The sequence below is a fragment of the Thauera chlorobenzoica genome (genome assembly GCF_001922305.1).
Lineage (GTDB): Bacteria > Pseudomonadota > Gammaproteobacteria > Burkholderiales > Rhodocyclaceae > Thauera > Thauera chlorobenzoica.
On the sequence record NZ_CP018839.1, the window covers coordinates 3492043 to 3547614 of the forward strand.

Consider the following 55572-nt stretch of genomic DNA (forward strand, 5'->3'; position numbering starts at 1 on the left):
CGAGGTAGCCGGCAAGCACGATCGCGAACACCATCGAGATCTTGCCCACGAGCAGCTCGTTCTTGTCGGAAATGTTCGGCGCGAAGACGTTCTTCACCAGGTCGTGCGAGACCGCCGACGAGATCGCCAGCAGCAGACCGGCCGCCGTCGACAGCGCCGCGGCGATGCCGCCTGCAGCCACCAGCGCGATCACCCAGTTGGGCAGCAGGGCGATTTCCGGGTTGGCCATCACCATGATGTCGGCGTTCACCGTCAGCTCGCTGCCTTTCCAGCCCGCCTGCTCGGCCTTCGACGCGACCTCGGCATTCTTGGTCTTGTCGTTGTAGTACTGGATGCGGCCGTCACCGTTCTTGTCCTCCCACTTCAGCAGGCCGGTCTTTTCCCAGCGCGCCATCCAGGCCGGACGCTCGTCGTACTTCAGGCTCGCTTCCTCAGCGTAGAGATCGCCATTGGTCGCGATCGCACTGTTCACCGTCTGGTGCAGGTTGAACTTGGCCATCGCCGCCACGGCCGGCGCGGTAGTGTACAGGATGGCGATGAAGACCAGCGCCCAGCCCGCGGAGTAGCGCGCATCGGACACTTTCGGCACGGTGAAGAAGCGGATGATGACGTGCGGCAGGCCCGCGGTACCGATCATCAGCGACACGGTGTAGACGAACATGTTGAGCGTGCTGCCCGGCACCGAGGTGGTGTATTCGGCGAAGCCGAGGTCGAGCACGACCTGGTTCAGGCGGTCGAGCAGGGTGGTGTCGGTGCCGACCAGGGTCCCCCCGAGGCCGAGCTGCGGCAGGAAGTTGCCGGTCAGGTTCAGCGAGATGAAGATCGCCGGGATGGTGTAGGCCAGGATCAGCACCACGTACTGGGCCACCTGAGTGTAGGTGATGCCCTTCATGCCGCCGAACACCGCGTAGGCGAACACGATGCCCATGCCGATGTAGATGCCGACCTCGTTGCTGACGCCGAGGAAGCGCGAGAACGCCACGCCGACACCGGTCATCTGGCCGATCACGTAGGTGATCGAGGCCGTCAGCAGGCAGACAACGGCCACCGTGCTCGCGGTCTTCGAGTAGTAACGGTCGCCGATGAACTGGGGCACGGTGAACTTGCCGAACTTGCGCAGGTAGGGCGCCAGCCACATCGCGAGGATGACGTAGCCGCCGGTCCACCCCATCAGGAACAGCGAGCCGCCGTAGCCCATGTTGGCGATGAGGCCGGCCATCGAGATGAACGATGCCGCCGACATCCAGTCCGCCGCCGTCGCCATGCCGTTGGTGACCGGATGGACGCCGCCGCCGGCGACGTAGAATTCACTGGTGCTGCCGGCGCGCGCCCAGATCGCGATCCCGATATAGAGCGCGAAGGAGGCGCCCACTACCAGGTAGGTCAGAGTCTGAAGATCCATGTGTGCCCCCGGTCAGTCTTCGTGAACGTCGAATTTGCGGTCGATCTCGCCCATCTTCTTCGCATAGAAGAAGATCAGCGCGATGAACACATAGATCGAACCCTGCTGCGCGAACCAGAAGCCGAGCGGATAGCCGCCGAGCTTGATGGTGTCGAGCATGGGTGCGAAGAGGATGCCGGCGCCGTACGAGACCAGGAACCATACGATCATGATCTTGGTCAGGAGGCCCAGCGTGGCTTTCCAGTAGCCCGTACTGTTGTTTTCCATAATGTCTCCTCGTCAGAAGTGTCACTCCCTACCGCATGGATCTGCCGGCAACGCGGCTTCATGCATACGACAGCGAGGGCATTATAGGAACATCAGTCTTACTTATTGCTTACAAAGCCTTACCGCTCCCTGAACTACCGGAACTGCCGGTAGGGCGCACATAAAAAACCCGCCGTCTCAGTGCGATGGCGGGTTTTCCGGATCGATCGCGGCGCAATCGGGAGCGCCGCCGGCATCGCGCGAAGCCTCACATGCGGGCGATCATCGCATCGCCGAATGCAGAGCAGCTCACCTCCTGCGCACCGTCCATCAGGCGGGCGAAGTCGTAGGTCACGACCTTGTCGCCGATTGCAGCTTCCATCGACCCGACCACCCGGTCGGCGGCCTCCTTCCAGCCGAGATGGCGCAGCATCATCTCGGCCGACAGGATCAGCGACCCCGGGTTCACCTTGTCGAGGCCGGCGTACTTCGGCGCCGTGCCATGCGTGGCTTCGAAACAGGCATAGAGGTCGGAAATGTTCGCTCCCGGCGCGATGCCGATGCCACCGACCTGGGCGGCGAGCGCATCCGAGATGTAGTCGCCGTTGAGGTTGCAGCAGGCGATGACGTCGTATTCGGCCGGGCGGAGCAGGATCTGCTGCAGGAAGGCATCGGCGATGGCGTCCTTGACGATGATCTCGCGCCCGGTGTCCGGGTTCTTGAAGCTGCACCACGGGCCGCCGTCGATCGGCTGGGCACCGAACTCCTCGCGCGCGACTTGGTAGGCCCAGTCACGGAAGGCGCCCTCGGTAAACTTCATGATGTTGCCCTTGTGCACGATGGTGACGCTGTTGCGGTCGTTGTCGATCGCATAGCGCATCGCTGCGCGCACCAGGCGCGAAGTCCCCTCGCGGGAAATCGGCTTGATCCCGATCCCGGACGTTTCCGGGAAGCGGATCTTCCTCACCCCCATTTCTTCTTGCAGGAATTTGATGACTTTCCGTGCGCCTTCGGTTTCGGCCTGCCACTCGATGCCGGCATAGATGTCCTCGGTATTCTCGCGGAAGATGACCATATCGACCTTGCTCGGGTCCTTGAGCGGCGAAGGCACGCCGCGGAACCAGCGTACCGGGCGCACGCACTGGTAGAGATCGAGCTCCTGGCGCAAGGCGACGTTCAGCGAACGGATGCCGCCACCGACCGGCGTGGTCATCGGCCCCTTGATCGACACCGAGTACGCCTTCAACGCATCGAATGTCTCCTTCGGCAGCCACTGGTCCGGGCCGTAGAGCCGGGTCGATTTCTCGCCGGCATAGACTTCCATCCAGTGGATCTTTTTCCTGCCGCCGTAGGCCTTGTCGAGCGCGGCATCGATGACTTTGATCATCACCGGAGTGATATCCACGCCGATACCGTCGCCCTCGATGAAGGGAATGATCGGATTGTCGGGAACCGCCTGCCCCGGAACAATCCTCTGGCCACCTGCCGGAACCTTGATGTGAGATGTGCTCATGCCTGCTCCCTCCTGGTGAACGTGCGTCGGACAAAGAGTTCCACTGGGCTGCCGGCAGTCGGCGGCACCCGGCATCGGCGCGGCGCCAGCCCATGGCGGCACCGGCCCGGGCTGCGCCGAGACTGTCTTTCGATTATCCATCAAAAGCCAGCCATCGCCGAACCACGGCACGGTGCTGCACGCGGAACGCCCCGAGGCGCGCACCAAGCACAACGCCAGGGCGGGCCCTGGCGTTTCTCGCCGGAGGACACGCCGTCCTCCGGATCACAGTCGCCCCGCAGGCGCGGGGCGGCGCTGGGCTCAGGCGCTCGCAGCGGCCAGCACGGCGTTCAAGGTGGCGCTCGGACGCATCACCGCGGTGCACTTGTCGGGATCGACGCGGTAGTAACCGCCGATATCGGCCGGCTTGCCCTGAACCGCCTTCATTTCCGCAATGATCTTCTGCTCATTGTCGGTCAGGGTTCTGGCGAGCGGTGCGAAACGGGCCTGCAGCTCCTTGTCCTCGGTCTGCGCGGCCAGCTCCTGCGCCCAGTACATCGCCAGGTAGAACTGGCTGCCGCGGTTGTCGAGCTCGCCGGTGCGGCGCGAGGGCGACTTGTCGTTCTCGAGCAGCCTGCCGGTGGCCTGGTCCAGCGTGCGGGCAAGGATCTTGGCCTTCTCGTTGCCGGTCTTGATGCCGAGGTCCTCGAGCGAGACCGCCAGGGCGAGGAACTCGCCGAGCGAATCCCAGCGCAGGTGGTTTTCCTGGGTCAGCTGCTGGACGTGCTTCGGCGCAGAACCGCCGGCACCGGTCTCGTACATGCCGCCGCCGTTCATCAGCGGCACGATCGACAGCATCTTCGCCGAAGTCCCCAGCTCCATGATCGGGAACAGGTCGGTGAGGTAGTCGCGCAGGATGTTGCCGGTCACCGAGATGGTGTCGAGACCGCGGGCGACGCGTTCGAGGGTGTACCGCATCGCGCGCACCTGGGACATGATCTGGATGTCGAGGCCGCTGGTGTCGTGGTCCTTCAGGTACGTCTGCACCTTCTTGATCAGCTCGTTCTCATGCGGGCGATAGGGGTCGAGCCAGAAGATCGCCGGCATCCCGGAATTGCGCGCGCGGGTCACGGCAAGCTTGACCCAGTCGCGGATCGGCGCATCCTTGACCTGACACATGCGCCAGATGTCGCCTGCTTCCACGTCCTGCGCCAGCAGCACCTCGCCGGTGGCGAGGTCGGTGATGTTGGCCACGCCGTCCTCGGGGATCTCGAAGGTCTTGTCGTGCGAGCCGTATTCCTCGGCCTTCTGCGCCATCAGGCCGACGTTGGGCACGGTGCCCATCGTGCGCGGATCGAAGTTGCCGTGCCATTTGCAGAAGTTGATCATCTCCTGGTAGATGCGGGCGAAGGTCGATTCCGGCATCACCGCCTTGCAATCGTACTGCTTGCCGTCGGCGCCCCACATCTTGCCGCCGGCGCGGATCATCGCCGGCATCGAGGCGTCGACGATGATGTCGTTGGGCGAGTGGAAGTTGGTGATGCCCTTCGCCGAATCGACCATCGCCAAGGGCGGACGGTGTTCCTGGCAGGCATGCAGGTCGCGGATGATCTCGTCGTGCTTGGACTCGGGCAGGGTCTTGATCTTGTCGTACAGGTCGACCATGCCGTTATTGACGTTGATGCCGAGCTGGTCGAACAGCTTGCCGTGCTTCTCGAAGGCTTCCTTGTAGTAGATCTTGACGCAGTGGCCGAAGACGATCGGGTGCGAGACCTTCATCATCGTCGCCTTGACGTGCAGCGAGAACAGGATCCCGGCTTCGCGGCAGTCTGCCAGCTGATCCTCGTAGAACGCGCACAACGCCTTCTTGCTCATGAACATCGAATCGATGATCTCGCCGTCCTGCAGCGCGATCTTGGGCTTGAGCACGATCGCCTTGCCCGACTTGGTGATCAGCTCCATCTTGATGTCGCGTGCGCGATCGAGCGTGATCGACTTCTCGCCATGGTAAAAGTCGCCATGCTCCATGTGCGAGACGTGGGTCTGCGACCACTGCTTCCACTCGTTCATCGAGTGCGGGTGCTTCTTCGCGTAATTCTTCACCGCGGCCGGTGCGCGACGATCGGAGTTGCCTTCGCGCAGCACCGGGTTCACCGCCGAGCCCAGGCACTTGCCGTAGCGGGTCTTGAGCGCCTTTTCCTCGTCGGTCTTGGGATCGTCCGGGAAGTCGGGGATCTTGTATCCCTTCTCCTGCAGCTCCTTGATGCACGCCTTGAGCTGCGCGACCGAAGCGCTGATGTTGGGCAGCTTGATGATGTTGGTGTCCGGCAGCAGGGTCAGGCGGCCGAGTTCGCCGAGCGTGTCCGGCACTTTCTGCGCGTCGCTCAGGTATTCCGGGAATTCGGCCAGGACGCGGGCGGCGACCGAAATGTCGGCCTCATCGACCTGGATGCCGGCGGGACCGGTGAAGCTGCGGATGACCGGCAGGAAGGCGGCGGTCGCCAGCATGGGGGCTTCGTCGGTGATGGTGTAGATGATGGTCGGCTGCTGCGAAGACATGACTTCTTTCTCCCTCATTGTTGTCTTGATAAAGCTGATCGAACGATGCGCGAGCAGGCCACGGCGCAGTACCGCATGATCGCGCCGGGCGCGTTGAAAGACATTGGAAACGCAGTGCTACAGCGGGGGCGACGCATCCACCCGCGCCCCGTCCCCGCCTTCGACGTAGCCACTACCGGCGCCCCCGCGGCTTGGCTGCTCCGCGACGCCTGGCGGCTCCCAACCGACTTTTCAAGCACCGCATTATAGCGCTGCGACCGCCCTGCAATGCCAGAAGTAAAAACAGATTTCACTATATGAAAAAAGACAGCAGATAAAAGATAGAAGACACACAACCCCGATCACGGTCGCACAGCCCTCACACGGCACTGCCTGGCCTTGCACGGCAGCACGGCAGCACGGCAGTGCACGCTGGCCAGCCCGGCCCTGCAGTGCGAAACTTAAAGAAGTCTTCGGCCCACGGTCGCGAACAGTCGCCCGCCGTGGGCGGCAGAGCGAGCCCGGGAGGCAAGACCGATGAATGCGTTGTCCGCAGAAAACCCGGTTGCCCGGGCGATCGCCCAGGCCCTGGTCGAAGGCTTCGACAAGCATTACCGGATCTTTCGCGAGACCTCCCGACGCGCCAAGGAGCTGTTCGAGGCCGCGGCGTGGCAAAGTCAGCTCGACGCGGTGCGCGAACGCGTCCAGTTCTACGACAGCCGGGTCGACGAGACGGTCCTCCGCCTGCACCGCGAATTCGGCGCCGACTCCCTCGACGACGCCACCTGGCAGCAGGCCAAGCTCCGCTTCATCGGCATGCTGATCAACCACCGCCAGCCCGAGCTGGCGGAGACTTTCTTCAATTCGGTCACCACCAAGATCCTGCACCGCAGCTATTTCAACAACGACTACATCTTCGCCCGCCCGGCAATCTCGACCGAGTTCATCGAGTCCTACCCACCGGTGTATTCCAGCTACTACCCCCGGGACGGCGGGCTGCGCGCCACGGTCAGGCGTATCGTCGAGGATTTCGACTGGCAGCGCCCGTTCGAAGGCCTCGACCGCGATGTGGATTACGTGTTGCGCGCCACCCGCGCCCACCTCGGCGCCTGGCCGAAGATGGAGGTCAATTGCCAGATCCAGGTGCTGTACTCGGCCTTTTACCGCAACAAGACGGCGTACATCATCGGCAAGGCGATCAACAGCTACCAGGAATACCCCTTCGCCCTCGCCGTACGCCACAACGAGAAGGGCTTGCTCTATCTCGACACCCTCCTGCTCGATCCATGGCGGATCTCGGTGCTGTTCTCCCTGTCGCGGGCGTACTTCATGGTGGACATGGAGGTGCCCTCGGGCTACGTCCAGTTCCTGCGCTCGATCATCCCCAGCAAGCCGCGCTCGGAGCTATACACCATGCTAGGTCTGGGCAAGCAGGGCAAGACGATGTTCTTCCGCGACCTGCTCGCCCATCTGCGCCACTCGAACGACCCGTTCATCGTCGCTCCCGGCATCCGCGGCATGGTGATGCTGGTGTTCACGCTGCCGTCCTACCCCTATGTGTTCAAGGTCATCAAGGACGTGTTCGGCAGTGCGAAGAACACCGACCGCGCCACCGTCCAGCGCAAGTACCTGATGGTCAAGCACGTCGACCGCGTCGGACGGATGGCCGACACGCTCGAGTTTTCCTGCGCCGCGCTGCCGCTGTCGCGCTTCCACCCCGAGCTGCTGGAGGAACTGCGCCGTCTGGCACCGTCTGCGTTCGAGATCGACGGCGATATGCTCGTCATCAGGCACCTCTACATCGAGCGCCGCATGACCCCGCTCAACCTCTACCTGGAACAGGCCGACGAGGCCGAGACCGAACGGGCGGTGATCGAGTACGGCAACGCCATCCGCGAGCTGGCAAGCGCCAACATCTTCCCCGGCGACATGCTGTGGAAAAATTTCGGCATCACGCGCTATGGCCGCGTGGTGTTCTACGACTACGACGAGATCGAGTACATGACCGACGTGAACTTCCGCCGGATCCCGCCCGCCCCTCACGAAGAAATGGAACTGTCGGGCGAGCCCTGGTATTCGGTCGGGCCGATGGATGTGTTTCCGGAGGAGTTCGCCACCTTCCTGCTCGGCATGCCGCGGGTGCGCAAGGCTTTCCTCGCGCATCACCGGGAACTGCTCGAGCCCGCGTTCTGGCAGCGGACGCAGCAGCGGATCCGCGACGGCTACGTCGAGGACTTCTACCCTTACCCGACCGAGCTCCGCTTCTGCAGGTTGTTTGCAGAAGCGGCCCCGCGGGCCGGATCGAAACCCCGCGCCGGCTGAGGGCGGACGCGGACACGAAATTCCCCTGCAGCGCCGCCAGGGCAGGTCGGGGCCTGGCGCGCGACCGTGCCGAGCGCCCGACTTCCCGTTCCGCCCCCCGTCACCAGCCCAGCTCCAGCATCCACGGCCCCTCGCCGGCCGCAAGAGCCTTGCGTACGTAGTCGATGGTGGCCTCTGGCAATGCGCCCGGAGCGTGCCAGGCCAGGCGGTCGCACTTGTCGGGTTCGAGGATCGCGGGCTCGCCTTCGAAGCGGCGGGCACGCACGAAGAAATCGATACGGTTGGTATCCGAGCGCCGATGCACCACGCCCATCCAGGCGAGATCGCGCTCCTCCACCCGCAGGCCGAGTTCCTCGCGCACTTCACGCTGCGCCGCGGACAGCACCGACTCGTCCGCTTCGACGTGCCCACCCGGCAGGCTGTACATGCCGTCGAAGAACCCCGTCCCCGCCCGGCGCATCAGCAGCAGCAGCCCCTCGCGCTCGCACAGCACATGCACGCCGGTGGGGATGCCCGCGTGCCGCATCAATGCTTGCCGGTACTGCCGAAGCCGTCCGCGCCGCGCGCGCTGGCATCGAACGCCTCGACCAGGTTGAAGCCGACCTGCAGCACCGGCACCACGACCAGCTGCGCGATCCGCTCCATCGGCTGGATCGTGAAGCTCGCCCGCCCGCGGTTCCACACCGAGACGAAGATCTGCCCCTGGTAGTCGGAGTCGATCAGGCCGACGAGGTTACCCAGCACGATGCCGTGCTTGTGCCCCAGCCCCGAACGCGGCAGCACCATCGCCGCCAGCCCGGGGTCGGCGAGATGGATCGCCAGCCCGCTCGGCACCAGCGTGGTTTCGCCCGGGTGCAGCGTGATCGGCCCCGGCAGGCAGGCGCGCAGATCGAGCCCCGCCGCCCCCTCGGTGGCATAGGCCGGCGGATGGGTCTTCAGGCGCTCGTCGAGCAGCTTCACATCGATTCGGTGCATCTCGGTTCTCCCTCGCCTGCCGCGCAAGCTCTGCGGCGACAGGCGCATTGTGCCGTTCCCGCCGGTGCCCTGCGGCACCGGCGCCTCAACGCCCGGACTGCGCGAGCAACGCCGCGAGGTGGGTGACGATCGCGCGCGCCACCTCCGCCTTCGGCGCGCGCGCCAGCGGGTGCCGGCCGGCATCGTCGTAGAGGACGACGGTGTTGTCCTCGCCGCCCATGCCGTCACCGATCAGGTTGCCCACCACCATCGGCAGGCGCTTGCTCCGTCGCTTGCCTTCGGCATAGGTGTCGAGGTCACGGCTCTCCGCCGCGAACCCGACGCAGAACGGCGCATCGGCACGCGCCGCCACTTCGGCCAGAATGTCCGGGTTCGGCACCAGGGACAAGCTCAGCGCATCGCCGCTTTTCTTGATCTTATGCTCCGCCACGTCCTGCACCCGGTAATCGGCCACCGCCGCCACGCCAATGAACACGTCGGCGCCGGGCAAGGCCTCGGCCACCGCCGCGCGCATCTGCAGCGCACTGACGACCGCCACACAGCACACCTGCGCCGGCACCGACAGGCTCACCGGCCCACTGACCAGCACCACTTCGGCGCCGGCCTGGGCGCAGGCGCGCGCCAGCGCGTAGCCCATCTTCCCCGAACTGGTGTTGGTGATCCCGCGCACCGGGTCGATCGCCTCGAAGGTCGGCCCGGCGGTCAGCACGACCTTGCGTCCGGCCAGCAGCTTCGGCGCGAAGAACCCTTCGAGGTGCTCCAGAATGCCTTCGGCCTCGAGCATCCGCCCCATCCCGGTCTCGCCGCAGGCCTGTTCGCCGGCTGCGGGGTTGAAGACGGTGACCCCGTCGCTGCGGATCAGTGCCATGTTGCGCTGCGTCGGCGGCGACTCCCACATCTGCCGGTTCATCGCGGGCGCGACGATCAGCGGCGCATCGCGCGCCAGGCACAGCGTGCTCAGCAGGTCGTCGGCCAGACCGTGGGCGAGACGGGCGATGAAATCCGCCGTCGCCGGCGCCACCAGGATCGCATCGGCGTTCCGCCCGAGATCGATGTGCGCCATGTTGTTCGCCACGCGCGCGTCCCAGAGGTCGGACCACACCGGGTTGCCGGACAGCGCCTGGAACGTCACCGGGGTCACGAAACGCGCCCCGGCGGCGGTCAGCACCACGTGCACATCGGCACCGGCCTTGCCCAGCAGGCGGACGAGCTCGGCCGCCTTGTAGGCCGCGATCCCTCCCGAAACGCCAAGTATGATCTTCCTGCCATGCAGAATATTCATGCCATTCGCCTATACTTTATGCATCGCGAGAACACATACACGCCCTCCCGCTCCCTGTCCAACCCACTCCGTGGAGGCTCCGGCCCATGGCAATCACCGACTGGCCCGAAAACGAACGCCCGCGCGAAAAGCTGCTCGCACGCGGCGCCGCTGCCCTTTCCGACGCCGAACTGCTGGCGATCTTCCTGCGCGTGGGCGTGCGCGGAATGAGCGCGGTCGACCTCGCCCGTAGCCTGATCACCCGTTTCGGCAGTCTCACCCGGATGTGCAGCGCGCATGCGGGCGACTTCACCGCGGTGCCAGGCATGGGGCTGGCGAAGTATGCCCAACTGCAGGCAGCGATGGAACTGGCGCGGCGCGCGCTGACCGAGACCCTGGGCGAGCGCACCCTCTTCGACTCGCCTCAGGTCGTGCGCGACTGGTTGCGCCTGCGCCTGGGCCATCTGCCGCACGAAACCTTCTGCGTGATGCTGCTCGACGCCCGCCATTGCCTGATCGAAGCCATCGACCTTTTCCGTGGCACCCTCACCCAGACCAGCGTCTACCCTCGCGAAGTGGTCAAGATCGCGCTTTCCCACAACGCCGCCGCCGTGATCTTCGCCCACAACCATCCCTCGGGAGCCGCCGAACCCAGCAGCGCGGACGAACTGCTGACGAGAACGCTGAAGGACGCCCTCGGCCTCGTCGACATCCGGGTCCTTGATCATTTTGTCGTCCCCGCCCACGGCGCACCGGTTTCGTTCGCCGAGCGCGGCCTTCTGTAAGCCCCCCGCAGCGCACGCAGGGCTTGCCTTCCGATGGCAGATTGAATTATCCTCTTGCGTTTTCCGCAATCCGAATTCCCTGGAGCATTGTATGGCTCGCGTCTGCCAAGTGACCGGTAAAGCACCGATGGTGGGAAATAACGTTTCCCACGCAAACAACAAAACCAAGCGCCGCTTCCTGCCCAACCTGCAGAATCGCCGCTTCTGGAGCGAAAGCGAAAACCGCTGGATCCGGCTGCGCGTATCCAATGCTGCGCTGCGCACGATCGACAAGAAAGGCATCGACGTCGTCGTTGCCGAGCTTCGCGCCCGCGGCGAGAAGCTGTAAGCCACCGAACTGAACGGAGAAGGCCATGGCCAAGGGCATTCGCGAAAAGATCAAGCTGGAATCAACCGCCGGCACGGGTCATTTCTACACCACCACCAAGAACAAGCGCACCACCCCGGGAAAGCTCGAGTTCAACAAGTACGACCCCGTTGCCCGCAAGCACGTGCCGTACAAGGAAATCAAGCTCAAGTAACCCCGAATCACCGCCGCACCCCGCCGGCGTCGGCCTACGACGCTGGCGTAAGCCGCCGGCAGGACCGGGCAGCACTCCAGAAAGCATAAAGGCCATCCCATCGATGGCCTTTATGCTTTCTGCGTCCCGCCTGCCATTCCGTGACGGAACAGCGAAACCGGGACGCCTCCCTTCATTCAAGCGCGCTGAATATTGGAAGCCTGCTTGCCCTTGGGACCCTGGGTCACGTCGAAGGACACCTTGTCGCCTTCCTTCAGACTCTTGAAACCGCTCATGTTGATGGCGGAAAAATGTGCGAACAGGTCCTCGCTTCCATCATCGGGAGTGATGAAGCCGAAACCCTTGGAATCGTTGAACCACTTCACGGTACCAGTTGCCATATTGCTCAAATCCCTCAAGGTTACTTTTCGTGACCTTCCCGGCGCGCCGGAATCGGTCCCAGTAGCGGCGCCGGCAGTGGCTTGAACAGCCTCCGTAAACCCCAGGGATCAAGCTCGGGCCTGCGCACGCCTTAGCTTTTACGCATTCGCCCGGGCACCGTCAACGACCTTGCCGCGCATTCGCATATTGCATTGCGCCATAATTCATCATCAAGACCGCGTTGCGCACTTGCGTTTGCTCCTGTTTTTCAGACGATTTCGCCATTTGCTGCGCAGCACAACAAGCATCTCCGGTGTTGTATTTCCTCCCACTGAATACCCGCAAAAAAACGCTGCGCCGCGGATCGCCCGCTGCTTTCATGGCGCTGTTGCACTCTGCTTCGGCTCCATTAGAATGAGTTCCATGGGCACCCGGAAACAAGACCAACTCGTACTCGACGCAAGGCGGACGCGCGCCGTACCGCCACCGCTGTACAAAGTGCTGCTGCTCAACGACGACTACACTCCGATGGATTTCGTCATCGTTGTGCTGCAGAAATATTTCGGCATGGACCGCGAACGGGCCACACGCGTGATGCTCCAAGTCCATAGAGAGGGGATGGGGGTATGCGGAACCTTCCCGCGGGACATCGCCACGACCAAGGTCGAGCAGGTCGCCTCGTTTGCTCGTCAGCATCAACATCCGCTGGCATGCGTGATGGAGGAAAACTAAATGATCGCGCAAGAGCTTGAAGTCAGCCTGCACATGGCATTTGTCGAGGCGCGGCAGAAGCGCCACGAATTCATCACCGTGGAGCATTTGCTGCTGGCACTGCTGGATAACCCGTCGGCCGCCGAAGTGCTGCGCGCCTGCGCCGCCAATCTTGATGAACTTCGTCGCGAACTGAGCAGTTTCATCGATGAGCACACCCCGCGCATCGAAGGCACGGACGACATCGACACCCAGCCCACGCTGGGCTTCCAGCGCGTCATCCAGCGGGCGATCCTGCACGTCCAGTCTTCGGGCAAGAAGGAGGTCACCGGTGCAAACGTGCTGGTGGCGATCTTCGGCGAGAAAGACTCGCATGCGGTTTATTTCCTGCAACGGCAGAACATCTCCCGCCTCGATGTCGTCAACTTCATCTCCCACGGCATTGCCAAGGCACCGCCCCAGAATGCCGGCCAGCCGGGCCATGGCGAGGGCGAGCAGGCCGAACCCGAACAGGAGGACAAGCAGGCCGGCGGTGCGCTCGACAGCTACACGCAGAACCTCAACCAGCAGGCCCTGGTCGGCAAGATCGACCCCTTGATCGGGCGCGAGAAGGAAGTCGAGCGCGTGATCCAGACCCTGTGCCGGCGGCGCAAGAACAACCCCTTGCTGGTCGGCGAAGCCGGCGTGGGCAAGACCGCCATCGCCGAAGGGCTCGCACGCCGGATCGTCGAGGGCCATGTACCGGAAATTCTCGAAAACGCGCAGGTGTTCGCCCTCGACATGGGCGCCCTGCTCGCCGGCACCAAGTATCGCGGTGACTTCGAGCAGCGTCTGAAGGCCGTTCTGAAGCAGCTCATCGAGAACCCCAACGCGATCCTGTTCATCGATGAAATCCACACCTTGATCGGTGCCGGCGCCGCCTCGGGCGGCACGCTCGATGCATCCAACCTGCTCAAGCCGGCGTTGTCGTCCGGTCAGCTGAAGTGCATCGGCGCAACCACCTACAACGAGTTCCGCCAGATCTTCGAGAAGGATCACGCGCTGTCGCGCCGCTTCCAGAAGATCGACGTGGTCGAACCCTCGGTGGCCGAAACGGTGGAAATCCTCAAGGGACTCAAGAGCCGCTTCGAGGAGCACCATGGCATCAAGTATTCCAGTTCGGCGCTGTCGAGCGCGGCCGAGCTGTCGGCGAAGTACATCAACGATCGCCACCTCCCCGACAAGGCAATCGACGTCATCGACGAGGCCGGCGCAGCCCAGCGCATCCTGCCCAAGTCGCGGCAGAAGAAGACCATCGGCAAGAACGAGATCGAGGAGATCGTCGCCAAGATCGCGCGCATCCCGCCCCGGACGGTATCGAACGACGACAAGACCGCATTGAAGACGCTCGAGCGCGATCTGAAGAATGTGGTCTTCGGCCAGAACGCCGCTATCGACGCCCTCGCCAAGGCGATCAAGATGTCGCGCTCCGGCCTGGGCAATCCGCAAAAGCCGATCGGCTCCTTCCTGTTCTCCGGTCCGACCGGCGTCGGCAAAACCGAAGTCGCCCGCCAGCTCGCCTACACGCTGGGCATCGAACTGGTCCGCTTCGACATGTCGGAGTACATGGAGCGCCATGCCGTCAGCCGGCTCATCGGCGCACCTCCGGGCTATGTCGGCTTCGACCAGGGCGGCCTGCTGACCGAGCAGATCACCAAGAAGCCGCACTGCGTGCTGCTGCTCGACGAAATCGAGAAAGCGCACCCGGACATCTACAACATCCTGCTGCAGGTGATGGATCACGGCACGCTGACCGACAACAACGGCAGGCAGGCCGATTTCCGCAACGTGATCCTGATCATGACCACCAACGCCGGCGCGGAGACGATGCAGAAGTCGGTGATCGGTTTCTCGGCCAAGCGCGAGACCGGCGACGAAATGGCCGACATCAAGCGCCTGTTCACGCCCGAGTTCCGCAACCGCCTGGACGCGATGATCTCGTTCAAGGCACTCGACAACGACGTCATCCTGCGCGTGGTCGACAAGTTCCTGATGCAGCTCGAGGCCCAGTTGCACGAGAAGAAGGTGGACGCCCACTTCACCGACGAGCTCAAGGCCTGGCTGGCCGAAAAAGGCTTCGATCCGCTGATGGGCGCGCGCCCAATGGCGCGCCTGATCCAGGACACCATCCGCGCTGCGCTGGCCGACGAGCTGCTGTTCGGCCGGCTTGCCAGCGGCGGCAAGGTCACCATCGATCTCGACGACAACGACAAGGTGAAGCTGCTTTTCGAGGAAACCGAAGCGACACCGGCCTGAGCCCCCGCCGGCAAAGCCCCCGCCCATTCGGGCACTGAACGGCATGCACCTTCCAGGGGTGCGTGCCGTCTTTCTGTCTGTTGGCGCCGTCCCGCACCCTGCCCCCTCTTGCCCCCTGCCCATAGCCGTCGTTTATCATGCGCGCTGGTCGCGACCCCGCGTCCGCCCCCGATCAAGACAGGAGCATGCATGAACATCCAGACAGCCGATCTGTGCGACGCCCATGAGGGCAAGCTTGCCGTCGTCGCCCCGATGTTTGCCAGTTATGGCGGACGCAGCGCCTTCGGCGGACCGATCACCACGCTGAAACTTTTCGAGGACAACTCCCTTGTGCGCAAGGTCCTCGAAGGCCCGGGCGCCGGCCGCGTCCTGGTGATCGATGGCGGCGCCTCGATGCGCTGCGCCCTGGTTGGCGACCAGCTCGCCGAACTGGCGGTGAACAACGGCTGGGCGGGCATCCTCGTCTATGGCTGCATCCGTGACTCGAAAGCGATCGGCGAAATGAACCTGGGCGTCTTCGCCCTCGGCACCCACCCGCGCAAGACCGTCAAGCGCAACATCGGCGAAATCGACCTCGTAGTCAGTTTCGGGGGAGTGAGCTTCCATCCGGGGCACTACGTCTATGCCGACGAAGACGGCGTCGTCGTTTCCGCATCGGCCCTGCTTTGACCTCCGCGACGCCTGCCGACCACCCGCCTGCGGGTCGGCAGGCCGCTTGCAGACTGCCCGAATTTATTTCACAAAGCTCGACGGCGTTTCATTTCGTGAAATTCGAGCCTCAAACAGCTGTTTTTAAAGCGCAAGATTTTTTCTTATGTCTTATATAAGACATATTGCTGCGAAGCGGGATGCCTCCTATACTTCCTACCCATCTGCAGCGTGTCTTCCCCTTAAACATCGTTGCAGCAGGAACACCGCGGCGAAGCCCGCATCGGCCGCGATGGTTGAACCCTCCGTACTGACAAGGAAGCATCATGACCCTGACCCGCGAACAGCAAATCGCCGCCCTGGAAAAAGACTGGGCTGAAAACCCCCGTTGGAAAGGCGTCAAGCGCGGCTACTCCGCTGCCGACGTCGTTCGCCTGCGCGGCAGCCTGCAGCCCGAACACACCCTGGCCCAGCGTGGCGCGCAGAAGCTGTGGGAAAAGGTCAACGGCGGCGCCAAGAAAGGCTACGTGAACGCCTTCGGCGCGATCACCGCCGGTCAGGCGATGCAACAGGCCAAGGCCGGCCTGGAAGCCGTGTATCTGTCGGGCTGGCAGGTCGCCGCCGACGGCAACACCTCCGAGACCATGTACCCCGACCAGTCGCTGTACGCCTACGACTCGGTGCCGACCATGGTTCGCCGCATCAACAACACCTTCAAGCGCGCCGATGAAATCCAGTGGGGGCGCGGCATCAACCCGGGCGACAAGGAATTCGTCGACTACTTCCTGCCGATCGTGGCCGACGCGGAAGCCGGTTTCGGCGGCGTGCTGAACGCCTTCGAACTGATGAAGAACATGATCGCCGCCGGCGCCGCCGGGGTGCACTTCGAAGATCAGCTGGCTGCGGTGAAGAAGTGCGGCCACATGGGTGGCAAGGTCCTGGTCCCGACCCAGGAAGCGTGCGAAAAGCTGATCGCTGCCCGCTTCGCTGCCGACGTGATGGGCGTGCCGACCCTGATCCTGGCCCGTACCGATGCCGAAGCCGCCAACCTGCTGACCTCGGACCACGACGCCAACGACAAGCCCTTCTGCACCGGTGAGCGCACCCAGGAAGGCTTCTACCGCGTCAAGAACGGCCTCGAGCAAGCCATCAGCCGCGGCATCGCCTACGCGCCCTACGCCGACCTGGTGTGGTGCGAAACCGGCACCCCGGACCTCGGCTTCGCCCGCGAATTCGCCCAGGCCGTGCTCGCCGCCTGCCCGGGCAAGCTGCTGTCGTACAACTGCTCACCGTCGTTCAACTGGAAGAAGAACCTGGACGACAAGACCATCGCCAAGTTCCAGGATGAACTCTCGGCGCTGGGCTACAAGTACCAGTTCATCACCCTGGCCGGCATCCACGTCAACTGGTTCAACACCTTCAAGTTCGCCCACGCCTACGCCCGCGGCGAAGGCATGAAGCACTACGTCGAGATGGTGCAGGAACCGGAATTCGCCGCCCGCGAGCAGGGTTACACCTTCGTGTCGCACCAGCAGGAAGTCGGCGCCGGCTACTTCGACGACGTCACCACCGTGATCCAGGGCGGCTCGTCCTCGGTGAAGGCGCTGACCGGTTCGACCGAAGAAGAGCAGTTCCACTGAGAACCGTAGCGGCGGCGCTGCTGCCGCACAATCGGGCCGGCAAGGAGTTCCCTCCTGCCGGCACGCGAAAAGCCGACACTCGATTCAGGGTGTCGGCTTTTTCATTGTCGCTTTCCCCTATCGTTTCCGTCGGAAGACGAGGAAAACGGTTGCGACAGGCAGCCTCCGCCCGGAAAATCAAAAGCACCACGCAAACCGGCCCGCCCAGTGGCAGTCTGCAGAAGAAGAGACAGGAAGAGGGGGAAGAACACGATGGGTTGGGCTCGCCGGTTATTTCCCATATTCGCCAGCACCTTCCTCGTCGCAGCGTACGCCGGAACGGCCCGGCTCCAGCCCCCTTCCGGCGAAACCCAGGCCCCGGCCATTGAAATCCGCCATACCGAAGTCCGGCAAGACAAGATCAGCCCCCAGAGCCGGCTGCTGATAGCGACAAACCTCGATCGACGGCTGGGCGATGACCGCTTCGCACAGCTTGCGCGCACACTTTCCGAGCAGCTGAAAAAATTCGGTGTGGAATCGGCACTCGTTCCCCTCGACATGGCGGGCGCGGCCGGACAGAGCGCTCTGCGCAGTGAGGCGGAAAAGCTCGGGAGCCCCTATCTGCTGACCATGATCGGTGGCCCGGATTTCGTGCTGCAGGGCCATGGCCCCCTGAGCCAGCATCAGGTGATCGCCAATCTCTTCGAGTTCTCGACCGCCAGACCGCTCTGGGCGAGCCTTCTCCAGTACACCCGTCGTGGCGAAAAATTGCCGCAGGACGAGCAGGCAGCGGCATTGATGACGACCCTTGTCGGCGAGTTGCAGAAAATCGGCCTCTTCGCCGATCAAGCCCAGTCCGGCATGCCGGCCGTAATCGCATCATCCCGGCCCGCTACCCCTGCCGCACCGCCTCCCCTCGCTCCCACGCTCCATGAGCCAGCCCGGCCGGCCCAGCAGGAGACGGCGGGCGTGAACCAAACGATCACGCTCCCGGTCAGGCGCAGCAACGCGAACGCGGTGGCAGAACCACTCCGGCTGCACATCCGCTCGATCGGCGAAATCGCGGAGATCCTGCTCGAGGCCGGCGCCCCCCTGCCCGTCAGGCACATGGTGCTCAAGGCGCCGGACCGTCTGGTGCTGGACCTCGAAGGCATCGAACTCGAACGCAGCGCCCGACCCTACGAGACAAGAGCGGCACCGGACCATCCGCTTGTCGAGCGGGTACGTGCCGGCCAGAATCGCCCACGGGTGTTGCGGATCGTGCTCGAACTGAAGCACCCCGTCACCGCCCGGCCACGGACGCTGCCCGCAGCATTCCCCCGCACGGCGCTGGTGGCGATCGAACTCGGCTTATCCGCGACTCCCGCAGAATAAGGGGCCAAGCGTCGCTGCCTTCCCGGTGGAAAGCGGCCGACGCCGGCCTGTCGCTCAATTACATTCCACGCCCGTCGCGTGCGCCGCCCCGCTCATGGCGCATGCCGTGCCCCGATTTGCCGCCTGGACCGAAGGACTTGAACTCGGCATCGAACACGGTTTTTTGCGCATCACCCAGCGTGGCGTAGAACGTTTCCACCGACTTGCGCGCACCGGCCATCTCCGACTGGCGCAGCGCGCCCATCTCCTCCATGCGCTGCATGCGCTCGACCGCCGTCTGCGGCGCCCCGGCACTGCGGCGCTCGGCCATCTGTGCGGCCATGCGCTCGGCGCGCGTCGTCATGTCGGCCTTGAACGTGGCGAAAGCCGGTTTCTGCTCCGGGCTCAGCGCCAGCGCCAGTTCCAGCCGCGCCAGGTGCAGTTCGGCGCGCTCGGCCATTTTCGCCTTCATCTGTTCGGGCTCCATCTGCGACCATCCGGCCTTCCCACCGCGCATGCCATCGCAGTGGCCGCCCCATGCCAGCGCAGCCGTCGTCCCGAGGGCGCCAGCAGTAATGACGGCAGCAGCGATCGAAGTCTTGATCCAGGTTTTCATGATCCATCTCCTTCCAGGTCGATAATCGGTGTAGCCCATGTCTTCGGGCGACGGACCCATTACAGCACCCGGATGTAAGCGGGATTTATCGGCAGACTCCGCTTTTGCAGCGCAATGTCTCGGCCCCCCGCCCGGATACGCTGGGATACAAAGGCGCTACCCTCACCCCTTAAGATGGGCGCCATGGAGAACGACCGATGAGCCAGCAAGACCACATCCTGATCGTCGACGACGACCGCGAGATCCGCCACCTGCTCGCCGATTACCTCGAAAAACAGGGGCTGCGGTGCACGGCCGTGGCCGATGGGCGGGAGATGAAGGGCGCGCTCGAGCAACACCGCATCGACCTCATCGTGCTCGACGTGATGATGCCAGGCGACGACGGCCTGACCCTGTGCCGCAACTTGCGCGCCAGCGGCCGCGCCTATGCCGACACTCCGATCCTGATGCTGACCGCACGGGGCGAGGACATGGACCGCATCCTCGGCCTGGAGATGGGGGCTGACGACTATCTGGCGAAACCTTTCGTGCCGCGCGAACTGTATGCGCGCATCCGTGCCGTGCTGCGCCGCACCCGGGCGCTGCCCCCCAACCTGAATGCAGCGCCTCCGGCCAATGCCCGCGAACTGCGCTTCTCCCACTGGCGGCTGGACACCGTCAATCGCCACCTGATCGATGCCGACGGTACCGTCGTGGCGCTATCCGGTGCCGAGTACCGGATCCTCAGCGTATTCCTGTCCCATCCGCAAAAGGTGCTGTCGCGCGACCAGCTGATGGAACTGACCCAGGGGCGCGAAGCCGACGTTTTCGATCGCTCGATCGACCTGCTCGTCAGTCGCGTGCGCCAGCGCCTCGGCGACAGCGCACGCGAACCGACGATCATCAAGACGGTGCGCAACGAAGGCTACGTCCTGGCCGCGGAAGTGACTGCGACCGGAACCCGCCCGGAAGTCGGCCGATGAGCCTACCGTGGCCGCGCAGCCTGTTTGCCCGCCTGATCCTGATCTGGCTGGTCGGCATCACTTTGGTGCTGGCGGTGAGCCTGGCGCTGTTCCTCGGCGAGCGCGAGCGCATCGGCCGCAGCGCGCTGTTCGAGGGCGTGGCACAGGAGATTGCCGCCGCCGCCGACCTGCTCGACCGGATGTCGCCACCGGAGCGAGAACGCTGGATCGACGAATTCGGCCGCCGCCGCCTGCGCCTGAGCTTGAAGCCCTTGCGCGACGGCTTGCGTGCGCTCGGCGCAGAGCACCCGCTCCATACTGCCTTGCGCAACGCGATGCCCGCCCGCCCGTTCACCCTCTTCATTCATCCCCACAATGGCCGGCCGCATCCGGTGCTGCTGATCTCCTTGCAACTTGCCGACGGCACCCGCGTACAGGTCCGCCTCCCCGACATCGCGCCGATGCCGCCGATCCGCCCCCCCCAGCCCGAACGCCTGTTTGCCGCACTGGCCGCGCTGATCCTCGGCGTCGGTTTGCTCACCTGGATCGCGGTGCGCCTGGCGACCCGGCCGCTGTCGCGCATGGCAGCGGCCGCCCGTGCGCTGGGCGAGGACCCTGGTCGGGCACCGATGGACGCCCACGGCCCGACCGAAGTCGCCCAGGCCGCCGCCGCCTTCAATCAGATGCAGCAGCGCATCCAGGAGCACGTGACCGAGCGCACCCGCATCCTGGCAGCGATCTCGCACGATCTGCAGACACCGCTCACCCGCCTGCGCCTGCGCGCCGAACTGGTCGATGACGTGACCTTGCGCAGCCGCATTCAGTCCGATCTGGATGCCATGCAGGGGCTGGTGAAGGAAGGGCTCGCCTACGCCCGCAGCCTCGACGAACGCGCACCGCCCCAGCCGATCGAACTCGTCCAGCTGCTGCAGGCGCTGGCCGAAGACGCGCGCGACATGGGATGGACGGTACGCGTGCACGGCGCACTCTCCCAGGCCCGCGTCGACGGCACCCCCTCGGCACTGCGCCGGGCGCTGTGGAACCTGATCGAAAACGGGATCAAGTTCGGCGGCGAAGTCGATATCGAGCTGTCGGCGACCGCCACCGGCTTCGAGATCCACATCCGCGACCACGGCCCGGGGCTGCCCGAGGCAGAGCTGGAAAAGGTGTTCGAGCCGTTCTATCGCACCGAAGCATCGCGCAACCGCGAGACCGGCGGCACCGGCCTCGGCCTCGCGATCGCCCGCAACCTGCTGCGCAGCCAGCATGGCGAAGTCAGTCTGCGCTCCCTTCCACAGGGCGGGCTGGAGGCGCGCGTGACCCTCGATACGCACCGCTCCCATCCCGGCAGATAACGAACGGCCGGGCATCCGGCGATACCGGCCCCCAAGGGAGCGGCGATGTGGTGTCTGCAGCATTCGCGCAGCCGGCGCAGGCGCGCGCCGAACCCGCCGGCGATTGAGCGGGAAACCCGGCAGGGCTATAGTTGTCTCATCCCGCGCCACTTCACGGAGGCTGTCATGATCAGTACCGAACACACCGACCGACTGGCTGCGATCACTGTTTTCGGCGAATTCACGCTGGCCGACTACAAGGAATTCGAGGAACTGGTCAATTACAAGATCCAGTTCAACGGTGCCCTCGACCTGCTATTCGATCTGCGCGAAATGGCCGGTTTCACCCTCGACGTGGCATGGGAGGAAATCAAGTTCTCCCGCCAGCATGCGCACGATTTCCGCCGCATCGCCGTCCTCACCGAAGATCAGTGGCTGACCTGGAGCGCCTGGGTTTCACAGTTTTTCGTCGATGCCGAGGTGCGTGTCTTCAACGACGAAAGCGAAGCGCGCAGCTGGCTTGCTGCGGGCGAAGCCCCCCAGGCCGTGCCGTGAGCGCATCCTACGCGACGCTGATCGGGGCGACCGATCTGGCGCAGCGCATCCGCGACCCGGACTGGGTGGTTTGCGACTGCCGCTTCGATCTCACCGACCCGGATTTCGGCTACCAGGCCTACCTCACCGGCCATCTGGCGGGGGCCCACTTCCTCGATCTCGACGAAGATCTGTCGGGAGCGAAAAACGGCACCAACGGACGCCACCCGCTTCCCGACCCCGCCCGCCTGGCCGCCTGCCTGGCCACCTGCGGGATCGGCAACCACAGCCAGGTCGTCGCCTACGACGATGCCTGCGGGATGTTCGCTTCCCGCCTGTGGTGGCTGATGCGTTGGCTCGGTCACCGTCGCGTCGCCGTGCTCGACGGCGGACTGCAAACCTGGATCAGCTGCGGACAAGCCCTCGACAACGAACGACCCGAGCCTCGTCCGAACACGTACAGTCTGGCGCTGCGCTCCGACCGGGTGGAAGTCGACTACGTCCTCGAACATCTCGGCCACCCCGACATGCTGCTCATCGACGCCCGCAGCCCCGACCGCTTCCGCGGCGAAAACGAAGTCCTCGACCCGGTCGGCGGGCACATTCCCGGCGCGATCAACCGCCATTACCGCGACAACCTCGACGAACACGGCTGCTTCAAGCAAGCCTCGGTACTGCGGGAAGAATTCGGCACGCTGCTGCAGGGACGCAGCCCACGCACGGTCGTGCACCAGTGCGGCTCGGGCGTCACCGCGTGCGCCAACGTGCTGGCGATGGAGACTGCCGGCCTGACCGGCTCCCGGCTCTATGCAGGCTCGTGGAGCGAGTGGTGCGCCGATCCGAAGCGGCCGGTCGCCCGCGGCGCGGGCTGAAATCACCTCCCGGAGTCCGTCGCTCCGGCCGGCGCCCTTCCCGCTACCAGTCGACTTTTTCGACCGTGCCGAGCGAGCGCCCCAGAAAACGCTCCCCGATCGTCTGAAACCGCAAAGGCACATCGCTGACCACGAAGCGGTAATCAGCCGCCCCGCCCGTGGCGCGGGCGAGTCCGGCCTGCTGCAAGTGCCGCGCAGCCAGTTCGGCAATGGTGAGCGCCGAGTCGATCATCCGCACGCGCGGCCCGGCCACGTCCCGCAGCAAGGGCTTGAGCAGGGGGTAATGAGTGCAGCCCAGCACCAGGCTGTCGACCTCCTCGGCGAGCACGGGGCGCAGGTACTCCTGCGCCGTCAGGCGGGTGACCTGATGCTCGAGCCAGCCCTCCTCCACCAGCGGCACGAACAGGGGGCAGGCCTGCGAATACACCTGCACCGACGGGTCGAGCTCATGCATCCGCCGGGCGTAGGCGTTGCTGTTGATCGTCGTCGGCGTGCCGATCACGCCCACGCGGCGCCCCGCGGAATGGGCCACTGCGGCGCGGGCACCGGCTTCGATCACGTCGAGCACCGGGATGTCGGCGGCCAGCCGGTGCACGACTTCGGCCGCCACCGCTGCCATCGTGTTGCAGGCGATGACCAGCATCTTGACTTCGCGCTGGAGCAGGAACTCGGTGATCTGCGCGGTGAAGTGCTCGATGGTGGCGACCGATTTCACGCCGTAAGGCACGCGCGCCGTATCACCGAAATAGATGATGCTCTCCAGCGGCAGACGCTCCATCAGCGCCCGTACCACAGTGAGCCCGCCGACCCCGGAGTCGAACACCCCGATCGGGCGCATCGCCGCCGACCCGCTCAACACGGCCTCCGGGACACACCACCACCACCGCCCTCACTCGAGGCAAGGCTCAAGACAGCACCACCGCAGCGAACTTGCGCTTGCCCACCTGCAGCACCACGGTCGCGCCGGCCGACAGCAGCAAGCCCTTGTCCTCGACGCGCTCGCCGTTCAGGCGTACCCCGCCCTGCTCGACCATGCGCATCGCCTCGGAAGTGGTGCCGGTCAGCCCGGCCTGCTTGAGCACCTGGAACAGCGGCAGCCCGGCCTCCCCGACATCGACCCGGACTTCGGGCAGATCGTCGGGAATCGCATTGCGCTGGAAGCGCGCCTCGAAATCCGCCAGCGCTTCCTCGGCGGCGGCCGCGCCATGAAAGCGTGTGACGAATTCCTGCGCCAGCATGACTTTGACATCGCGCGGATTGCGCCCGCCTTCGACCTCGCGGCGCAGCGCGGCGATTTCCGCGCTGGAGCGGAACGACAGCAGCTCGTAGTAACGCCACATCAGGGTATCGGACACCGACATCGTCTTGCCGAAGATCTCTTTCGCCGGCTCGGCGATGCCGATGTAGTTGCCCAGCGATTTCGACATCTTGTTGATCCCGTCCAGCCCTTCGAGCAGCGGCACCATCACCACGCACTGCGGCTCCTGCCCGTAGTGCTTCTGCAATTCGCGCCCCATCAGCAGGTTGAAGCGCTGGTCCGTTCCGCCCAGCTCGACATCGGCCCGCATCGCCACCGAGTCATAGCCCTGGCACAACGGGTAGAGGAACTCGTGGATCGCGATCGGCTGGTTGTTGCCGTAGCGCTTGGCGAAATCGTCGCGCTCGAGCATCCGCGCCACGGTCTGCTGCGCGGCCAGCCGGATCATTCCCGCCGCCCCCAGCCCTTCCATCCACGTCGAGTTGAAGCAGATCTCGGTCTTTTCCGGGTCGAGGATCTTGAACACCTGCTCCTGGTAGGTCTTCGCGTTGTCCAGGATCTGCTCGCGCGACAACGGCGGGCGCGTGCTGTTCTTGCCGCTCGGGTCGCCGATCATGCCGGTGAAGTCGCCGATCAGGAACAGCACCTGATGGCCGAGCTCCTGGAAGTGGCGCAGCTTGTTGATCAGCACGGTGTGTCCCAGGTGGAGGTCGGGCGCGGTCGGATCGAAGCCGGCCTTCACCCGCAGCGGACGGCCGCGTTTCAGTTTTTCGACCAGTTCGGCCTCGATCAGCAGGGCATCGGTGCCGCGCTTGATCAGCTCGATCGCAGCCTGAACATCACTCATTGAATTTCTCCAAAAATACCTTCCCGAACAAGTCGATTACTTTGCTACACTCGCGGAAATTTTTTGCCTATTCAAGCCTACCGTGTCCATGAAGGCCAGAAAGACCCGAATTCTAGCCGATCTACCGGCCCGACTCCTCACCCGCCCACGCAACTGGTTCTTCGGCGGGGTGGCCGGCGCGTCCTTGCTCGGAGTCGTCGCCGCCACTGCGGTCGCGCCCGGCATGAGCACTGCGGACATCCCGTTTGCGCGCGTCGTCGAAACCTTGCCGGTACCAGCGCTCGTTCCCGAACCCGCGCATGACCTGCCGTTCGTGCATAGCGATCGAATTCAGCCGGGCGACACCCTGCAGTCGATTTCGCGCCGTGTCGGCATCCACGATGCCGAAGCGCTCGACATGCTGTCGAGTTCGGAGCAGGGCCGCCAGGCCCTGCGCCAGCTGCGCGCCGGACGCTCGGTGACCGCTGTCGTCCATGCCGACGGGCGCATCGCATCATTCAGCCTGCCGCTCGGCAACACCGGCCGGCAGCTTGTCGTCGAACGTGGGGACAAGGGCCTGGCGCTGCACGAGGCGGACGACAGTGCGCAGCTGACGATGATCGAAATGCGCTCCGGCACGATCTCCAACTCCTTGTTCGGCGCCACCGACGCGGCCGGCGTGCCCGACAGCGTCGCCAATCAGTTGGTCGAACTGTTCGGTACCACGATCGATTTCCATACCGATCTGCGCAGTGAAGATCGCTTCAACGTGATCTACGAGTCGATCCACGCAGACGGCAATCCGGTTCGCGCTGGCCGCATTCTCGCCGCCGAGTTCATCAACAACGGAACGCGCCATGCGGTCGTGCTCTACCGCGGCCCCAGCGGCAAGGACCAATACTACACGGATGATGGCCGCAGCCTGCGCCAGGGCTTCCTGCGTTCCCCGCTGGAGTTTTCCCGGGTCAGCTCGAGCTTCGGGCGGCGCCTGCACCCCATCCATCGAAGCTGGCGCAAGCACAACGGCACCGACTTTGCCGCACCACGCGGGACGCCGGTAAAGGCCACTTCCGACGGTACGGTTGATTTCGCCGGAACGCAGAACGGCTATGGCAAGATCGTCATCCTCAAGCACCGCAACAACATCGCCACCGCTTACGCTCATCTGAACGGTTTCGCTGGCGGCTTGCGCAAGGGGCAGGCCATCAGCCAGGGAGAGCTCATCGGCTACGTGGGCTCCACCGGCTGGGCCACAGGGCCGCACCTGCACTACGAAGTGCGCATCAACAACGTCGCAAAGGACCCGATGACCGTGGCCCTGCCCATGGCCGATGCCTTGAGTCCTCGCGAACTCGCCGCATTCCGCCAGGAAACCGCGCCCCTGCGCGAGCGCTTCGCCCTCCTCAATTACGAGCTTGCCAGCGCAAACTGAGCCTCCTCCGCATGTGGCGCACCGGCACAAACTGCACGTGCGCGGCGGATGCAGTAAAGACAACGGGCGCCGCGGCGCCCGTTGTCTTTACTGCTGCTGAAGCTCCGGTGCCGGACAGACCGGCGCCGGCGGCAAGGACTCAGACCGAAAAGGACGAACCGCAACCGCAGGTGCTGGTTGCATTCGGATTGCGGATCACGAACTGAGAACCTTCCAGACCTTCCGTGTAGTCGATTTCAGCACCGAGAAGATACTGGTAACTCATCGAGTCGATCAGCAGCATCACGCCATTCTTCTCGTAAGTCGTATCGTCCTCGTTGACCTCCTCATCGAAGGTGAATCCGTACTGGAAGCCCGAGCAACCGCCACCCGACACGAAGACACGCAGCTTGAGATCGGGATTGCCTTCTTCCTCGATCAGCTCGCGAACCTTGTTCGCCGCACTATCGGTGAAGACCAGGATGTCGGGGGTTTCAACTTCTGCGCTCATGTTTTCTCCTCTGTTGGGGCGATGGTGCGAATGATGCGCCCTTCGCCGCCCCGCCGTCAAAATCAGATCGTTGCCGATGCCGCGAGTTCCCTTCAGGGGCTGACCGGCACGATATCCAGTCCAGCTTCCTCGTCAACCCCGAACATGATGTTGAGATTCTGCACCGCCTGCCCCGCCGCCCCCTTGACCAGATTGTCGATGACCGACAGCACGACCACGGTATCGCCCCCCTGCGGGCGGTGAACAGCGATGCGGCACAAATTCGATGCACGCACCGAGCGGGTTTCGGGATGGCTACCGGCCGGCATCACATCGACAAAAGCCTCGCCCGCATAGCGCGCTTCATACAGCGCCTGCAGATCGACCTCACTCACGCCGGGCTGCAACCGCCCGTACAGGGTGGCGTGGATGCCACGGATCATCGGCGTAAGATGCGGTACGAAAGTAAGCTCGACCGGCTTGCCTGCAACGCGTGACAGCCCTTGCCGGATCTCGGGCAGATGGCGGTGTCCCGCTACGCCATAAGCCTTGAAGCTGTCGGCCGCCTCGGGCAGCAGAGTATGGACCTCGGCCTTCCGCCCGGCACCGGAAACGCCCGACTTGACATCCGCGATCAGATGTCCGCCATCGATCAGCCCGGCTTCGATCAAGGGCAGGAAACCAAGCTGGACGGCCGTTGGATAGCAGCCGGGATTGGCCAGCACACGCGCGGAACGGATCTGGTCACGATTGAGCTCAGGCAAGCCATAGACCGCTTCAGCGGCCAGCGCCGGAGCGGCATGCTCCATTCCGTACCACTTTTCCCATTCGGCGATGTCGCGGATGCGGAAGTCCGCCGCCAGATCGATTACACGCACACCCGCTGCAACCAGCTCCGCCGCCTGTTTCATCGCAATCCCATTCGGGGTTGCAAAGAACACGGCATCGCATTTTTCCAACGCGGCGTCCTGAGGAGCGACGAACTTCAAGGCCACCCGGTGGCGCAGACTGGGAAAGATGTCCGACACCGCCATACCCGCTTCGCCGCGAGAAGTGATCGCAACGAGATCCACTCCCGGATGGCGGCACAGCAGGCGCAACAATTCGACGCCGGTATACCCGGTCCCGCCAACCACTCCAACTTTGATCATGCTCTTTCCTCACTGCAAAGATCCCGAACGGAAATTATCGCACTCCCGCGGCAGAACGCAGCGCCCATCGCGGCAAGGTCTGAAACCGATCGAGCGAGACACCGTTCGCCGGCGCCCGGAAAGCGCAAAAGCCGCCTGAAGAGGCGGCTTTTGCGAGGTTCTTCCCTGCGCTGATCAGCGCTTGGAGAACTGCTTGCGACGACGTGCCTTGCGCAGGCCGACTTTCTTCCGTTCGACTTCGCGGGCATCGCGGGTCACGAAACCCGCCGTGCGCAGCTCGGATTTCAGCTCGGCACTGAAATCGATCAGGGCACGGGTGATGCCGTGGCGAACCGCACCGGCCTGACCGGATTCGCCACCACCGGTGACGTTCACCATGATGTCGAACTTATCCTGATTGCCGGTGAGCACCAGCGGCTGACGCACGATCATGCGGCCGGTTTCACGCGAGAAGAACTCGTCGACCGTCTTGCCATTGACGACGATGTTGCCGGAGCCCGGCTTGATGAATACACGGGCAACCGCGGTCTTGCGGCGACCGGTACCGTAGTTGTAAGTCACAGCCATTTATCGGCTCCTTCAGATCTCGAGGACTTGCGGCTGCTGAGCGGTGTGCGGATGGGACGGCCCCGCATAGCACTTCAGCTTCTTCAGCATGGCGTAGCCCAGCGGGCCCTTCGGCAGCATGCCCTTCACCGCCTTCTCGAGCACGCGCTCGGGGAAGCGCTGCTGGAGCTTGGTGAAGTTGGTTTCGTAAATGCCCCCCGGGTAACCGGAGTGGCGGTAGTACTTCTTGTCCTGGGCCTTGTTGCCGGTCACGCGCAGCTTGTCGACATTGACGACGACGATGAAATCGCCGGTATCAACGTGAGGGGTGTAAATGGCCTTGTGCTTGCCGCGCAGACGGCGAGCCACTTCGGCGGCAAGACGGCCAAGCACCTTGTCCGTGCCGTCGACAACGAACCAGTCGCGCTTGACCTCGTGCGGCTTGGCAGAAAACGTCTTCATGTGGATCCTCGATCTTGTCAGGCCTGCGAACCGGCCGTCAAACGGAAAGCTCGCAATGCTAATGCGAGCGCCGGCCCGATGTCAATTACTCTGTGCGCTTGACGTCATGTCAGGCGAAAAAAAACGCAGTCCGCGAGGACTGCGTTAAATCCACACCAAAGGAGGAGGGTGGAGGAGACACTGCTTGGATCGGCGCGTTTTTGTTTCCGCGTCAGCGATCCGACTGGGATGAATTATGCGGAACCCGAAAAAGGATGGCAAGGACTTTTTGTGCAACGCACGATAAATGTTTTGATTTTTCCATAAGCGCCGCTTATTTACACCCAAAGGCTTGTTTTGCATCAACTTACAATACCGGCAGATGGCTGCGGGGGGCTCTTGGGTCACTTCCGGAAAGTCATTTACGGTACATTTTGTGCACTGCACGCATACGCACCCGTATTGTAGCAGCGCCTGAGCCTCGAGGCCCACCCTCGATCCGTTCGCCTTGCGGCCTGCAGCCCGCCAGACGGCCGCAAGCGCAAGCTTGCGGCACTGCGGTAATATTCGGCTCGACACCCCACCGGAAACCGCAGACAAGGGTCGTTTCGCCCTGCAGGAGTTCACAACCAATGGAATGCACCATCAAATGGCTCGACGGCATGAGCTTCATCGCCGAAACCGGGACCGGTCACCTCGTTGCCATGGATGGCGCACCCGAAGCGGGGGGGCGTAACCTGGCGCCGCGTCCAATGGAATTGATGCTTGCCGGAGCGGGCGGCTGCACTGCATTCGACGTCGTCCTGATCCTCAAGCGTGGCCGCCAGGACGTGCGCGGCTGCAACGTGCGCCTGGAAGCTGAGCGCACGGAAAGCGACCCCAAGGTGTTCACCCGCATCCGCTTCATCTACACGATCACCGGCCGCAAGCTCAAACCCGAGGCGGTCGAGCGCGCCATCCACCTCTCGGCCGAAAAATACTGCTCGGCCTCGATCATGCTGGCCGAGACTGCGGAAATCACGCACGACTTCGAGATCGTCGAGGCCGATTGAAGCGCTGCGGACACGCCTCCCTCCCTCACCGCCCGCCGATGAGAGACGGGGCCGGATCAGATGCGGTAGGCCAGCGTTGTCATCAGCTTCGCCCCCAGCCGCATAGCGGCCTTCGCAGGCGCTGGAAGCTCGTGCGCCCCAAGCCTGACTGCCGTGTCGGCGTGCTCGGCCTCGTCTGCCTTCATCTGCTCGACGATCGCGCGCGAACGCAGATCGCCGGCAGGCAAGGTATCCAGGTGCCCCTTCAGGTGTTGCTCGACCTGACGCTCGGTTTCGGCCAGAAAACCCAGGTTCAGGCGCTCGCCGAAGCGCCCGGCAAGCACTCCCAGGCACAGTGCGCCGCCGTACCACAGGGGATTGAGCAGGCTCTTGCGCCCACCCAGATCGGCGATCCGACGCTCGGTCCACGCCAGGTGCTCGGTTTCTTCCTGTGAAGCCTGGCGCAGCGCGTCACGGATGACAGGGTCGCGGGACATCATCGCCTGCCCCTGGTAGAGGGCCTGGGCGCAGATCTCACCGACATGATTGACCCGCATCAGGGCTGCGGCATGGCGGCGCCCGGCGTCGCCGAGCTCTGCGTCGCGGAGGTCCTCTCCTGGCACCGGGCGAACGCTGCACGCCGACGCAAAGACGGTTCGCAGCGCCCGGTCGAATTCGGTGATGGCCCGATCGATCATCAGCGCCCCCCTGACGAATAGTGGTCACGACGCTGCTTCAGCAGCTGCAATGCGTGGTCGCGATTGCGTGGTGGGGCGGGGCCGTCGCACAGGTAATCCCAGGCGAGCGCCGCTCGCGGCCGGTTGTAGGCATTGCCCCCGATGGCTTGCCATTCGCTCTTTTTCATCGCCACCCAGTTGCCCTCAGGACGCCCGCTTGCGTAGATGCGCCGCTCGCCGGTCGCACAGCGGATCCCCTCGAAGGTAACGTTTTCAGCACCGCCCGCGGTGCGTACAACCAAGGCGTAGCGCACCACGCCATCCTCGCCAACACTGACGCTGCCCTCGTCGACAAAAAAGCGGTTGGGCGAAGACGCGCCGACATCGAAGGCACGCAGCCGGGCCTCCTCGACCGCCGGCGGCATCACCACTTCGCCTTCCTTCCAGTCGGAATCGGCATCTACCAGCAAGCCTGCAAATGCAGGCCCGCAAGCCAGGGCCAGAATCAGCAGCCCGCCGCGGGTCATACAGGATTCGATCGATTTCAAGCGTGCAATTCTCCACAGAGCGAAAGCCGAACCGCCTCCGGCACCGGATCGACCACTGCCGAATAGGCCGGATGGTCGATGCCGACAGCCAGCACCGCACCGCTCTTCAGCGCCCAGACCCGGTGCGGGCCGAGCTCGAAGCGCAGGAAATGCACCGAAGACGTCTTCTCGTCATTTTCGCGTCCGAGATCCTCGTCCGCAATGGCAAACACCGGATCGAACCCCGCCACCTGCACCCAGACACGGTCCTCGATGCCGATCAGACGGGCCAGCCAGCGCTTGCGTTCGGTTTCCTCGGGAAACTCGATCATCATCGTCGCCTTCCAGTTCTGGCCATCGGGCACGAGCGGGTTGTAAGCGGCGAGCTCATCCGCGATACCTGCCTCCTCGAAAATGCGCTCGATGCGCAGCATCTCCTGGACTTGGTAACGGATCGTCAGTTCGTCCTCGAACAGCAGCGTGACATGCGAACCGACCGCGAGCGCACGATTTTTCTTGTGCGCCATCACCCTGGCACGAAACTCGGCACGCTGGCGGGCGTACGCCTCCAGACTCAGCAGGCTGTCGCGCTCGATCATCATCGCGCCCCCTCCTCCAGGCCGTAGGCCATCCGCAACAGGGTCAGCGGATGGGCCTTCGTCGCGCCAAGCTTCGTTCCGCTGTCGCGAATCCCCTGCTGGATATGGCGCCCGGCAATCGGACAGTCGGAGCTGATGAAATCGGGTTCTGCCTGCGCCATCTGGCGAAAGACCGGCCTGCCGATCTTCATCGACTGCTCGAAGTATTCCGTCTTGACCCCCCAGGTGCCGTCATGGCCCGCACAGCGCTCGATCGTCGCGACCTCGGTCCCCGGAATCAGCTGCAGGGTCTCGCGCGTCTTCTGGCCCACGTTCTGCACCCGGCCATGGCAGGGAATGTGGTAGGCGACCTTCCCCAGTTGGCGCGTGAAATCGGTCTTCAGCAACCCATCGCGGTGGCGCAGGATGAAGTACTCGAAGGGGTCGAACATCGCCTCGGCGACCGCCGCGACGTCCTTGTCGTCGGGGTAAAGCAAGGGCAGCTCCTGCTTGAACATCAACGCACAGGAGGGCACCGGCGCGAGGATCGCGTATCCCCCGCGGGCGAGCTTGGCCAACGCCGGGATGTTGCGCCGCTTCAGCCGATCGACCCCCTCGAGATCGCCCAGTTCGAGCTTGGGCATGCCGCAGCACGCTTCCTGCGGCACCAGCACCGACGGGATCTCGTTGTGCGTCAGCACCGCCACCAGGTCATGGCCGATGCCGGGCTCGTTGTAGTTGATGTAGCAGGTCGAGAAGATCGCCACCTTGCCCGGAGTGCGCTCGCCGTCGCGCACCGGCCAGGTGGCACCGAGCCGTGCCTTGGCGCGGAATCTCACCGGTGCATAAGGCGGCAGTTCGCGCCGCCTGTCCACGCCCAGCACCGACTGCAGCACGCCGCGCGCGACGCCGTTGCGGTTGGCCGCATTAACCGTCTGCGCCACCACCGGAATCGCCGCCAGCTTGCCAAGGGCATCGGTACTGGTGAGCAGCTTGTCGCGGAACCGGACTTCGCCCTTGCGGAACTTTACCGCTTTCGCCCGCAGCATCAGGTGCGGAAAATCGATATCCCACTCGTGCGGCGGCACGTAGGGACATTTCGTCATGAAGCAGATGTCGCACAGGTAGCACTGGTCGACCACTTTCGAGTAGTCCTTCTTCGCCACCCCGTCGATTTCCATGGTGCTGCTCGCATCGACCAGATCGAACAGGGTCGGAAAGGCGTTGCACAGGTTCACACAGCGCCGGCATCCGTGACAGATGCCGAACACCCGTTCCATTTCCTCGAGCACCTTGCCTTCGTCGTAGTAGCTGTCCTCGCGCCAGGCGATCGGATGCCGCCTGGGCGCCTCGAGACTTCCCTCGCGCTTGCTCATGACAACACCTCCCTTGCCTCGATCCAACGGTGGGCGGGCGCGCCGCAAGCCGGACGAACGATCGGTCCATCCGGGGCAGCGAACTCAATCCACCAGGGCGTCCAGTGCCTTCTGGAAGCGGTTGGCGTGCGAGCGCTCGGCCTTGGCGAGTGTTTCGAACCAGTCGGCGATTTCGTCGAAGCCTTCATCGCGCGCGGCCTTGGCCATTCCGGGGTACATGTCGGTGTACTCGTGGGTCTCGCCGGCGATGGCGGTGCCGAGGTTCTGCCGGGTCGCCCCGAACGGCAACCCGGTCGCAGGGTCGCCACAGGCCTCGAGATACTCGAGGTGGCCATGGGCATGGCCCGTCTCGCCTTCAGCCGTGGAGCGGAACACCGCGGCGACGTCGTTCTGACCCTCGACGTCGGCCTTGGCGGCGAAATAGAGATAACGCCTGTTGGCCTGGGACTCGCCCGCGAAGGCGGCCTTCAGGTTCTCTTCGGTCCGGGATCCTTTCAGTTCCATGCTCATCTCCTTCTCGTCCACGATCGAATGCGCCATCTTTCAACAGCTGCATTCCAAACCTAGACAATCAGGAGGTGAATCCCAAATTGAAACCGGCTATCCCTGCGATCGCGCAGCGCTATGCCCCGCGCGCCGACGCACCCAGCATGACGCGCACCGGCTCGACCGGTTCGGGCAGGCGGTAGCTTTCCGGCATTTCAAACGCGCGCGTGCGAAAGAGGATGCGGGCGAGCTCGATCAGCGCCAGCTGGTAGACCTGGCGCTTGAATTCGATCACCGCTTCGAGCGGCACCCAATAATTGCTCCATCGCCAGGCATCGAATTCTGGATGCGAACTGGCACGCAGCGACACGTCCGAGTCGCGCCCCACCAGCCGCAGCAGAAACCAGATCTGTTTCTGTCCACGGTACGTGTTGCGCCACTCACGCCGGATCCAGTGCCGGGGCACCTCATAGCGCAGCCAGCCGCGGGTGCGCCCGAGGATCTTTACATGCTCCGGACGCAGTCCGACCTCCTCGTGGAGCTCCCGGTACATGGCCTGCTCGGGAGACTCGCCGTGCTTGATGCCGCCCTGGGGGAATTGCCAGGAATGTTCGCGGATGCGCTTGCCCCAGAACACCTCGTTGCGCGCATTCACCAGAATGATGCCGACGTTCGGGCGAAAGCCTTCACGATCAAGCATGATGAACCTTCAAATTCGGTTGATTGGTGCCGATTTTTCCACACTTGGGCACGCTTTGAAAGCGCACCAGCAGCGTGCGCCGCCTCGATGCGGCAGACCGCGCGCGGCGAACGGCCGCACCATGCGCTAGAATCCCGCGCTCGATCACGCCTTTAACGCCTTTACGCCGAAGACTCTCATGCGCGCCAGCCAGTTCCACCTGTCCACCCTCAAGGAAGCCCCCTCCGACGCCGAAGTCGTCAGCCAGAAGCTGATGCTGCGCGCCGGCATGATCCGCAAGGCCGCCGCCGGCATCTACAGTTACATGCCGCTGGGCCTGCGTGCGATCCGCAAGGTCGAAACGATCATCCGCGAAGAGATGGACCGCGCCGGCGCGATGGAGCTGATCATGCCGCTGGTGCAGCCGGCCGAGTTGTGGCAGGAGACCGGGCGCTGGGACAAGATGGGGGCGGAAATGCTGCGCCTGAAGGATCGCCACGAACGCGACTTCGCCCTGCAGCCTACCTCCGAGGAAGTCGTCACCGACATCGCCCGCCAGGAACTGAAGAGCTACCGCCAGCTGCCGAAGAACTTCTACCAGATCCAGATCAAGTTCCGCGACGAACGCCGGCCGCGCTTCGGCGTCATGCGCGGGCGCGAATTCACCATGAAGGACGCCTACTCCTTCGACCGCAGCGCGGAAGCCGCGGGGCGCAGCTACGACATCATGTTCGCCACGTACAAGCGCATCTTCGACCGCCTCGGCCTCGAATACCGCGCGGTGGCGGCCGACACCGGTGCCATCGGCGGCGACCGCTCGCACGAATTCCAGGTCATCGCCGACACCGGCGAAGACGCCATCGTCTACTGCCCCGGCTCCGACTACGCCGCCAACATCGAGCTCGCCGAAGCCCTGCCGCTACTCGCCCGCCGCGCCGAGGCCACGAAGCCCCTGGAAAAGACCCCGACCCCGGGCAAGGCCAGTTGCGCGGACGTCGCCCAACTGCTCGGCGTACCGCTCGCCACCACGGTCAAGTCGCTGGTGCTCGCCACCGACGACGTCGATGAGAAAGGCAACCTGGCCGGCGTCACCGTGTGGCTGCTGCTGGTGCGCGGCGACCATGCGCTGAACGAAGTCAAGGCAGGCAAGCTGGAAGGTCTGAAGGCCGGCTTCCGCTTCGCCACCGAAACCGAGATCGTCGACCACTTCGGCTGCAAGCCGGGCTACCTCGGCCCGATCGGGGTGAGCAAGCCGGTCAGGGTCATCGCCGACCGCACGGTCGCCCACATGGCCGACTTCATCTGCGGCGCCAACGCCGAGGACTTCCACTACACCGGCGCGAACTGGGGCCGTGACCTGCCCGAGCCCGACCTGGTGGCCGACCTCCGCGACGTCGTCGAGGGCGACCCCAGCCCGGACGGCCGCGGCGTGCTCGCCATCCAGCGCGGCATCGAGGTCGGCCACGTGTTCTATCTGGGCACCAAGTACTCGAAAGCGATGAACGCCACCTTCCTCGACGAGGACGGCAAGCCCAAGCACTTCGAGATGGGCTGCTACGGCATCGGCGTGACCCGCATCCTGGGCGCCGCGATCGAACAGAACCACGACACCCGCGGCATCATCTGGCCGGGCGCGATCGCGCCTTTCGAAGTGGTGATCTGCCCGGTCGGCTGGAGCAAGTCGCAGGCGGTGCGCGACGAGGCACAGAAGCTCTACGACGCGCTCACCGCCACTGGCGCCGATGTCATCCTCGACGACCGCGACGAGCGTCCGGGGGTGATGTTCGCCGACTGGGAACTGATCGGGGTGCCGCACCGCGTCACCATCGGCGATCGCGGCCTGAAGGAGGGGATGGTCGAATACCAGGGGCGGCGCGACCCCGAAGCCGCCAGGCTACCCGTGGGTGACGTTCTCGGTCACGTCCTCGACCGCCTGCGCCGGAGCTGAACCCGCGATGCCCGGCCTGCATACCCGCCTGGGCCGGATCGCTGCTGCACTCTGCCTGACGGCCGCCAGTGGCGGCACGATGGCGGGCACACAGCAGTACGAACCGATGGCGGCGAGCGTGCGCGCGGCCCTGCACGCCGCGGTCAGCGACGCCGCCGCACCGGCGCTGCCGATTCCGGATGCCGGAGAACGCGCGCAATGGCTCGCCGAGATGTCGCGCAGGCTGCAAAAGCGCATCCCGGACGAAGCCTACCGCACCGAACTGCTGACTTCGATCCACTACGAAGCCACCCGCGCCGGCCTCGACCCGCAGCTGGTGCTCGGCCTGATCCAGGTCGAGAGCGGCTTTCGCAAGTACGCCATCTCGTCGGCCGGCGCCCGCGGCTACATGCAGATCATGCCGTTCTGGGTGAAGCTCATCGGCCGCGAAGACGACAACCTCTTCCACCTGCGCACCAACCTGCGCTACGGCTGCACCATCCTGCGTCACTACCTCGACATCGAAAAGGGCGACGTCTTCCGCGCCCTCGGCCGCTACAACGGCAGCCTGGGCAAGGCGCAATACCCCGATCTGGTGCGTGCAGCCTGGGAAAAACACTGGCGCTGGGAAGCCCAGAAGTTCGCCGCCGCCACCCCGGCCCGGGACACAGCGGCGGCGACGCACTGAATACGGCCCCCGCATCTTGCAGGCCGGCGGGGGTGCGACCCAGCCGTTGCCGCCGAGCCAGCGTATCCTTGCTCCGGCGCAGCTCAGCTGCGCCGCCGGGGCGACGGCCTCAGCCGGCGACCGCGGCGAGCGGACGCGACTCGGGCCCCTTGGCGTCGACCGCACGCAGTCCTTCCTTGCCCGCCGAACTCAGCGACTGCACATCGCCGGAGATATCCCCCCCCTCCTCGATCAGGATCTTGCCGTAGCGGATCTTGCCGCTGACGCGCCCGGTCGAGTGGATCAGCAACTGCTGGCGCGCGGTCAGTTCGCCCTCGAAATGGCCGTGGATCTCGGCGATATCGATGCCCACCGACCCCTTGTAGGCGCCCTTCTCGGCGATGCGGAGCACGCGGCTGTCCATCGTCGCCTCGACCCGCCCTTCCACCACCAGGGTGTCGCAGTCATGGATTTCCGCGCCCTTGAGCTTGACTTCCGGGCCGACGATCAGCCGGCTCCCGCCCGCAGGACTCGTTCCGCCGAGCGGAGTGCTTTCCGTAACCGACCCGCTCGCCTTCGCCGCGGCCTCGCCCGTAGTCACCGGCGCCGGATGCGTGACGGACGTCACCGTGCCGCTGGTCGAGGCGGTGCTTCCAAACGGACCCGGGCTGCTGCGGGTGGCGGGGCTTTTCTCGGCCTTATGGAACAGATTGGGCTTGTTGAACATGCTATCTCCTTGAAGGTGGTGCAGACCCTGCGCTGCAGTCCAGCTGGCCCACCAGCAAGTGCCATGCCCGAACATCAATAAGCACACCCGATCAATCACCTGCCAGCCGACTCCGGCAGCTGGGAGACCGATGGAGGACGGTCGCGCGAAGGATTCTGTCGCCGCCCCCCGACAGCACTTCAAGCCGTACGTCCAAACTCCCGCGCGACAAGGCTTTTTTCTTGTCGCCTGCAGGCGACGCGTGCCCGCGCGCTTACTTCGATTTGCATTTTCCTCGCCGCACAAGCGCGCGCGCTGACCTAGACTCCGAAGCTTGTCGCCGCTGCGTCGCGCAGCGTGCACCGGAACATGCCCCTCTTTTTTTCCGGCGCCCTCATGTTTCGCCCCTCCTTTCGCAGCACCTTGCTCCTGAGCTTTCCACTGATCTGCGCCCCCTTGAGCAACAGCTGGCTGGCGCGGTCGCGTGCCGAACCCCGCCCCCAGCGCACCGGACTGCAGCACGCGCCGGATGCGCTGACCGGAACCGCGCGCGGGCCTGCACCGGCGCCGGGCCCACACTCCGGCAGCACCGGATGAGCACCACGATGACCGTGGCCGCAGCGGCTGGCGCCCGCCTGCTGTTGATCGACGACGACACCGATCTACTGCGCCGGTTGTCGCTGCACCTGCGCGCCAGCGGCTACCGCGTCGTCACCGCGACCAGCGCCCGGCACGCGCGCGCGCGCCTCGGCACCCGGCGGTTCGACCTCGTGCTGAGCGACGTCCACCTGCCCGATGGCGACGGCCTTGCCCTGTTCGAGGACATCCGCCGCCAGCACCCCGCCCTGCCGGTGATCCTGCTCACCGCCCACGGCAGCATCCCCGACGCGGTCGAAGCAACCTCGCGCGGCGTCGCCGGCTATCTCACCAAACCCTTCGACAGCCAGACCCTGCTGCGCCACATCGGCCAGGCACTGCAGTTCGCCGCACCCACCGCCGCAGCCCCGTCCCCTGGCGATGCGGCCTGGCGCGCCGGCATCATCAGCCGCAGCATGCGCATGCACACCCTGCTCGACGAGGCCCGGTTGATCGCCGCCTCGGACGCCAGCGTGCTGATCCGCGGCGACAGTGGTACCGGCAAGGAACTGCTGGCGCGCGCGATCCATCTTGCCAGCCCACGTGCCGCCGCCCCCTTCGTCGCGATCAACTGCGGCGCGATCCCCGAGCCGCTGCTCGAGTCCGAGCTCTTCGGTCACGTGCGCGGCGCCTTCACCGGCGCCACCAGCGCCCACCCCGGCCTGATCCAGGCCGCGCATCGCGGCACCTTGTTCCTCGACGAGATCGGCGACATGCCCCCTGCGCTGCAGGTCAAGCTGCTGCGCGTGCTGCAGGAGCGCGCCGTGCGCCCGGTCGGAGCGACCCGCGCGGCGGCAGTCGACCTGCGCATCCTGTCGGCCACCCACCACGACCTCGATGCTGCCCTGGCAGCGGGCCAGTTCCGCGAGGACCTCTACTACCGTATCAACGTCGTCCATCTCGAACTGCCCACGCTGGCCGAGCGGCGCGAAGACATCCCGCTGCTCGCCGAACATTTCCTGCGCCAGCTCACGCAAAAGTACGGCAAGCGCCTCTCGGGCTTCGCCCCCGACGCGCTCGAGGCACTCGCCAGCGCAAACTGGCCGGGCAACGTGCGCCAACTGCAGAATGTCGTCGAACAGGTGTGTGCGCTCACCACCACCGCGCTGATTCCGCGCACGCTCGTCGACCGCGCCTTGCGCGTGAAGCCGGTCGACGCCCTCGGCTACGCCGGGGCAAAGCAGCGCTTCGAGCGAAACTACCTGATACAGCTATTGAAACTGACTGCCGGTAATGTGTCCGAAGCTGCACGGCTGGCCGAACGCAACCGTACCGAGTTCTACCGTCTGCTGCAGCGACACGGTCTGACGCCCGATCTGTTCCGCGGCGACGGGCCCGACATCGAACCATGACCCACCCGCGCAGGAGTCGACCATGATCAAACGCCAGACCATTGCCGCCATCATCGCCACCACCGCCATGGCCTATTCCATCTGGACGCCGGTCCAGGCTGCGAGCCTGCTCTCCGCAGCGCAGATCAACCTGCCGAGCAACTGCGCCGGCGACAAACACGATACCCGCGGCGGCGAAGACAAGGCCTCCAGGCCCGTGCGCAGCTGAACACGGCGCACACGCCGCACACGCCACAGCCTCGTCCGCGCGGAGCGACGCGGCCAGACGGGGGGCGGCCGGCGCGCTTTCGATCGATCAGGCGGTGCCGCCCACCGTCAGCCCGTCGATGCGCAGCGTCGGCTGGCCGACCCCGACCGGCACGCTCTGGCCGTCCTTGCCGCAGGTGCCGACCCCGGGGTCGAGCGCCATGTCGTTGCCGACCATCTTCACCTTGGTCAGCGCATCCGGGCCGTTGCCGATCAGGGTCGCCCCCTTCACCGGGCGGGTGACCTTGCCGTTCTCGATCAAGTAGGCTTCGGCGGTCGAGAACACGAACTTGCCCGACGTGATATCGACCTGGCCGCCGCCAAAATTGGCCGCATACAAGCCCTTCTTCACCGAGCGGATGATCTCTTCCGGCGCCTTGTCGCCGTTCAGCATGTAGGTGTTGGTCATGCGCGGCAGCGGCAGGTGGGCGAAGGACTCGCGCCGGCCGTTGCCGGTCGGCGCCATCCCCATCAGGCGGGCGTTCATCATGTCCTGGAGGTAGCCGGTGAGGATGCCGTCCTCGATCAGCACGGTACGCTCGGTGGGATTGCCTTCGTCGTCGATCGACAGCGAGCCGCGGCGATCGGGCAGGGTGCCGTCATCGACCACGGTGACTCCTTTCGCCGCCACCTGCTGACCGATGCGCCCGGAAAACGCCGAACTGCCCTTGCGGTTGAAGTCGCCTTCGAGGCCGTGGCCGATCGCCTCGTGGAGCAGGATCCCCGGCCACCCCGGACCGAGCACCACCGGCATGCTGCCGGCCGGCACCGGATCGGCGCCCAGGTTAACCCGCGCCTGATGCACTGCCGCGCGGGCGTAGGTACGCAGCCGCTCGTCGTCGAAATAACCGTAATCGTAGCGCCCGCCGCCGCCGCCACTGCCCTGCTCGCGGCGGCCGTTCTCTTCCATGATCACGGTCAGCGACACCCGCACCAGCGGGCGCACATCCGCCGCCAGGTGGCCGTCACTGCGCGCCACCATCACCACCTCCCACGAACCGGCGATATGCGCCATGACCTGGGTCACGCGCGAATCCTCGGCGCGGGCGAGGCTTTCCAGGCGTTCGAGCAGCTTCACCTTGGCGGTGTCGTCGAGCGAATCGAGGGGGTCGTCGGCGCGGTAAAGGCGGTTCTCGCGCCCATGCCGGCGGATGCCGACCTGGCGCCGCTCGCCGGCGACGGCAATCGCGCGCGTCGTCGTCGCGGCCCCCAGCAGCGCATCCAGCGAGATGTCGTCCGAGTAGGCGAAGGCGGTCTTCTCGCCGCTGATCGCACGCACGCCGACCCCCTGCTCGATGTCGAAGCTGCCCGATTTGACGATGCCTTCTTCCAGGCTCCAGGCTTCGGAGCGCTGGTACTGGAAGTACAGGTCGGCGAAGTCGATGTCGTGGCGCATCAGCGCGCGGAAGGTTTTTTCCAGTTCCGCCTCGCCGAGCCCATAGGGCGACAGCAGATGACGATCGGCGATATCCAGCAGGGAGGTATTGTTGCTCATTGAAAATCCTCGGTACGGTGCCGGGTTGGACCGGCCCCGAGTGAAAACGATCGGCCGACGCGGCCGCTCCAGCAAAGCTCAGCCCAGGCGACGGTGGCGCAGCGCCGGCAGGCTTTCGCGCACCGCAGCGATGCGCGCCGGGTCGAGCTCGGCGAGCACCACGCCGGGCCCTTCGTCGCGGCAGGCGAGCACCTCGCCCCAGGGGTCGATGATCATCGTGTGCCCCCAGGTGACGCGCCCGCCCGGATGGCGGCCGCCCTGCGCCGGCGCGATCACGTAGCACTGGTTCTCGATCGCGCGCGCGCGCAGCAGCACTTCCCAGTGCGCCCGCCCGGTGGTGAAGGTGAACGCCGCCGGCAGTACGATCAGGTCGACTTCGCCCATCGCCCGGAACAGCTCCGGAAAGCGCAGGTCGTAACACACCGACAGCCCGGTGCGCCCGGCCGGCGAATCGAAACAGCACACTTCGCCGCCCTGCTCGATGGTCGCGGCTTCGTCGTAGTGCTCCTCGCCGCGGCGAAAGCCGAACAGGTGGATCTTGTCATAGCGCGCGACACGGCGCCCCTGGTCGTCGAACACCAGGGTGCTGTTGCGCACTTTGTCATCGGTGCTGGCGCGCAGCGGAATCGTGCCGCCGACCAGCCACACGCCGTGGCGACGCGCGGTGGCGGCGAGAAAGGCCTGCAGCGGACCATCGCCTTCGGCTTCGCGGAGGCGTACCTTGGCGGACTCGTCGGCGCTGATCAGGGCAAAATATTCGGGCAGGGCGACCAGCGCGGCCCCGGCGGCGGCGGCTTCGGCCACCAGCGCGGCAACCGCTTCGAGGTTGGCATCGACGTCGGGGCCGGAGACGGTCTGGATCGCGGCGATGCGGACCGGGCCGGGCGGTCGGTGGAAAGCTTGGGCGGTGAGGCTGGAGTTCATCTGTCGTGTCGCTTGGGGTCGGAAGAGAGGCAGGCGCAGAACCGGCGGCCCAGCCCGCAGATGCGGCCCCGGCAGCGCCGGGCGCGCTATTGGGCCGGCGGCAGTTCGACGCTGCCGCGCTTGACGACCTGCGGGTCGGTCCAGGTGCCGCTGACGGCGTATTCAAAGGCGAAGAGCTTTTCGATCGGGTCGCTGAGCACCTTCTGCGCCAGATAGGCCGCGACCCCGACCGCAGGGTTGAGCAGCCCGGCCGCGGCGCCGATCGCGACCGACTCCGACAGCGTCGGCTGCACGAAGACCCGCAGATCCTGGGTCTCCGCCACCAGGTCGGTCGCGCCGCTCATCCTGATCCGCGCAGCAGGCCCGCGGATTTCAAGCTCCTCGGTGCGCAACACCCCGGCAGCCACGTCGATGCTACCGGAAATGCGATCGAAGGCGAATCCTTCCGAAAACACATCGCGAAAATCCAGCGTGATGCGCCGCGGCAGCGACTGCAGGCTGAGGATGCCGAGCAGGCGGCCGACACCGGGCTCGAGCTTGTTGAACTGGCCGGCGCCCGTCTCCAGGGTCAGCCGGCCGGCCAGCGACGGATAGTCGATGCGCGTCGGCGCGCCCTCCCAGCCAATGTCGCCGGCCACCGTCGCCGCCCCGCCGCGCACCACATCGGGATAGCCCAGGCGGCGCGAAAGGCGCCCGACATCGGCGGTTTCCAGGCGGAACGTCATCTGCGTGCGCTGGCGCCCGGCCGCCTGCCACTGCCCCTTGCCCGCCAGCCGGCCATCGGGGTTGTCGAGCGCGAAGCGTTCGAGCTGCCACAGTCCCCCGCGATTGCGGGCGAACACTTCGAGCCGCCCCAGTTCCAGCCCGCGCAGGCGGAAGCGTTCGGCCACCACGTCCAGTGCCGGCAGCCGGCGCGGCGGAGTATGGATTTCCTCACCGCCATCGGGCTCGCCCGGCTCGCCTTCGCTACCGACGGACAAATGCCGGAAGCGGGCGGACAAGGCGCCACCGCCCGCCCTGCGCCAGTCGAAGTCGCCTTCGGCGAGGTCGCTGTCGAGCCGGGCCTTCCAGCCGCCGGGATCGGCCACCGCGCGCAGATCCACCGCCTTCAGGCTGTGGCCGAAGGCGAGGACCTCGTCGGCCGCCAAAGTGATGCCGCCAAGGGGCAGGCCGCCAGCCGCTTCGGCGCCCCCCCCGGCCTCCTCCTCGCCCACCTCGTCGGCGGCGTCCTCGCCGTCTTCGAGCACCCGCCGCCAGGCATCGAAGTCGAGCCGGTCGAGAACCGCAGCGATGCGCACCCCACGGGTCGAGGCGGGCACGGCATCGGCCGTCGCGCGGCCAAGCGCCACCCCCCCGGCGAGCGAGGTCCAGGCCGCTGAGCTGCGCTGCAGTTCGGCCCGGGCGAGGGTACCGAGCTGCAGGGTGATCGTGGTCGACGCCTGCCCCGCGGGATACTCGAACATCAGCTGCAGCGGCCAACGCTCCGTTCCCGACTTGTTGAGCGGTGCGGGCAGGCTGGAGACCAGCCCCGCCAGGTCGGAGCTGAACTCCCCCCGTGTTCCGCTCTTGCCGATGCCGATCAGCATCTTCCAGTCGAGGGTGCCGGAGAGGTTGTCGAGCGCCGGCTGCGCATAGGCGGCGCGCAAAGCCGAAACCGCCGCCTTGCCTTCGGCTTCGAAACGCACTCCGCCGTCGGCGGCGGTACGCGCGCTCACCCGCAGCGGATGGCCGAACAGTCGCGCGCGCGCTTCGGGCATCGACAACGAGTCGGCGGTAAAGCGCAGCCGCCCGCCCGCCCCCTCCAGTGGCGGCAGCCCGGCGATGATCGAAACCCGGTTGTCGGCGAAGCGGAACTCGCCTTCGACCCCGGTTTCTCCCAGGTCGCGCAAAGGCATCACCAGCTTCAGCGCCAGCTCTCCGCGCCCTTCGGCCTGCATGCCGTCGGTGAACCCGCCGATGCGCGCCGACACCGGACTCGCCGACACGAAGCGGAGGAATTCCGCGGTCGGGCCTTGCGCCCGCCCGGTAATGGTCATGATCTCGCTGGGGCGCTGATCGAGCTCGGGGACGTCGACCCGCACGCCGGACAGATCCACTCCCAGGATACGGGCCCGCTCGGCGTCGATGTGCATCCCCGGCCCCTCGAAGCGCAGCTCGCCGTGGATGCCGTCGATCCGGGGCCACCCCGGCGCATAGTCGAGCACCCCATCGGCCACCCGGACCGACACCAGGAACTGGCCCTCGCCGTCGCGGAAAGGAAAATCCTCCAGGCGGCCGCGCAGGCGCAACCGTGCCTCGGGCACCGCAGCCGCGAGAATCGCGTTGCGCACCCAGTCGTGGGTATCGCGGTTGACCACGCGCGGCAGGTAGCGCCACACCGCCGTCCCGGCGGCACGGTCGAGGCGGGCCTGCAGGTCGATTTCCCCCGCGCCCCCGGGCTGCGGCCAGTAGCGTCCGGAAGCACTGCCGGCGGCATCGGCGTTGTCGAATTCGGCGCGGTCGAGGGCGATCTCGAGCCGGCCCTCGCGTTCGAGCCAGCCTCCTTCGGCGCGCAGACGGTCGAACGCCAGACGCCCGCTTTCGAACACTTCGGGCAACTCCACATGGGCGCCCTGGCCATCGATCCTGAACCGGCCACGACTCTGATTCCCCTCGATCGTTCCCGCCAGCCCCCCCAGCCCCGGCAGGCCGTCGCGGGCGAGCACGCCGATGCCGGCGAAGCCAGTGGACAGGGTCCAGGCCTGCGGCGCAGCGGTCGTGCCCCGCCAGCTCAGGCGCAGGTCGTTCAGGCGGCCCTGCGGGGCGAAGCCGGCGAGCCGCTCGCGCAGCGCCGTATCGAGCGGCAGATACGCAGCCAGCCCGGCCAGCGCGGCGAAATCCAGCTCCCCGGCAACCAGGCTTCCGCCCGCGGCAGCACCGTCGGGGTTGTGCTCCAGGCGCAGCTCGACATCCCCGGGTTCGAGCACCAGCCCGGCCTCGGCCTGCAGCACCAGCCGGCGCGCGCGCAGCACGACCCCACGGGGCGCACGCTCGAAGGCGAGGCGGCCGTCGAGGCGGGCGACCGCGAGTTCGGGCAGATCCCCGGCAAGACGGGTACGGACATCGTCGAGCGCGAAATCGGCGGTCAGCGCAGTTTCGCCCTTGCCGTCGGAGTCGAGCCAGGCCCGCACGCTGCCGCGTCCGCTCACCGGCAGCGGGTAATCGACCCAGGGCCGCCAACCGCCGAGGTCGGCCCGATCCAGTGCAAGATACAGCCGCCCGGCCGACGCCTGCAGCACCTCGGGATCGAAGTGCGCGAGCTCGCCGCGCAGCTCCAGCATCGATGCAAGCGCTTGCGGCGGCTGTGCGCGCAGTGCGAAACGGGCGGGTGCGGAACGCTGGTCGAGGCGGAACTCGACCTGCTCGAGTTCGAGTTCGGGCGCCGCCCGCATTTCGTCCGACCACCGCAGCCGGGCGCCGTGAATGACGATCTGGCGCTGCGCCAGCAGCCACTGCAGCCCCCCCCCCTGCCCCTCTCCCCCCTGCAGCGGCAGACCGGCGACGAACAAGGCGCCGTCCCCGGCGCGTCGCGCGACCAGTTCCGGTGCGTCGATCTCGAGGCGATGGAAATAAGGCCGCAGGCGAAGCAGCGACGACCACGCCAGCGTGGCGTCGACCCTGGGCAAGGACAATGCCGGACGGCCTTCGGCGTCGGCGATGCGCAATCCGCTGAGTTGCAGCCGGGGACGCCACCCCACCCAATCCCCCTCGATCGCTGCGATCGACACCGGCAGGCCGAGCCCCGCGCTCGCCGCCGCTGCGATCCGTTCGCGAAACTCGCCCACCGCCGGCAGCAGCAGGTGCCGGGTGGCGAGCACCAGCACCGCGAATGCGAACCACAGCGTCACCGCTGCGCGCAGCCCCCACTTGCCGAGCAGGCGCGCGCGCGCGCGCCACGGCACCCGCGGTGCGGATTCACGGCCTGAAGGGGCGGGGCGGGGCGGGGCCAGAAGTTCGCTCGCGATCGGGTTTCCGGCCGATCTGGCCGGGACTCGGGCCGGCGGGTGACGCGAGGTGCACACTGCGGCACGCCAGTCCCCCACCGGAACATTCCATCGCCACGCCAACGGGCGGTGGGCACGGCTAGAATATGCTTTCTGCCCACGCGCGGCCGGATCATGGTCGATTCGGTCTGCATTCTACCAACGATCGCCACGCCCGCACCGGAGCCCGGCCATGTCTTCCCCCTCCAGCGCGCCCGACGAGGGCCTGCAGGCCGTATCCTGCGCGCGCCGCTTCTCGCGCTACCTCGCGCGCATGCTCGACAGCCAGCCCTGGCTGGCCGCGGCGCTCGCCGCCAGCATCGACCGCCCGCTCGCCGCCGAACCGATGCAGCGCTTCATCGCCGCCCGCGAAACCGCGCCCGGCGGCGCCGAAGCCGCATTGCGCCCGGTGCTGCGGCAGTTGCGGATCTGGGTGCTGTGCCACCTGATCGTGCGCGATCTCGTCCGGGGAGCGTCCCTGGACGAAGTGACCGAAACCATGACCGTGCTCGCCGAAGTCGCTGTGCGCCATGCCCACCAGGTGCTGCGCACCGCCCTCGTGCAGCGCTACGGCCAGCCGCTGTCGCCGACCGGCTGGGAGCAGGAGCTGCTGGTGATCGGCATGGGCAAGCTCGGCGGACGCGAGCTCAACGTCTCCTCCGACATCGACCTGATCTTCGTCTACCCCGAAGACGGCGACACCGGCGGCGCCAAGGTCATCAGCAACTTCGAATTCTTCGAGCGCCTGGGCAAGCAGCTGATCCAGGCCCTGGCCGATATCACCGAGCACGGCCAGGTCTTCCGCGTCGACATGCGCCTGCGCCCGAACGGCGACTCTGGCCCGCTGGTGTGCAGCTTCGACATGCTCGAGAACTACTTCATGACCCAGGGCCGCGAGTGGGAGCGTTACGCCTGGATCAAGGCGCGGGTGCTGCGTGGCGAGCGCTGGACCGAACTGCAGAACATCGCCCGCCCCTTCGTGTTCCGCAAATACCTCGACTTCGGCGCGATCAATGCGATGCGCAGTCTGCACGCGCAAATCCGCCGCGAAGTCACGCGCCGCGACCGCATCAACAACATCAAGCTCGGCCCGGGGGGCATCCGTGAGATCGAGTTCCTCGCCCAGGTCTTCCAGCTCATCCGCGGCGGCCGCGACACCGCCTTGCAGGTGCGTCCGACGCTGAAGGCGCTCGCCCTGCTGCCCGAACGCGGCATCCTGGACGCTGAAACCGTGGCCGAATTGTCCACCGCCTATGAATTCCTGCGCCGGCTGGAACACCGCCTGCAATATGTCGACGACGCCCAGACCCACGACCTGCCCGCCAGCGACGGCGACCAGGCGCTGATCGCCGAAGCGATGGGCTTTGCCGACTACCCCGCGCTGCTCGCCACGCTCGAAGCCCATCGCACGCGGGTGAGCCATCATTTCGACCGCGTCTTCGGCGACCCTTCGGAGGAGGACCACAGCCTGGACGCCACCTGGGCGCATGCCGAAGATCTCGACAGCGTCGTCCCCGCGCTCGGCGAACTGGGCTACCGCCACCCCCGGGCCGGCGCCGAGCGCCTCGCCGCAATCCACGCCAGCCCACGCTACCGCCAGCTACCGAACAACATCAAGAGCCGCTTCGATGCGCTGATGCCGCGCCTGATCGAGGCCGCCGCCGGCACCCCGGGGCCAGACGACACCCTGGCGCGCTGCCTCGACCTGATGGAGGCGATCGGCCGCCGCGGCGCCTACCTCGCCCTGCTCCAGCAATATCCGCAGGCCCTGCGCCGGGTCGCCGACCTGATGGGCGCCTCGCGCTGGGGGGCGCAGTTCCTCGCCCGTCACCCGATCCTGCTCGACGAGATGCTCGACGCCCGCAACCTCGAAGCCCCGCCCGACTGGCCCGCCCTGCGCAGCAGCCTCGGCACCGAACTGGACGCCCTCGAGCCCGACATGGAACGCCAGATGGACCTGATGCGCGAGCAGCACCACGCCCAGGTGTTCCGCCTGCTGACCCAGGACCTCGCCGGCCTGCTGACGGTGGAGAAGCTCGCCGACCACCTCTCCGAGCTGGCCGACCTGATGCTCGACCTGACCGTGCCGCTGTGCTGGCGCAAGATCAAGATCCGCCACCGCGACGCGCCACGCTTCGCCGTGATCAGCTACGGCAAGCTCGGCGGCAAGGAGCTGGGCTACGCCTCGGATCTGGACATCGTCTTCCTCTACGACGACGACGCGCCCGAAGCGCCCGAGGTCTATACCCGCCTGGCGCAGCGCACCAACACCTGGCTCTCCAGCCAGACCGCCGCCGGGCAGCTGTTCGAGACCGACCTGCGCCTGCGCCCCAACGGCGAAGCGGGAATGATCGCCACCTCGCTCGAGGCCTTCCGCAAATACCAGCTCGAGTCGGCCTGGGTGTGGGAACATCAGGCCCTCACCCGGGCGCGCTTTTCCGCCGGCGAGCGCGCGATCGGCGAGGCCTTCGAGCGCATCCGCGACGAAGTCCTGCGCCTGCCGCGCGAGCTCGGCGCCCTGCGCACCGAAGTGCTGGCGATGCGCCAGAAGATGCGCGATGCCCACGGCGGCAAGAGCGCCCTGTTCGATCTCAAGCACGACCCCGGCGGCCTCATCGACGTCGAGTTCCTGATCCAGTATCTGGTGCTCGGCCACGCCCACGCCCATCCCCCGCTCACCGGCAACCTCGGCAACATCGCCCTGCTGCGCATCGCCGGTGAGCTCGGGCTGATTCCCCCCGCACTCGCCGCCGCCTGCGCCGACAGTTATCGCGAGCTGCGCCGCCTGCAGCACCGCCAGCGTCTCAACGACCGCCCCTCGCGGGTCGATCCGGACGAAGCCGGACGCGCCCGGCAGCCAGTGCTGGCCTTGTGGGACACCGTATTCGGAACCTGAGCCCCCGGCGCCATCTCCCTGCCATGGCCGCGACCATGACGCCCGGCGGCACTGCGACTAGAATTCAGCGGCCACCACCGTCACCGCCTGCCCCCCATGAGCCGCGAAATCGAACTCAAGCTTGCCCTGCCGCACAGCGCCTTGCCGGCATTGCGCCGCCACCCGCTGGTGGCGGCAGCGACCCGTCTGGGCAACGCCGTCACCCTCGACAACACCTATTACGACACGCCAACCCTGCAGCTCAAGGCGCACAAGGTCGCCGTGCGCATCCGCCGCCAGGGCCGGCGCGCACTGCAGACGGTGAAATGCGCGGCACTCTCCAGCGGCGGCTTGTCGCAACGTCCGGAATGGGAGCAGGCCTACACCGGCGCCTTCGACTTTTCCGCCGTCACCGACCCCGCGGCACGCCGCCTGCTCGACCGTCATCACGACGCCCTGGTGCCGGTGTTCACCACCCGCTTTCGCCGCGAGACCCGGCGCCATTCCCCCCGCGAAGGGCTCGCCATCCTGCTGATGATCGACACCGGTGAAGTCGTCCTGAGCACACCCGAAGGGGTCGAGCGCCGGGCGCCGATCTGCGAGCTGGAGCTCGAACTCGAACAGGGCCTGCCCGCCGATCTGCTCGAACTCGCCTGCGCGCTGGCACAGGGCCTGCCGCTGATGCCGGCAGACCTTTCCAAGGCCGAGCGCGGCTACCGGCTGTTCCTCGACGCACCGCCGCCCGCACCCTGCCGCAGCGAGCCTTCCACGATCGCCGCCGGCGACAGCCTGATCGGTGCCTTCCGCAGCCTGGCGCTGGCCTGCGTACGCCAGTGGCAGGCCAACGCCACCGCGGCATCCGCCCACACCTCCCCGGATGCGACCCTCTCCGAGTACATCCATCAGTTGCGGGTCTCGCAGCGCCGCCTGCGTGCCCTGCTCAAAATCTTTGCTCCCGCCCTGCCGGTCGGCTTCGTCGCCACCTGGAATGCCCGCCTGCGCGACAATGCCAACCGCTTCGGCGCTGCCCGCGACCTTGACGTGTTCTGCTCCGAACTGCTCGCAACGGTCCGCACCGAAGGGCTGGCCGACGCCGACGCCATGGCGCTATTGATCAAGACCGCCGAAAACGCGCGGACGGATGCACGACACCTCACCGCGCACGCGCTCGAGCTCGCCGCCCAGGGCCGGCTGCTGCTCGAATTCACCCTTGCCCTGGAGCGGCTGGCAAGCAACAACCTGCTCGAGGCTGCCGACCTGCGCACCTTCGCCCGCCTGCGCCTGGAGCGCCTGCGCAAACGCGGACGACGACAGCTCGACGCCGCCGCCACCCGCGAGCCCACCGCCCTTCACGCGCTGCGGATCGATTTCAAGCAGTTGCGCTACGGCGCCGAATTCTTCGCCCCGCTGTTTCCGGCCAGGGCGATGAAGCGCTACCAGGAACGACTCGCCCGCGCCCAGGCCACGCTCGGCTTCCTGCAGGATGTCGATGCCGCCCGCGCCCGGCTCGCGCAATGGACTGCGGCCCAGGCCGCGATCGCCCCTGCCGCCGCGTTCGTGCTCGGCTGGCATGCCCCGCGCTACGCCCGCCTGCGCCACCGGGTGATCCGCGACTGCAGCCCCCTGGTGCATGGGCGCAAGCCGTGGTGAGGCGGCACAGCCCCGGCGTGCCGCCGCCGTCATCGGGCCGCAACATGAAACACCGATGATGCCGGCCCTCGACCCCAGGGAGACATACATGGACCTGCTGCTCTGGCGCCATGCGGAAGCCGCCGACGGCATCCCCGACCACACCCGCGCACTCACCGCCCGCGGCCTCAAGCAGGCCCAGCGCATGGCGCACTGGATCGAAGCGCACCGTCCCAAGGCGCTGCGGGTGCTGGCCAGCCCCAGCCTGCGCACGCGCCAGACCGCAGCGGCCTTCACCGACGACTTCCGCGTCGTCGCCGGGCTCGGCCCGGACGGCAGCGTCGCCGACCTGCTCGCTGCCAGCGGCTGGCCCGATGCCAGCGGCGCCACCCTGATCGTCGGCCATCAGCCCGCGCTCGGCCGCCTCGCCGCGCTGCTGCTGTCCGGCACCGAAGCCGACTGGACGATCAAGAAAGGCGCCCTGTGGTGGTTCACCAACCGCGTCCGTGAAGGCGAAACCCAGACCGTACTGCGCGCGGTGATCCCTTCCGAGCTTGCCTAGCGCAGCACCTCCCGCCGCGGCCGCGGAGGGGGTGAATTCCTGCCCCCGCGATCGGTCTCATGGCTCGGATGCGGTTTCCGGAAGCTCTCGCCCGACACGCCGCGATGAGCCCCCGAAGCTGCCGCTTGTGCTTTCCAGCGCAATGCGTAAGATGCCTCCTTCGGCCCGGAACGGAACATGCTCGAACGCTTCTTGCCCTCCCATGACGCCATCAAGCGCAGCCGCCTGCTGCGCTGGCTCGGGCCGCGCATCCACGACCCGTTGCTGTGGCACATCAATCGTCGCGCGGTCGCCCGCGGCGTTGCCATGGGCGTGTTCTTCGGGCTGATGATCCCGATCGCACAGATCCCCGCCGCGGCTATGGCTTCGCTGCTGCTGCGCGGCAACCTGTGGATCGCCGCCGTGTCCACGTTGATCAGCAACCCCCTGACCTACGGCCCCCTTTATTACTTCGCCTACCGGCTCGGAGCCGGGGTGATCGGCACGCGCATGCCGGCCGAACTGACGCCTGACGAGCTCGAAGCACCGATCCGCATGATCGACTCGTTCGCCCAGGCTTGGCACTGGGTCACCGGCATCGGCCAGCCCTTGCTGGTCGGCATGCTGATCATGGCCGTCACCGGCGCAACCCTCGGCTACTGGGGCACTCAGCTGTTCTGGCGCATCAGGGTGACGAACAAGTGGCGGCACGCACGCCGCAGCCGGCAGCTGCGCCCCAAGGCCACGCCCCCCGGGCCGCTCGGCAGCGCCTGAACCCGCTCACCGGGCAGGCGCAGGAGCCGCGCCACGGCGGCCCGATTCACACAAGCACGGGACGCAGGCGTATCCTTCCTTCCCTGCTCATCGCGACCGAACCAAGCACGGCAATGAACGCCCCCACTCCCGACGGCACCCTGGCTGTCATCGACGGCGTCCGTCGGGTCCATTACGACGGTTACTGGATCAAGGTCTACGACCCTCCCGCCGACTCCCTGACCGCCAAGAAACAGTTGATCCAGGCCCTCACCCGGCGCCTGTTCAACCATGTCGAGCACGGTATCAACATCCCCGGAAAACGGCTCGACGACGCCCGCAGGACCTACGAAGCAGAACAGGATCCGGCGCGCAAGCGGGTCAAGGGCGCGATGTTCGCCGGCGCGCTGTTCAACCGCGCCACCGACATCTTCACCAAGCTCGTCGAACTGCAGGAACTGGGCATCGAGATCGACTCGGACAACGCCCTGATGCGCGAATGCGGTCTGTGCCTGCGCGAGGCGCTGACCCTCGGCCGCCTCGTGCTGCACCGCAGCGGGGACGAAGGCATCGACGAGCTGTGGGGCGAGCCGTTCCGCGCCTTCTCGATTCCGGTCGAGGCGTTCTATGAAAGCCGCTACATCAAGATCGCCCAGGCCCTGCGCGACCTCGACCGCATCGCCGGGGCAATGGCGGGCGCGTTCGGCTCCACCCCGCTGTTTCGCGGCATCGAACCCCTCATCGCCGACTTCGTCCGCCTCGCCAAGATCAAGTGCGAGACCTTGCGTACCGACTCCGAAATCTTCGACGTGTGGGCGGATTTCGTCGTCGCCTCCGAACGGCTCGCCGCGATCGCGCCCGGGCTGTCCCCGGCCTCGAGTGCGCACGAGCGCCAACTCGCCAGCGATGGCATGCGCCTGATCCTGCAGGGGCGCGACCTGCTCACCGATATCACCCGTGCCCGCGTCACCATGCCCAAGAGCGCGCGCGAATACATCGCGCGCTGCGAAACATTCACCGCCCTCGCGCAGGGCGCCACCTACGCGCCGTTCACCACGATCGGCGAACGGCGCTGAAACCACGCCGGCTCAGGCACTCACGCGATCACGCCGCCGCCCAGGCACACGTTCGACTCGTACACCACCACGCTCTGCCCCGGGGTGAGCGCCCACTGCGGCTGAGCGAAGGCGATCTCGGCGCGGCCGCCGGCGATACGGTCGATCTCGCACGGCATGTCGGGTGTGCGGTAGCGCGGCTTGGCGGTGTACACCCAGTGGGTGTGGGGGTCGCGGCCGGCGATCCAGTTGAGGTCGGTGGCCACCAGGCGGTCGCGCAGTAGCGCTGGATGCTCATGGCCCTGCACCACGTAGAGCACGTTGGCCTGGACGTCCTTCTTCGCCACGTACCAGGCCTCGTGCTCACCGGCCTCGTCCTGGTTGCCCTTGATGCCACCGATCAGCAGCCCCTTGCGCTGACCGATGGTGTGGTACATCAGCCCCTGGTGCTCGCCGAGCACGCGCTCGTCGTCGAGCGCGCGGATCTCGCCCGGCTGGGTCGGCAGGTAGCGCATCAGGAACTCGCGGAACGGGCGCTCGCCGATGAAGCAGATGCCGGTCGAATCCTTCTTGGTGGCCACGTGCAGGCCCGCCTGCTCGGCGATCCGGCGCACCTCGCGCTTGTACAGGGTGCCGAGCGGAAACAGCGTCTTCGCCAGCTGCGCCTGGTTCAGCCGGTAGAGGAAGTAGCTCTGGTCCTTGGTGCCGTCCTCGGCCTTCAGCAGCTGGTACTCGCTGCGCCCGTCGTTGGTCCACTCGCGCACCTGGGCGTAGTGGCCGGTGGCGATGCGCTCGGCACCGAGCTGCAGCGCATGGTCGAGAAAGCAGCGGAACTTGATCTCGGAGTTGCACAGGATGTCGGGGTTGGGCGTGCGCCCGGCCTCGTACTCGCGCAGGAAGTCGGCGAACACGCGGTCCTTGTATTCGGCGCTGAAGTTCACCACCTCGAGGTCGATGCCGATGACGTCGCACACCGAGGCGACGTCGACCAGATCCTGCCGGCTCGAGCAATATTCGGAATCGTCGTCGTCCTCCCAGTTCTTCATGAACAGGCCGGTCACCTGGTAGCCCTGCTGCTTGAGCAGCAGCGCGGTCACCGACGAATCGACCCCGCCGGACATGCCGACGACCACCTTCATCCCACCCACATCCTTACTGGACATCCGGTCCACCTCCATTGAGCCATTCAGCGAGCGGCAACACGATTGCCGCCTCGCCATTGTCGACGAACCAGCTATCGACCGCATAATGTGCCCCCACCGCCGCCGGCATCTCGGCCCGCGCTTCCGTGGGGATGTCGTGCACTACATCGGAGCAGTCGCACAGGGCGAGCAAAGTCGCCACGTGATCCGGAATTTCCGGCTCCGCAGGCGCCCGCGCGGGAGGAGGCAGTTCCTCGATCGCGGCGCTGAAGTGCTGGAAGATCAGACGACTGCGCCGCGCGCGCGGCAGCACCCGGTGAAAACGCAGCCAACCACGCGCCTCGAGCAGCTGCAGCATGCGGGTCGTCGAGACGGAATGGTCGATGCAATCCATGCGCCCCTCGCCCCCACCATCGAGCAGGTTGCCGCGCCGGTCGGCGCCGACCGGCGTCTGCGTTCCCGCCCCCCGGTACAGCCAGCCCAGCACTTCGGCCAGGGCGGCACGCTCGCCAGAGGCGTCCCCGGCCCGGGCCAGTTTGCGGCGCACCCGCTCGAGCTGCCCAGGGTCGATCACGACCGTCTCCTCACGCCGGCAGCCGTAGTTATAGCAGATATCGAACCGCGCCCCCGCCCCCGCCGCCGCCCTCGCCATTTCCGGACCGGCCGCGCCCGCCCGTGGCGACAGGCCGGCAGCCAAGGGGGCGGAGAAGAAGGCAGGAAGGAAGACGGCAAGGGCCAGGAGCCACCGCCGGATCACCCCCATCCGCATCCCCCGCACATCAGTAATGGCGCAGCAGCGACAGCGGGAAACGCTGCCCGGCGACCCAGTCGTCGACGCACTGCAGGATCATCGGACTGCGGTGGCGCTCGGCCGTGGCGCGCAGTTCGTCGGGCGTCAGCCACAGCGCACGCACGATACCGTCGTCGAGGCGCCGCCCGGACACCTCGCCATCGACCCGCCCGCCGAAGGCGAAGCGCAGGTAGGTGATGTCGCCCTGCGGCCGGGTCCATTGGTAGACCCCGACCAGGTATTCCGGAGTAAAGCGGTGGGCGGTCTCTTCGAGCGTTTCGCGCACGACCGCTTCGAGCAGCGACTCGCCCTCTTCCAGATGGCCTGCCGGCTGATTGAAGCGCAGCCCTTCGGGCGTTTCCTCCTCGACCAGCAGAAAGCGGCCGTCGCGCTCGATCACTGCGGCAACGGTGACATTGGGTTTCCAGCTGCGCTCTTTCACGTCTCGCCACTCCGCCAGGACAGGGGGCGCATTTTACCCCGTGCCGCGGTCCACGCCGCCGCCCGGGC

Annotated in this window: 53 protein-coding genes (1 of these 53 only partly in view); 24 read left to right on the plus strand and 29 right to left on the minus strand. The window is 66.1% G+C overall.

Annotation, left to right across the window (positions count from 1 at the left end):
* From Tchl_RS16300 to Tchl_RS16315, 4 genes are all read right to left on the minus strand, one after another.
* Positions 1 to 1402 carry the 5' portion of a sodium:solute symporter family protein gene (locus Tchl_RS16300; RefSeq protein WP_075149288.1) on the minus strand. 404 nt of this gene lie to the left of the window's left edge, so only the first 1402 of its 1806 coding nucleotides appear in the window; the start codon lies at positions 1400 to 1402; its stop codon lies beyond the left edge, outside the window.
* Between the two features lie 12 nt (positions 1403 to 1414).
* Positions 1415 to 1669 (minus strand): DUF4212 domain-containing protein, encoded by a 255-nt coding sequence (locus tag Tchl_RS16305; RefSeq protein WP_075149289.1) that lies wholly within the window; start codon positions 1667 to 1669, stop codon positions 1415 to 1417.
* 247 nt (positions 1670 to 1916) lie between these two features.
* Positions 1917 to 3161 carry an NADP-dependent isocitrate dehydrogenase gene (gene icd / locus Tchl_RS16310; RefSeq protein WP_075149290.1) on the minus strand — a complete coding sequence of 415 codons (1245 nt, stop codon included), beginning with the start codon at positions 3159 to 3161 and terminating at the stop codon, positions 1917 to 1919.
* A 300-nt stretch (positions 3162 to 3461) separates the two neighbouring features.
* Positions 3462 to 5699: an NADP-dependent isocitrate dehydrogenase gene (locus Tchl_RS16315; RefSeq protein WP_075149291.1), complete on the minus strand. Its 2238-nt coding sequence runs from the start codon at positions 5697 to 5699 to the stop codon at positions 3462 to 3464.
* Positions 5700 to 6215: 516 nt separating this feature from the next.
* Between Tchl_RS16315 and aceK the strand changes: the two genes are divergently transcribed.
* Complete coding sequence (gene aceK / locus Tchl_RS16325) at positions 6216 to 8000, plus strand: bifunctional isocitrate dehydrogenase kinase/phosphatase (protein WP_075149293.1); 1785 nt, start codon at positions 6216 to 6218, stop codon at positions 7998 to 8000.
* A 100-nt stretch (positions 8001 to 8100) separates the two neighbouring features.
* Here the strand turns inward: aceK and Tchl_RS16330 are convergent, their stop codons facing one another.
* The 3 genes from Tchl_RS16330 to coaBC form a co-directional block, all read right to left on the minus strand.
* Complete coding sequence (locus Tchl_RS16330) at positions 8101 to 8526, minus strand: NUDIX hydrolase (protein ID WP_075149294.1); 426 nt, start codon at positions 8524 to 8526, stop codon at positions 8101 to 8103.
* Positions 8526 to 8975, minus strand: coding sequence for a dUTP diphosphatase (gene dut, locus Tchl_RS16335; RefSeq protein ID WP_075149295.1), 450 nt, complete (start codon positions 8973 to 8975; stop codon positions 8526 to 8528). The genes Tchl_RS16330 and dut overlap by 1 nt, the downstream gene beginning before the upstream one ends.
* Positions 8976 to 9060: 85 nt before the next feature.
* Complete coding sequence (coaBC, locus tag Tchl_RS16340) at positions 9061 to 10257, minus strand: bifunctional phosphopantothenoylcysteine decarboxylase/phosphopantothenate--cysteine ligase CoaBC (RefSeq protein WP_075149296.1); 1197 nt, start codon at positions 10255 to 10257, stop codon at positions 9061 to 9063.
* A gap of 86 nt (positions 10258 to 10343) precedes the next feature.
* On the opposite strand from coaBC, the gene radC reads away from it, so the two are divergent.
* The 3 genes from radC (at position 10344) to rpmG (ending at position 11542) form a co-directional block, all read left to right on the plus strand.
* Entirely contained in the window at positions 10344 to 11021 is a 678-nt protein-coding gene (gene radC, locus Tchl_RS16345) for a RadC family protein (protein WP_075149297.1), read from the plus strand.
* Positions 11022 to 11112: 91 nt separating this feature from the next.
* Positions 11113 to 11349 (plus strand): 50S ribosomal protein L28, encoded by a 237-nt coding sequence (gene rpmB, locus Tchl_RS16350; RefSeq protein WP_075149298.1) that lies wholly within the window; start codon positions 11113 to 11115, stop codon positions 11347 to 11349.
* Positions 11350 to 11374: 25 nt separating this feature from the next.
* On the plus strand, positions 11375 to 11542 hold the full coding sequence (rpmG, locus tag Tchl_RS16355; RefSeq protein WP_075149299.1) for a 50S ribosomal protein L33: 168 nt from the start codon (positions 11375 to 11377) through the stop codon (positions 11540 to 11542).
* A 176-nt stretch (positions 11543 to 11718) separates the two neighbouring features.
* Here rpmG and Tchl_RS16360 read toward each other — a convergent pair whose 3' ends face one another.
* Both Tchl_RS16360 and Tchl_RS17860 read right to left on the minus strand, forming a co-directional pair.
* Entirely contained in the window at positions 11719 to 11922 is a 204-nt protein-coding gene (locus Tchl_RS16360; RefSeq protein ID WP_075149300.1) for a cold-shock protein, read from the minus strand.
* A 160-nt stretch (positions 11923 to 12082) separates the two neighbouring features.
* Positions 12083 to 12283, minus strand: a complete 201-nt coding sequence (locus Tchl_RS17860) for a hypothetical protein (protein WP_146060737.1) — start codon at positions 12281 to 12283, stop codon at positions 12083 to 12085.
* Positions 12284 to 12325: 42 nt separating this feature from the next.
* Between Tchl_RS17860 and clpS the strand changes: the two genes are divergently transcribed.
* From clpS to Tchl_RS16385, 5 genes are all read left to right on the plus strand, one after another.
* Entirely contained in the window at positions 12326 to 12634 is a 309-nt protein-coding gene (gene clpS / locus Tchl_RS16365) for an ATP-dependent Clp protease adapter ClpS (protein WP_075149301.1), read from the plus strand.
* Positions 12635 to 14908 (plus strand): ATP-dependent Clp protease ATP-binding subunit ClpA, encoded by a 2274-nt coding sequence (gene clpA / locus Tchl_RS16370; protein WP_075149302.1) that lies wholly within the window; start codon positions 12635 to 12637, stop codon positions 14906 to 14908.
* Between the two features lie 189 nt (positions 14909 to 15097).
* Positions 15098 to 15577 carry a ribonuclease E activity regulator RraA gene (rraA, locus tag Tchl_RS16375; protein ID WP_075149303.1) on the plus strand — a complete coding sequence of 160 codons (480 nt, stop codon included), beginning with the start codon at positions 15098 to 15100 and terminating at the stop codon, positions 15575 to 15577.
* A gap of 305 nt (positions 15578 to 15882) precedes the next feature.
* Positions 15883 to 17196 carry an isocitrate lyase gene (gene aceA, locus Tchl_RS16380; protein ID WP_075149304.1) on the plus strand — a complete coding sequence of 438 codons (1314 nt, stop codon included), beginning with the start codon at positions 15883 to 15885 and terminating at the stop codon, positions 17194 to 17196.
* Between the two features lie 252 nt (positions 17197 to 17448).
* Entirely contained in the window at positions 17449 to 18549 is a 1101-nt protein-coding gene (locus Tchl_RS16385) for an AMIN domain-containing protein (protein WP_075149305.1), read from the plus strand.
* 58 nt (positions 18550 to 18607) lie between these two features.
* On the opposite strand, the gene Tchl_RS16390 is transcribed toward Tchl_RS16385, so the two are convergent.
* Positions 18608 to 19144 carry a Spy/CpxP family protein refolding chaperone gene (locus tag Tchl_RS16390; RefSeq protein ID WP_075149306.1) on the minus strand — a complete coding sequence of 179 codons (537 nt, stop codon included), beginning with the start codon at positions 19142 to 19144 and terminating at the stop codon, positions 18608 to 18610.
* A 197-nt stretch (positions 19145 to 19341) separates the two neighbouring features.
* On the opposite strand from Tchl_RS16390, the gene Tchl_RS16395 reads away from it, so the two are divergent.
* From Tchl_RS16395 to Tchl_RS16410, 4 genes are all read left to right on the plus strand, one after another.
* On the plus strand, positions 19342 to 20106 hold the full coding sequence (locus Tchl_RS16395; RefSeq protein WP_075149307.1) for a response regulator: 765 nt from the start codon (positions 19342 to 19344) through the stop codon (positions 20104 to 20106).
* Entirely contained in the window at positions 20103 to 21440 is a 1338-nt protein-coding gene (locus Tchl_RS16400) for an ATP-binding protein (protein WP_075149308.1), read from the plus strand. Before Tchl_RS16395 ends, Tchl_RS16400 begins: the two co-directional genes overlap by 4 nt.
* Before the next feature lie 165 nt (positions 21441 to 21605).
* Positions 21606 to 21974, plus strand: a complete 369-nt coding sequence (locus Tchl_RS16405) for a SpoIIAA family protein (protein WP_075149309.1) — start codon at positions 21606 to 21608, stop codon at positions 21972 to 21974.
* Positions 21971 to 22825 carry a sulfurtransferase gene (locus tag Tchl_RS16410; protein WP_075149310.1) on the plus strand — a complete coding sequence of 285 codons (855 nt, stop codon included), beginning with the start codon at positions 21971 to 21973 and terminating at the stop codon, positions 22823 to 22825. The genes Tchl_RS16405 and Tchl_RS16410 overlap by 4 nt, the downstream gene beginning before the upstream one ends.
* 43 nt (positions 22826 to 22868) lie before the next feature.
* Here the strand turns inward: Tchl_RS16410 and murI are convergent, their stop codons facing one another.
* Both murI and tyrS read right to left on the minus strand, forming a co-directional pair.
* Entirely contained in the window at positions 22869 to 23663 is a 795-nt protein-coding gene (murI, locus tag Tchl_RS16415; protein WP_075149311.1) for a glutamate racemase, read from the minus strand.
* A 67-nt stretch (positions 23664 to 23730) separates the two neighbouring features.
* Positions 23731 to 24930, minus strand: coding sequence for a tyrosine--tRNA ligase (gene tyrS, locus Tchl_RS16420; RefSeq protein ID WP_075149312.1), 1200 nt, complete (start codon positions 24928 to 24930; stop codon positions 23731 to 23733).
* A gap of 88 nt (positions 24931 to 25018) precedes the next feature.
* Here tyrS and Tchl_RS16425 point away from each other — a divergent pair, with 88 nt between their 5' ends.
* Positions 25019 to 26341 carry a M23 family metallopeptidase gene (locus tag Tchl_RS16425; protein WP_075149313.1) on the plus strand — a complete coding sequence of 441 codons (1323 nt, stop codon included), beginning with the start codon at positions 25019 to 25021 and terminating at the stop codon, positions 26339 to 26341.
* 139 nt (positions 26342 to 26480) lie between these two features.
* Here the strand turns inward: Tchl_RS16425 and erpA are convergent, their stop codons facing one another.
* The 4 genes from erpA to rplM all read right to left on the minus strand — a co-directional run bounded on the left by erpA (position 26481) and on the right by rplM (position 28969).
* Positions 26481 to 26831, minus strand: coding sequence for an iron-sulfur cluster insertion protein ErpA (gene erpA / locus Tchl_RS16430; RefSeq protein ID WP_075149314.1), 351 nt, complete (start codon positions 26829 to 26831; stop codon positions 26481 to 26483).
* Between the two features lie 92 nt (positions 26832 to 26923).
* Positions 26924 to 27961 (minus strand): N-acetyl-gamma-glutamyl-phosphate reductase, encoded by a 1038-nt coding sequence (argC, locus tag Tchl_RS16435; protein WP_075149315.1) that lies wholly within the window; start codon positions 27959 to 27961, stop codon positions 26924 to 26926.
* Positions 27962 to 28135: 174 nt separating this feature from the next.
* Entirely contained in the window at positions 28136 to 28528 is a 393-nt protein-coding gene (gene rpsI, locus Tchl_RS16440; RefSeq protein ID WP_075149316.1) for a 30S ribosomal protein S9, read from the minus strand.
* 12 nt (positions 28529 to 28540) lie between these two features.
* On the minus strand, positions 28541 to 28969 hold the full coding sequence (gene rplM, locus Tchl_RS16445) for a 50S ribosomal protein L13 (protein ID WP_002924531.1): 429 nt from the start codon (positions 28967 to 28969) through the stop codon (positions 28541 to 28543).
* A 611-nt stretch (positions 28970 to 29580) separates the two neighbouring features.
* Here rplM and Tchl_RS16450 point away from each other — a divergent pair.
* The gene (locus tag Tchl_RS16450; protein ID WP_075149317.1) at positions 29581 to 30000 is read left to right on the plus strand and encodes an OsmC family protein; all 420 of its coding nucleotides are present in this window, start codon (positions 29581 to 29583) and stop codon (positions 29998 to 30000) included.
* Between the two features lie 56 nt (positions 30001 to 30056).
* Here the strand turns inward: Tchl_RS16450 and coq7 are convergent, their stop codons facing one another.
* The 6 genes from coq7 to Tchl_RS16480 all read right to left on the minus strand — a co-directional run bounded on the left by coq7 (position 30057) and on the right by Tchl_RS16480 (position 34323).
* On the minus strand, positions 30057 to 30677 hold the full coding sequence (coq7, locus tag Tchl_RS16455; protein WP_075149318.1) for a 2-polyprenyl-3-methyl-6-methoxy-1,4-benzoquinone monooxygenase: 621 nt from the start codon (positions 30675 to 30677) through the stop codon (positions 30057 to 30059).
* Positions 30677 to 31204 carry a CNP1-like family protein gene (locus Tchl_RS16460; protein ID WP_408646113.1) on the minus strand — a complete coding sequence of 176 codons (528 nt, stop codon included), beginning with the start codon at positions 31202 to 31204 and terminating at the stop codon, positions 30677 to 30679. Before Tchl_RS16460 ends, coq7 begins: the two co-directional genes overlap by 1 nt.
* Entirely contained in the window at positions 31201 to 31785 is a 585-nt protein-coding gene (locus Tchl_RS16465) for a DUF3501 family protein (protein ID WP_075149320.1), read from the minus strand. The genes Tchl_RS16460 and Tchl_RS16465 overlap by 4 nt, the downstream gene beginning before the upstream one ends.
* Positions 31782 to 33137 (minus strand): heterodisulfide reductase-related iron-sulfur binding cluster, encoded by a 1356-nt coding sequence (locus Tchl_RS16470; protein ID WP_075149321.1) that lies wholly within the window; start codon positions 33135 to 33137, stop codon positions 31782 to 31784. The genes Tchl_RS16465 and Tchl_RS16470 overlap by 4 nt, the downstream gene beginning before the upstream one ends.
* An 84-nt stretch (positions 33138 to 33221) precedes the next feature.
* Positions 33222 to 33641 (minus strand): rubrerythrin family protein, encoded by a 420-nt coding sequence (locus Tchl_RS16475; RefSeq protein WP_075149781.1) that lies wholly within the window; start codon positions 33639 to 33641, stop codon positions 33222 to 33224.
* Between the two features lie 118 nt (positions 33642 to 33759).
* Positions 33760 to 34323 carry an RNA pyrophosphohydrolase gene (locus Tchl_RS16480; RefSeq protein WP_075149322.1) on the minus strand — a complete coding sequence of 188 codons (564 nt, stop codon included), beginning with the start codon at positions 34321 to 34323 and terminating at the stop codon, positions 33760 to 33762.
* A 178-nt stretch (positions 34324 to 34501) separates the two neighbouring features.
* On the opposite strand from Tchl_RS16480, the gene Tchl_RS16485 reads away from it, so the two are divergent.
* Both Tchl_RS16485 and Tchl_RS16490 read left to right on the plus strand, forming a co-directional pair.
* On the plus strand, positions 34502 to 36250 hold the full coding sequence (locus tag Tchl_RS16485) for a proline--tRNA ligase (RefSeq protein WP_075149323.1): 1749 nt from the start codon (positions 34502 to 34504) through the stop codon (positions 36248 to 36250).
* A 7-nt stretch (positions 36251 to 36257) separates the two neighbouring features.
* A complete protein-coding gene (locus Tchl_RS16490) occupies positions 36258 to 36917 on the plus strand; it encodes a lytic transglycosylase domain-containing protein (protein WP_075149324.1) in 660 nt (219 codons plus the stop codon).
* Positions 36918 to 37026: 109 nt separating this feature from the next.
* Here Tchl_RS16490 and Tchl_RS16495 read toward each other — a convergent pair whose 3' ends face one another.
* Complete coding sequence (locus Tchl_RS16495; protein ID WP_075149325.1) at positions 37027 to 37623, minus strand: bactofilin family protein; 597 nt, start codon at positions 37621 to 37623, stop codon at positions 37027 to 37029.
* Between the two features lie 572 nt (positions 37624 to 38195).
* Here Tchl_RS16495 and Tchl_RS16505 point away from each other — a divergent pair.
* Together Tchl_RS16505 and Tchl_RS16510 are read left to right on the plus strand one after the other, a co-directional pair.
* A complete protein-coding gene (locus Tchl_RS16505; RefSeq protein WP_075149327.1) occupies positions 38196 to 39590 on the plus strand; it encodes a sigma 54-interacting transcriptional regulator in 1395 nt (464 codons plus the stop codon).
* A gap of 22 nt (positions 39591 to 39612) precedes the next feature.
* Positions 39613 to 39798, plus strand: a complete 186-nt coding sequence (locus tag Tchl_RS16510; RefSeq protein ID WP_075149328.1) for a hypothetical protein — start codon at positions 39613 to 39615, stop codon at positions 39796 to 39798.
* An 87-nt stretch (positions 39799 to 39885) separates the two neighbouring features.
* Here the strand turns inward: Tchl_RS16510 and tldD are convergent, their stop codons facing one another.
* The 3 genes from tldD to Tchl_RS16525 all read right to left on the minus strand — a co-directional run bounded on the left by tldD (position 39886) and on the right by Tchl_RS16525 (position 46196).
* Positions 39886 to 41331 (minus strand): metalloprotease TldD, encoded by a 1446-nt coding sequence (gene tldD / locus Tchl_RS16515; protein WP_075149329.1) that lies wholly within the window; start codon positions 41329 to 41331, stop codon positions 39886 to 39888.
* A gap of 78 nt (positions 41332 to 41409) precedes the next feature.
* Positions 41410 to 42255, minus strand: coding sequence for a carbon-nitrogen hydrolase family protein (locus Tchl_RS16520; protein ID WP_075149330.1), 846 nt, complete (start codon positions 42253 to 42255; stop codon positions 41410 to 41412).
* An 86-nt stretch (positions 42256 to 42341) separates the two neighbouring features.
* On the minus strand, positions 42342 to 46196 hold the full coding sequence (locus tag Tchl_RS16525) for a YhdP family protein (protein ID WP_232311612.1): 3855 nt from the start codon (positions 46194 to 46196) through the stop codon (positions 42342 to 42344).
* Positions 46197 to 46470: 274 nt separating this feature from the next.
* Here Tchl_RS16525 and glnE point away from each other — a divergent pair, with 274 nt between their 5' ends.
* The 5 genes from glnE to Tchl_RS16550 all read left to right on the plus strand — a co-directional run bounded on the left by glnE (position 46471) and on the right by Tchl_RS16550 (position 53151).
* A complete protein-coding gene (gene glnE, locus Tchl_RS16530) occupies positions 46471 to 49173 on the plus strand; it encodes a bifunctional [glutamate--ammonia ligase]-adenylyl-L-tyrosine phosphorylase/[glutamate--ammonia-ligase] adenylyltransferase (RefSeq protein ID WP_075149331.1) in 2703 nt (900 codons plus the stop codon).
* Between the two features lie 96 nt (positions 49174 to 49269).
* On the plus strand, positions 49270 to 50802 hold the full coding sequence (locus Tchl_RS16535) for a CYTH and CHAD domain-containing protein (RefSeq protein WP_075149332.1): 1533 nt from the start codon (positions 49270 to 49272) through the stop codon (positions 50800 to 50802).
* 88 nt (positions 50803 to 50890) lie between these two features.
* The gene (locus Tchl_RS16540; protein WP_075149783.1) at positions 50891 to 51343 is read left to right on the plus strand and encodes a SixA phosphatase family protein; all 453 of its coding nucleotides are present in this window, start codon (positions 50891 to 50893) and stop codon (positions 51341 to 51343) included.
* Positions 51344 to 51520: 177 nt separating this feature from the next.
* On the plus strand, positions 51521 to 52096 hold the full coding sequence (locus tag Tchl_RS16545; RefSeq protein ID WP_075149333.1) for a DUF2062 domain-containing protein: 576 nt from the start codon (positions 51521 to 51523) through the stop codon (positions 52094 to 52096).
* Between the two features lie 113 nt (positions 52097 to 52209).
* Positions 52210 to 53151, plus strand: a complete 942-nt coding sequence (locus tag Tchl_RS16550; protein WP_075149334.1) for a hypothetical protein — start codon at positions 52210 to 52212, stop codon at positions 53149 to 53151.
* A 20-nt stretch (positions 53152 to 53171) separates the two neighbouring features.
* On the opposite strand, the gene mnmA is transcribed toward Tchl_RS16550, so the two are convergent.
* From mnmA to Tchl_RS16565, 3 genes are all read right to left on the minus strand, one after another.
* Positions 53172 to 54269, minus strand: coding sequence for a tRNA 2-thiouridine(34) synthase MnmA (gene mnmA, locus Tchl_RS16555; protein ID WP_075149335.1), 1098 nt, complete (start codon positions 54267 to 54269; stop codon positions 53172 to 53174).
* Between the two features lie 13 nt (positions 54270 to 54282).
* Positions 54283 to 54846 carry a hypothetical protein gene (locus Tchl_RS16560; RefSeq protein ID WP_327359891.1) on the minus strand — a complete coding sequence of 188 codons (564 nt, stop codon included), beginning with the start codon at positions 54844 to 54846 and terminating at the stop codon, positions 54283 to 54285.
* A 205-nt stretch (positions 54847 to 55051) separates the two neighbouring features.
* Positions 55052 to 55504 carry an NUDIX hydrolase gene (locus Tchl_RS16565; RefSeq protein ID WP_075149336.1) on the minus strand — a complete coding sequence of 151 codons (453 nt, stop codon included), beginning with the start codon at positions 55502 to 55504 and terminating at the stop codon, positions 55052 to 55054.
* Between the last annotated feature and the right edge of the window lie 68 nt (positions 55505 to 55572).

What these genes read in the sequence shown, in the direction of transcription:
- Tchl_RS16360 (WP_075149300.1), bottom strand. Translation starts at nt 11,922, where the DNA reads ATGGCAACTGGTACCGTGAAGTGGTTCAACGATTCCAAGGGTTTCGGC.
- aceK (WP_075149293.1), top strand. Translation starts at nt 6,216, where the DNA reads ATGAATGCGTTGTCCGCAGAAAACCCGGTTGCCCGGGCGATCGCCCAG.
- clpA (WP_075149302.1), top strand. Translation starts at nt 12,635, where the DNA reads ATGATCGCGCAAGAGCTTGAAGTCAGCCTGCACATGGCATTTGTCGAG.
- Tchl_RS16480 (WP_075149322.1), bottom strand. Translation starts at nt 34,323, where the DNA reads ATGCTTGATCGTGAAGGCTTTCGCCCGAACGTCGGCATCATTCTGGTG.
- Tchl_RS16425 (WP_075149313.1), top strand. Translation starts at nt 25,019, where the DNA reads ATGAAGGCCAGAAAGACCCGAATTCTAGCCGATCTACCGGCCCGACTC.
- clpS (WP_075149301.1), top strand. Translation starts at nt 12,326, where the DNA reads ATGGGCACCCGGAAACAAGACCAACTCGTACTCGACGCAAGGCGGACG.
- Tchl_RS16385 (WP_075149305.1), top strand. Translation starts at nt 17,449, where the DNA reads ATGGGTTGGGCTCGCCGGTTATTTCCCATATTCGCCAGCACCTTCCTC.
- Tchl_RS16490 (WP_075149324.1), top strand. Translation starts at nt 36,258, where the DNA reads ATGCCCGGCCTGCATACCCGCCTGGGCCGGATCGCTGCTGCACTCTGC.
- dut (WP_075149295.1), bottom strand. Translation starts at nt 8,975, where the DNA reads ATGCACCGAATCGATGTGAAGCTGCTCGACGAGCGCCTGAAGACCCAT.
- Tchl_RS16535 (WP_075149332.1), top strand. Translation starts at nt 49,270, where the DNA reads ATGAGCCGCGAAATCGAACTCAAGCTTGCCCTGCCGCACAGCGCCTTG.
- rpmG (WP_075149299.1), top strand. Translation starts at nt 11,375, where the DNA reads ATGGCCAAGGGCATTCGCGAAAAGATCAAGCTGGAATCAACCGCCGGC.
- coaBC (WP_075149296.1), bottom strand. Translation starts at nt 10,257, where the DNA reads ATGAATATTCTGCATGGCAGGAAGATCATACTTGGCGTTTCGGGAGGG.
- Tchl_RS16330 (WP_075149294.1), bottom strand. Translation starts at nt 8,526, where the DNA reads ATGCGGCACGCGGGCATCCCCACCGGCGTGCATGTGCTGTGCGAGCGC.
- Tchl_RS16550 (WP_075149334.1), top strand. Translation starts at nt 52,210, where the DNA reads ATGAACGCCCCCACTCCCGACGGCACCCTGGCTGTCATCGACGGCGTC.
- Tchl_RS16405 (WP_075149309.1), top strand. Translation starts at nt 21,606, where the DNA reads ATGATCAGTACCGAACACACCGACCGACTGGCTGCGATCACTGTTTTC.
- radC (WP_075149297.1), top strand. Translation starts at nt 10,344, where the DNA reads ATGGCAATCACCGACTGGCCCGAAAACGAACGCCCGCGCGAAAAGCTG.
- Tchl_RS16305 (WP_075149289.1), bottom strand. Translation starts at nt 1,669, where the DNA reads ATGGAAAACAACAGTACGGGCTACTGGAAAGCCACGCTGGGCCTCCTG.
- glnE (WP_075149331.1), top strand. Translation starts at nt 46,471, where the DNA reads ATGTCTTCCCCCTCCAGCGCGCCCGACGAGGGCCTGCAGGCCGTATCC.
- rplM (WP_002924531.1), bottom strand. Translation starts at nt 28,969, where the DNA reads ATGAAGACGTTTTCTGCCAAGCCGCACGAGGTCAAGCGCGACTGGTTC.
- aceA (WP_075149304.1), top strand. Translation starts at nt 15,883, where the DNA reads ATGACCCTGACCCGCGAACAGCAAATCGCCGCCCTGGAAAAAGACTGG.
- coq7 (WP_075149318.1), bottom strand. Translation starts at nt 30,677, where the DNA reads ATGATCGATCGGGCCATCACCGAATTCGACCGGGCGCTGCGAACCGTC.
- rpsI (WP_075149316.1), bottom strand. Translation starts at nt 28,528, where the DNA reads ATGGCTGTGACTTACAACTACGGTACCGGTCGCCGCAAGACCGCGGTT.
- Tchl_RS16390 (WP_075149306.1), bottom strand. Translation starts at nt 19,144, where the DNA reads ATGAAAACCTGGATCAAGACTTCGATCGCTGCTGCCGTCATTACTGCT.
- Tchl_RS16495 (WP_075149325.1), bottom strand. Translation starts at nt 37,623, where the DNA reads ATGTTCAACAAGCCCAATCTGTTCCATAAGGCCGAGAAAAGCCCCGCC.
- Tchl_RS17860 (WP_146060737.1), bottom strand. Translation starts at nt 12,283, where the DNA reads ATGAAAGCAGCGGGCGATCCGCGGCGCAGCGTTTTTTTGCGGGTATTC.
- Tchl_RS16485 (WP_075149323.1), top strand. Translation starts at nt 34,502, where the DNA reads ATGCGCGCCAGCCAGTTCCACCTGTCCACCCTCAAGGAAGCCCCCTCC.
- erpA (WP_075149314.1), bottom strand. Translation starts at nt 26,831, where the DNA reads ATGAGCGCAGAAGTTGAAACCCCCGACATCCTGGTCTTCACCGATAGT.
- rraA (WP_075149303.1), top strand. Translation starts at nt 15,098, where the DNA reads ATGAACATCCAGACAGCCGATCTGTGCGACGCCCATGAGGGCAAGCTT.
- Tchl_RS16315 (WP_075149291.1), bottom strand. Translation starts at nt 5,699, where the DNA reads ATGTCTTCGCAGCAGCCGACCATCATCTACACCATCACCGACGAAGCC.
- tldD (WP_075149329.1), bottom strand. Translation starts at nt 41,331, where the DNA reads ATGAGCAACAATACCTCCCTGCTGGATATCGCCGATCGTCATCTGCTG.
- Tchl_RS16505 (WP_075149327.1), top strand. Translation starts at nt 38,196, where the DNA reads ATGAGCACCACGATGACCGTGGCCGCAGCGGCTGGCGCCCGCCTGCTG.
- mnmA (WP_075149335.1), bottom strand. Translation starts at nt 54,269, where the DNA reads ATGAAGGTGGTCGTCGGCATGTCCGGCGGGGTCGATTCGTCGGTGACC.
- Tchl_RS16395 (WP_075149307.1), top strand. Translation starts at nt 19,342, where the DNA reads ATGAGCCAGCAAGACCACATCCTGATCGTCGACGACGACCGCGAGATC.
- Tchl_RS16450 (WP_075149317.1), top strand. Translation starts at nt 29,581, where the DNA reads ATGGAATGCACCATCAAATGGCTCGACGGCATGAGCTTCATCGCCGAA.
- Tchl_RS16470 (WP_075149321.1), bottom strand. Translation starts at nt 33,137, where the DNA reads ATGAGCAAGCGCGAGGGAAGTCTCGAGGCGCCCAGGCGGCATCCGATC.
- Tchl_RS16475 (WP_075149781.1), bottom strand. Translation starts at nt 33,641, where the DNA reads ATGGAACTGAAAGGATCCCGGACCGAAGAGAACCTGAAGGCCGCCTTC.
- Tchl_RS16400 (WP_075149308.1), top strand. Translation starts at nt 20,103, where the DNA reads ATGAGCCTACCGTGGCCGCGCAGCCTGTTTGCCCGCCTGATCCTGATC.
- Tchl_RS16510 (WP_075149328.1), top strand. Translation starts at nt 39,613, where the DNA reads ATGATCAAACGCCAGACCATTGCCGCCATCATCGCCACCACCGCCATG.
- tyrS (WP_075149312.1), bottom strand. Translation starts at nt 24,930, where the DNA reads ATGAGTGATGTTCAGGCTGCGATCGAGCTGATCAAGCGCGGCACCGAT.
- argC (WP_075149315.1), bottom strand. Translation starts at nt 27,961, where the DNA reads ATGATCAAAGTTGGAGTGGTTGGCGGGACCGGGTATACCGGCGTCGAA.
- Tchl_RS16520 (WP_075149330.1), bottom strand. Translation starts at nt 42,255, where the DNA reads ATGAACTCCAGCCTCACCGCCCAAGCTTTCCACCGACCGCCCGGCCCG.
- murI (WP_075149311.1), bottom strand. Translation starts at nt 23,663, where the DNA reads ATGCGCCCGATCGGGGTGTTCGACTCCGGGGTCGGCGGGCTCACTGTG.
- Tchl_RS16465 (WP_075149320.1), bottom strand. Translation starts at nt 31,785, where the DNA reads ATGATGATCGAGCGCGACAGCCTGCTGAGTCTGGAGGCGTACGCCCGC.
- icd (WP_075149290.1), bottom strand. Translation starts at nt 3,161, where the DNA reads ATGAGCACATCTCACATCAAGGTTCCGGCAGGTGGCCAGAGGATTGTT.
- Tchl_RS16540 (WP_075149783.1), top strand. Translation starts at nt 50,891, where the DNA reads ATGGACCTGCTGCTCTGGCGCCATGCGGAAGCCGCCGACGGCATCCCC.
- rpmB (WP_075149298.1), top strand. Translation starts at nt 11,113, where the DNA reads ATGGCTCGCGTCTGCCAAGTGACCGGTAAAGCACCGATGGTGGGAAAT.
- Tchl_RS16545 (WP_075149333.1), top strand. Translation starts at nt 51,521, where the DNA reads ATGCTCGAACGCTTCTTGCCCTCCCATGACGCCATCAAGCGCAGCCGC.